The 54,945-nt window shown below is 64.9% G+C and carries 62 protein-coding genes (2 of these 62 only partly in view); 40 read left to right on the forward strand and 22 right to left on the reverse strand.

The genetic code is table 11. The annotated features are described in order from the left end of the window. The 5 genes from VF34_RS02540 to VF34_RS02560 all read left to right on the forward strand — a co-directional run. On the forward strand, positions 1-1,357 hold the 3' portion of the coding sequence (locus VF34_RS02540; protein ID WP_197077417.1) for an acyl-CoA synthetase. The gene continues 44 nt to the left of window position 1, outside the view; only the last 1,357 of its 1,401 coding nucleotides appear in the window; its start codon lies off the left edge, out of view; it ends in the stop codon at positions 1,355-1,357. A 47-nt stretch (positions 1,358-1,404) separates the two neighbouring features. Next, complete coding sequence (locus VF34_RS02545; protein ID WP_045840739.1) at positions 1,405-2,064, forward strand: SDR family NAD(P)-dependent oxidoreductase; 660 nt, start codon at positions 1,405-1,407, stop codon at positions 2,062-2,064. 190 nt (positions 2,065-2,254) lie between these two features. Then, positions 2,255-2,767, forward strand: a complete 513-nt coding sequence (locus VF34_RS02550) for an OsmC family protein (protein ID WP_045840740.1) — start codon at positions 2,255-2,257, stop codon at positions 2,765-2,767. Between the two features lie 4 nt (positions 2,768-2,771). After that, positions 2,772-4,070, forward strand: a complete 1,299-nt coding sequence (locus tag VF34_RS02555) for an O-acetylhomoserine aminocarboxypropyltransferase/cysteine synthase family protein (RefSeq protein WP_045840741.1) — start codon at positions 2,772-2,774, stop codon at positions 4,068-4,070. After that, entirely contained in the window at positions 4,067-4,552 is a 486-nt protein-coding gene (locus VF34_RS02560) for a CoA-binding protein (protein WP_045840742.1), read from the forward strand. The genes VF34_RS02555 and VF34_RS02560 overlap by 4 nt, the downstream gene beginning before the upstream one ends. Before the next feature lie 3 nt (positions 4,553-4,555). Here VF34_RS02560 and VF34_RS02565 read toward each other — a convergent pair whose 3' ends face one another. Then, positions 4,556-5,317, reverse strand: a complete 762-nt coding sequence (locus tag VF34_RS02565) for an SDR family NAD(P)-dependent oxidoreductase (protein ID WP_045840743.1) — start codon at positions 5,315-5,317, stop codon at positions 4,556-4,558. Positions 5,318-5,378: 61 nt separating this feature from the next. Between VF34_RS02565 and VF34_RS02570 the strand changes: the two genes are divergently transcribed. The 5 genes from VF34_RS02570 to VF34_RS02590 all read left to right on the forward strand — a co-directional run bounded on the left by VF34_RS02570 (position 5,379) and on the right by VF34_RS02590 (position 8,848). Further along, the gene (locus VF34_RS02570) at positions 5,379-5,963 is read left to right on the forward strand and encodes a TetR/AcrR family transcriptional regulator (protein WP_032390519.1); all 585 of its coding nucleotides are present in this window, start codon (positions 5,379-5,381) and stop codon (positions 5,961-5,963) included. A gap of 46 nt (positions 5,964-6,009) precedes the next feature. Further along, entirely contained in the window at positions 6,010-6,441 is a 432-nt protein-coding gene (locus VF34_RS02575; RefSeq protein ID WP_032369640.1) for a DUF1810 domain-containing protein, read from the forward strand. A gap of 10 nt (positions 6,442-6,451) precedes the next feature. After that, the gene (locus tag VF34_RS02580; protein WP_045840744.1) at positions 6,452-6,907 is read left to right on the forward strand and encodes a 6,7-dimethyl-8-ribityllumazine synthase; all 456 of its coding nucleotides are present in this window, start codon (positions 6,452-6,454) and stop codon (positions 6,905-6,907) included. Between the two features lie 28 nt (positions 6,908-6,935). Next, a complete protein-coding gene (locus tag VF34_RS02585) occupies positions 6,936-7,304 on the forward strand; it encodes a nuclear transport factor 2 family protein (RefSeq protein WP_231578166.1) in 369 nt (122 codons plus the stop codon). Positions 7,305-7,420: 116 nt separating this feature from the next. Beyond that, positions 7,421-8,848 carry an HNH endonuclease signature motif containing protein gene (locus VF34_RS02590; protein ID WP_045840746.1) on the forward strand — a complete coding sequence of 476 codons (1,428 nt, stop codon included), beginning with the start codon at positions 7,421-7,423 and terminating at the stop codon, positions 8,846-8,848. A 105-nt stretch (positions 8,849-8,953) separates the two neighbouring features. On the opposite strand, the gene dapD is transcribed toward VF34_RS02590, so the two are convergent. Continuing rightward, complete coding sequence (dapD, locus tag VF34_RS02595) at positions 8,954-9,907, reverse strand: 2,3,4,5-tetrahydropyridine-2,6-dicarboxylate N-succinyltransferase (protein WP_032383853.1); 954 nt, start codon at positions 9,905-9,907, stop codon at positions 8,954-8,956. A gap of 204 nt (positions 9,908-10,111) precedes the next feature. Here dapD and VF34_RS24845 point away from each other — a divergent pair, with 204 nt between their 5' ends. From VF34_RS24845 to VF34_RS02625, 6 genes are all read left to right on the forward strand, one after another. After that, entirely contained in the window at positions 10,112-10,255 is a 144-nt protein-coding gene (locus VF34_RS24845; RefSeq protein ID WP_155288421.1) for a hypothetical protein, read from the forward strand. A gap of 69 nt (positions 10,256-10,324) precedes the next feature. Continuing rightward, entirely contained in the window at positions 10,325-11,245 is a 921-nt protein-coding gene (locus tag VF34_RS02605) for an SMP-30/gluconolactonase/LRE family protein (RefSeq protein ID WP_231578167.1), read from the forward strand. Between the two features lie 10 nt (positions 11,246-11,255). Then, the gene (dapE, locus tag VF34_RS02610; protein ID WP_045840748.1) at positions 11,256-12,341 is read left to right on the forward strand and encodes a succinyl-diaminopimelate desuccinylase; all 1,086 of its coding nucleotides are present in this window, start codon (positions 11,256-11,258) and stop codon (positions 12,339-12,341) included. 10 nt (positions 12,342-12,351) lie between these two features. After that, complete coding sequence (locus VF34_RS02615) at positions 12,352-13,122, forward strand: LOG family protein (RefSeq protein WP_045840749.1); 771 nt, start codon at positions 12,352-12,354, stop codon at positions 13,120-13,122. Continuing rightward, positions 13,119-13,682 carry an LOG family protein gene (locus tag VF34_RS02620; RefSeq protein ID WP_230074810.1) on the forward strand — a complete coding sequence of 188 codons (564 nt, stop codon included), beginning with the start codon at positions 13,119-13,121 and terminating at the stop codon, positions 13,680-13,682. Before VF34_RS02615 ends, VF34_RS02620 begins: the two co-directional genes overlap by 4 nt. Before the next feature lie 91 nt (positions 13,683-13,773). Next, on the forward strand, positions 13,774-15,549 hold the full coding sequence (locus VF34_RS02625; RefSeq protein ID WP_027498059.1) for a long-chain-acyl-CoA synthetase: 1,776 nt from the start codon (positions 13,774-13,776) through the stop codon (positions 15,547-15,549). Here the strand turns inward: VF34_RS02625 and VF34_RS02630 are convergent. After that, positions 15,539-16,183 (reverse strand): TetR/AcrR family transcriptional regulator, encoded by a 645-nt coding sequence (locus VF34_RS02630; protein ID WP_051365251.1) that lies wholly within the window; start codon positions 16,181-16,183, stop codon positions 15,539-15,541. The genes VF34_RS02625 and VF34_RS02630 overlap by 11 nt on opposite strands. Positions 16,184-16,237: 54 nt before the next feature. On the opposite strand from VF34_RS02630, the gene VF34_RS02635 reads away from it, so the two are divergent. The 7 genes from VF34_RS02635 to VF34_RS02660 all read left to right on the forward strand — a co-directional run bounded on the left by VF34_RS02635 (position 16,238) and on the right by VF34_RS02660 (position 20,799). Next, positions 16,238-16,675 carry an ester cyclase gene (locus tag VF34_RS02635; RefSeq protein WP_045840750.1) on the forward strand — a complete coding sequence of 146 codons (438 nt, stop codon included), beginning with the start codon at positions 16,238-16,240 and terminating at the stop codon, positions 16,673-16,675. Next, positions 16,672-17,532, forward strand: a complete 861-nt coding sequence (gene folP / locus VF34_RS02640; protein WP_045840751.1) for a dihydropteroate synthase — start codon at positions 16,672-16,674, stop codon at positions 17,530-17,532. The genes VF34_RS02635 and folP overlap by 4 nt, the downstream gene beginning before the upstream one ends. Next, complete coding sequence (locus tag VF34_RS02645) at positions 17,529-18,458, forward strand: glucosyl-3-phosphoglycerate synthase (protein ID WP_027498057.1); 930 nt, start codon at positions 17,529-17,531, stop codon at positions 18,456-18,458. The genes folP and VF34_RS02645 overlap by 4 nt, the downstream gene beginning before the upstream one ends. Positions 18,459-18,513: 55 nt before the next feature. Then, positions 18,514-18,909, forward strand: a complete 396-nt coding sequence (locus VF34_RS02650) for a DivIVA domain-containing protein (protein ID WP_080735499.1) — start codon at positions 18,514-18,516, stop codon at positions 18,907-18,909. Beyond that, positions 18,906-19,514 (forward strand): DNA-3-methyladenine glycosylase I, encoded by a 609-nt coding sequence (locus VF34_RS02655; protein WP_032383847.1) that lies wholly within the window; start codon positions 18,906-18,908, stop codon positions 19,512-19,514. Before VF34_RS02650 ends, VF34_RS02655 begins: the two co-directional genes overlap by 4 nt. A gap of 96 nt (positions 19,515-19,610) precedes the next feature. Next, on the forward strand, positions 19,611-19,778 hold the full coding sequence (locus tag VF34_RS24485; protein ID WP_008714277.1) for a DUF3117 domain-containing protein: 168 nt from the start codon (positions 19,611-19,613) through the stop codon (positions 19,776-19,778). A 142-nt stretch (positions 19,779-19,920) separates the two neighbouring features. After that, entirely contained in the window at positions 19,921-20,799 is an 879-nt protein-coding gene (locus tag VF34_RS02660) for a methyltransferase domain-containing protein (RefSeq protein ID WP_045840752.1), read from the forward strand. On the opposite strand, the gene glgA is transcribed toward VF34_RS02660, so the two are convergent. Next, positions 20,769-21,932 (reverse strand): glycogen synthase, encoded by a 1,164-nt coding sequence (gene glgA / locus VF34_RS02665; protein WP_027498054.1) that lies wholly within the window; start codon positions 21,930-21,932, stop codon positions 20,769-20,771. The two genes, VF34_RS02660 and glgA, sit on opposite strands and share 31 nt — an antisense overlap. A gap of 76 nt (positions 21,933-22,008) precedes the next feature. Between glgA and glgC the strand changes: the two genes are divergently transcribed. After that, complete coding sequence (gene glgC, locus VF34_RS02670; protein ID WP_027498053.1) at positions 22,009-23,223, forward strand: glucose-1-phosphate adenylyltransferase; 1,215 nt, start codon at positions 22,009-22,011, stop codon at positions 23,221-23,223. Between the two features lie 61 nt (positions 23,224-23,284). Here glgC and VF34_RS02675 read toward each other — a convergent pair whose 3' ends face one another. Beyond that, positions 23,285-23,896, reverse strand: coding sequence for an O-methyltransferase (locus VF34_RS02675; RefSeq protein ID WP_032365496.1), 612 nt, complete (start codon positions 23,894-23,896; stop codon positions 23,285-23,287). A 239-nt stretch (positions 23,897-24,135) separates the two neighbouring features. Here VF34_RS02675 and sigE point away from each other — a divergent pair, with 239 nt between their 5' ends. From sigE to tatB, 4 genes are all read left to right on the forward strand, one after another. Then, positions 24,136-24,762, forward strand: coding sequence for an RNA polymerase sigma factor SigE (gene sigE / locus VF34_RS02680; RefSeq protein WP_045840779.1), 627 nt, complete (start codon positions 24,136-24,138; stop codon positions 24,760-24,762). A gap of 16 nt (positions 24,763-24,778) precedes the next feature. Beyond that, a complete protein-coding gene (locus VF34_RS02685) occupies positions 24,779-25,105 on the forward strand; it encodes a hypothetical protein (RefSeq protein WP_032365497.1) in 327 nt (108 codons plus the stop codon). An 84-nt stretch (positions 25,106-25,189) separates the two neighbouring features. Further along, positions 25,190-26,695: a S1C family serine protease gene (locus tag VF34_RS02690; RefSeq protein WP_045840753.1), complete on the forward strand. Its 1,506-nt coding sequence runs from the start codon at positions 25,190-25,192 to the stop codon at positions 26,693-26,695. 18 nt (positions 26,696-26,713) lie between these two features. Further along, positions 26,714-27,178: a Sec-independent protein translocase protein TatB gene (gene tatB, locus VF34_RS02695; RefSeq protein ID WP_032365382.1), complete on the forward strand. Its 465-nt coding sequence runs from the start codon at positions 26,714-26,716 to the stop codon at positions 27,176-27,178. A 160-nt stretch (positions 27,179-27,338) separates the two neighbouring features. On the opposite strand, the gene VF34_RS02700 is transcribed toward tatB, so the two are convergent. The 6 genes from VF34_RS02700 to VF34_RS02725 form a co-directional block, all read right to left on the reverse strand. After that, positions 27,339-28,112 (reverse strand): amino acid ABC transporter ATP-binding protein, encoded by a 774-nt coding sequence (locus VF34_RS02700; RefSeq protein WP_045840754.1) that lies wholly within the window; start codon positions 28,110-28,112, stop codon positions 27,339-27,341. Continuing rightward, entirely contained in the window at positions 28,109-29,566 is a 1,458-nt protein-coding gene (locus VF34_RS02705) for an amino acid ABC transporter substrate-binding protein/permease (protein ID WP_027498046.1), read from the reverse strand. Before VF34_RS02705 ends, VF34_RS02700 begins: the two co-directional genes overlap by 4 nt. A gap of 92 nt (positions 29,567-29,658) precedes the next feature. Continuing rightward, a complete protein-coding gene (locus VF34_RS02710) occupies positions 29,659-30,795 on the reverse strand; it encodes an Mrp/NBP35 family ATP-binding protein (RefSeq protein ID WP_032375491.1) in 1,137 nt (378 codons plus the stop codon). A 70-nt stretch (positions 30,796-30,865) separates the two neighbouring features. After that, on the reverse strand, positions 30,866-31,738 hold the full coding sequence (locus VF34_RS02715; RefSeq protein WP_045840755.1) for a lytic transglycosylase domain-containing protein: 873 nt from the start codon (positions 31,736-31,738) through the stop codon (positions 30,866-30,868). Positions 31,739-31,863: 125 nt separating this feature from the next. After that, entirely contained in the window at positions 31,864-32,394 is a 531-nt protein-coding gene (locus VF34_RS02720; protein WP_045840756.1) for a DUF1003 domain-containing protein, read from the reverse strand. A gap of 20 nt (positions 32,395-32,414) precedes the next feature. After that, positions 32,415-33,689 (reverse strand): magnesium transporter MgtE N-terminal domain-containing protein, encoded by a 1,275-nt coding sequence (locus tag VF34_RS02725; RefSeq protein ID WP_027498042.1) that lies wholly within the window; start codon positions 33,687-33,689, stop codon positions 32,415-32,417. A 60-nt stretch (positions 33,690-33,749) separates the two neighbouring features. Between VF34_RS02725 and VF34_RS02730 the strand changes: the two genes are divergently transcribed. The 6 genes from VF34_RS02730 to VF34_RS02755 all read left to right on the forward strand — a co-directional run bounded on the left by VF34_RS02730 (position 33,750) and on the right by VF34_RS02755 (position 39,762). Beyond that, positions 33,750-34,706 carry an HpcH/HpaI aldolase/citrate lyase family protein gene (locus tag VF34_RS02730; protein WP_032375492.1) on the forward strand — a complete coding sequence of 319 codons (957 nt, stop codon included), beginning with the start codon at positions 33,750-33,752 and terminating at the stop codon, positions 34,704-34,706. A 99-nt stretch (positions 34,707-34,805) separates the two neighbouring features. Continuing rightward, complete coding sequence (locus tag VF34_RS02735; protein WP_027498040.1) at positions 34,806-35,294, forward strand: YflT domain-containing protein; 489 nt, start codon at positions 34,806-34,808, stop codon at positions 35,292-35,294. Between the two features lie 196 nt (positions 35,295-35,490). Beyond that, on the forward strand, positions 35,491-36,813 hold the full coding sequence (locus tag VF34_RS02740) for an ABC transporter substrate-binding protein (protein WP_027498039.1): 1,323 nt from the start codon (positions 35,491-35,493) through the stop codon (positions 36,811-36,813). Continuing rightward, positions 36,810-37,754 (forward strand): carbohydrate ABC transporter permease, encoded by a 945-nt coding sequence (locus VF34_RS02745; protein ID WP_045840757.1) that lies wholly within the window; start codon positions 36,810-36,812, stop codon positions 37,752-37,754. The genes VF34_RS02740 and VF34_RS02745 overlap by 4 nt, the downstream gene beginning before the upstream one ends. Beyond that, positions 37,754-38,587, forward strand: coding sequence for a carbohydrate ABC transporter permease (locus tag VF34_RS02750; RefSeq protein ID WP_027498037.1), 834 nt, complete (start codon positions 37,754-37,756; stop codon positions 38,585-38,587). Before VF34_RS02745 ends, VF34_RS02750 begins: the two co-directional genes overlap by 1 nt. 5 nt (positions 38,588-38,592) lie before the next feature. Next, positions 38,593-39,762: an ABC transporter ATP-binding protein gene (locus tag VF34_RS02755; RefSeq protein ID WP_032375493.1), complete on the forward strand. Its 1,170-nt coding sequence runs from the start codon at positions 38,593-38,595 to the stop codon at positions 39,760-39,762. A gap of 66 nt (positions 39,763-39,828) precedes the next feature. Here the strand turns inward: VF34_RS02755 and VF34_RS02760 are convergent, their stop codons facing one another. From VF34_RS02760 to VF34_RS02770, 3 genes are all read right to left on the reverse strand, one after another. Next, a complete protein-coding gene (locus tag VF34_RS02760; RefSeq protein WP_032375494.1) occupies positions 39,829-41,265 on the reverse strand; it encodes an MFS transporter in 1,437 nt (478 codons plus the stop codon). A gap of 124 nt (positions 41,266-41,389) precedes the next feature. Beyond that, positions 41,390-42,253, reverse strand: a complete 864-nt coding sequence (locus VF34_RS02765; RefSeq protein WP_032371672.1) for a hypothetical protein — start codon at positions 42,251-42,253, stop codon at positions 41,390-41,392. Next, the gene (locus VF34_RS02770; protein WP_027498034.1) at positions 42,243-42,959 is read right to left on the reverse strand and encodes a metallophosphoesterase family protein; all 717 of its coding nucleotides are present in this window, start codon (positions 42,957-42,959) and stop codon (positions 42,243-42,245) included. The genes VF34_RS02765 and VF34_RS02770 overlap by 11 nt, the downstream gene beginning before the upstream one ends. Before the next feature lie 70 nt (positions 42,960-43,029). Between VF34_RS02770 and VF34_RS02775 the strand changes: the two genes are divergently transcribed. Then, positions 43,030-43,623 carry a suppressor of fused domain protein gene (locus VF34_RS02775; protein ID WP_176458017.1) on the forward strand — a complete coding sequence of 198 codons (594 nt, stop codon included), beginning with the start codon at positions 43,030-43,032 and terminating at the stop codon, positions 43,621-43,623. Positions 43,624-43,711: 88 nt separating this feature from the next. Here the strand turns inward: VF34_RS02775 and VF34_RS02780 are convergent, their stop codons facing one another. Then, positions 43,712-44,800: a magnesium and cobalt transport protein CorA gene (locus VF34_RS02780; protein WP_027498032.1), complete on the reverse strand. Its 1,089-nt coding sequence runs from the start codon at positions 44,798-44,800 to the stop codon at positions 43,712-43,714. 79 nt (positions 44,801-44,879) lie between these two features. Here VF34_RS02780 and VF34_RS02785 point away from each other — a divergent pair, with 79 nt between their 5' ends. The 4 genes from VF34_RS02785 (at position 44,880) to VF34_RS02800 (ending at position 48,062) form a co-directional block, all read left to right on the forward strand. Next, positions 44,880-45,716 (forward strand): PHP domain-containing protein, encoded by an 837-nt coding sequence (locus tag VF34_RS02785; RefSeq protein ID WP_032375495.1) that lies wholly within the window; start codon positions 44,880-44,882, stop codon positions 45,714-45,716. Further along, the gene (locus VF34_RS02790; protein WP_027498030.1) at positions 45,713-46,327 is read left to right on the forward strand and encodes a MarC family protein; all 615 of its coding nucleotides are present in this window, start codon (positions 45,713-45,715) and stop codon (positions 46,325-46,327) included. Before VF34_RS02785 ends, VF34_RS02790 begins: the two co-directional genes overlap by 4 nt. Further along, positions 46,324-46,617, forward strand: a complete 294-nt coding sequence (locus tag VF34_RS02795) for a hypothetical protein (RefSeq protein ID WP_045840758.1) — start codon at positions 46,324-46,326, stop codon at positions 46,615-46,617. The genes VF34_RS02790 and VF34_RS02795 overlap by 4 nt, the downstream gene beginning before the upstream one ends. A gap of 245 nt (positions 46,618-46,862) precedes the next feature. Next, positions 46,863-48,062, forward strand: a complete 1,200-nt coding sequence (locus VF34_RS02800) for an NAD(P)-dependent malic enzyme (RefSeq protein ID WP_032375496.1) — start codon at positions 46,863-46,865, stop codon at positions 48,060-48,062. Between the two features lie 77 nt (positions 48,063-48,139). Here the strand turns inward: VF34_RS02800 and VF34_RS02805 are convergent, their stop codons facing one another. The 4 genes from VF34_RS02805 to VF34_RS02820 are packed head-to-tail and all read right to left on the reverse strand — an operon-like array spanning position 48,140 to position 51,613. After that, positions 48,140-48,832, reverse strand: a complete 693-nt coding sequence (locus VF34_RS02805) for an ABC transporter permease (RefSeq protein WP_027498027.1) — start codon at positions 48,830-48,832, stop codon at positions 48,140-48,142. Beyond that, a complete protein-coding gene (locus tag VF34_RS02810) occupies positions 48,829-49,491 on the reverse strand; it encodes an ABC transporter permease (protein WP_032365390.1) in 663 nt (220 codons plus the stop codon). The genes VF34_RS02805 and VF34_RS02810 overlap by 4 nt, the downstream gene beginning before the upstream one ends. Beyond that, on the reverse strand, positions 49,488-50,639 hold the full coding sequence (locus VF34_RS02815; RefSeq protein ID WP_032365391.1) for an ABC transporter ATP-binding protein: 1,152 nt from the start codon (positions 50,637-50,639) through the stop codon (positions 49,488-49,490). Before VF34_RS02815 ends, VF34_RS02810 begins: the two co-directional genes overlap by 4 nt. After that, positions 50,639-51,613 (reverse strand): ABC transporter substrate-binding protein, encoded by a 975-nt coding sequence (locus VF34_RS02820; protein ID WP_032365502.1) that lies wholly within the window; start codon positions 51,611-51,613, stop codon positions 50,639-50,641. Before VF34_RS02820 ends, VF34_RS02815 begins: the two co-directional genes overlap by 1 nt. Before the next feature lie 209 nt (positions 51,614-51,822). Between VF34_RS02820 and VF34_RS02825 the strand changes: the two genes are divergently transcribed. Next, positions 51,823-52,716 (forward strand): glycine betaine ABC transporter substrate-binding protein, encoded by an 894-nt coding sequence (locus tag VF34_RS02825; protein WP_032375497.1) that lies wholly within the window; start codon positions 51,823-51,825, stop codon positions 52,714-52,716. Here the strand turns inward: VF34_RS02825 and VF34_RS02830 are convergent. The 3 genes in view from VF34_RS02830 to VF34_RS02840 are tightly spaced (at most 12 nt apart) and all read right to left on the reverse strand, a layout consistent with a single transcriptional unit that may run on beyond the window. Further along, the gene (locus VF34_RS02830; protein WP_032375498.1) at positions 52,672-53,628 is read right to left on the reverse strand and encodes an alpha/beta hydrolase; all 957 of its coding nucleotides are present in this window, start codon (positions 53,626-53,628) and stop codon (positions 52,672-52,674) included. The genes VF34_RS02825 and VF34_RS02830 overlap by 45 nt on opposite strands. A 12-nt stretch (positions 53,629-53,640) precedes the next feature. Then, a complete protein-coding gene (locus tag VF34_RS02835) occupies positions 53,641-54,474 on the reverse strand; it encodes an SDR family NAD(P)-dependent oxidoreductase (RefSeq protein ID WP_032365394.1) in 834 nt (277 codons plus the stop codon). Beyond that, positions 54,471-54,945: the 3' end of a flavin-containing monooxygenase gene (locus VF34_RS02840; RefSeq protein WP_032375499.1), read on the reverse strand. It continues 1,094 nt past the right edge of the window; only the last 475 of its 1,569 coding nucleotides appear in the window; the start codon falls outside the window, past its right edge; the stop codon is at positions 54,471-54,473. Before VF34_RS02840 ends, VF34_RS02835 begins: the two co-directional genes overlap by 4 nt.

A 54,945-nucleotide genomic window follows, 5' to 3' on the forward strand; every position in this document is an offset into this window, starting at 1 on the left:
CGATATTCCCGACGCCGTCACCATCGACGGAGTTTCTCTCTCTCGTGCGGACATCCTGGGCGCGGCTACCTCTGTTGCCGAGCGCATCGGCCGGGCAGATCGGCTCGCCATCCACGCGACGCCGTCGGTGAAAACGGTGCTCGCCGTCGTCGGTGCGTTGATTGCCGGTGTCACCGTTGTTCCCGTCCCACCGGATGCAGGCTCGGCCGAACGTGAGCACATCCTCCGCGATTCGGGTGCGCAGGCGTGGCTCGGCGAAGCGCCGCCGGACACCGCGGGTCTGACGGTTCTGCCGGTGCGTCAGCACGCACGGTCGTGGCACAGCTACCCCGAGCCGCAGCCGTCGTCGATCGCGTTCGTGCTCTACACCTCCGGCACCACCGGCCCGCCGAAAGGTGTGCTGATTTCTCGCAGCGCCATCGCGGCCGGGCTCGACGCGTTGGCGCAGGCCTGGAGCTGGACGTGGAAAGACACTCTGGTGCACGGTCTTCCGCTGTTTCATGTGCACGGACTGATTCTCGGGTTGCTCGGCCCACTGCGAGTCGGAAGCCCGTTGATCCACACCGGCAAACCGACTCCCGAGCTCTATGCGGCAGCGCGGGGTTCTCTGTATTTCGGGGTGCCGACCGTATGGTCGCGCGTCGCCGCGGATGAGACGTCCGCCCGCGCCCTGGCCCACGCCCGACTATTGGTGTCCGGCAGTGCGCCGCTCCCGGTTCCGGTGTTCGAGAAGCTGCGTGAGTTCACCGGTCAGGCTCCCATCGAGCGGTATGGCATGAGCGAAACCCTCATCACCATCAGCACCCGCGCCGACGGTGAACGTCGACCAGGATCGGTAGGACTGCCCGTCGCAGGCGTCGAAACCCGACTGCTGGGCGAGAAGGGCGAAATTCTGCCCCACGACGGCGAATCCATCGGTGCCTTGCAGATCCGCTGCCCCATGCTGTTCGACGGTTACCTGAACAACCCCGAGGCGACGGCGAAGACCTACACCGAGGACGGGTGGTTCGACACCGGAGACGTCGCCCTCATCGAGCCCGACGGGTTCCATCGCATCGTCGGGCGAGCCTCGACCGACCTGATCAAGTCCGGCGGCTATCGCGTCGGCGCGGGGGAGATCGAGACGGTGTTGCTGGGCCACCCGAGCGTGGACGAAGTAGCTGTCGTCGGCCTGCCCGACGACGATCTGGGTCAACGCATCGTGGCGTTCGTCGTCGGTACCGAGGTCGAGGATCGAGTGCTCATCGACCTGGTGGCCACCGAATTGTCGATCCACAAGCGGCCCCGGGAGATTCGCGTCGTCGACTCGCTGCCGCGCAATGCGATGGGCAAGGTGCAGAAGAAGCTCCTCGGCTGACTCCGCGTTGTGAGCGCGGGTCGGGTGCAACGCGCTAGCTTCGAGTCATGAACCTCGACGGCGCACGCATTCTCGTATTCGGTGCCAGTGGCGGACTCGGCGGCCCGATCGTCGAGCAACTCGCCCAGGCCGGCGCGCGGCTGACCATCAGCGGACGCAGCCTCGAGTCCTCGGAGCAGCACGCGGTCAATGCCGATCTGACGCTGCCGGATTCGGCTCGATCGGTAGTCGCGGAGGCCGTCGAACACCACGGTGGGCTGGACGGGATCGTGATCGCGGCGGGTGTGGTGGCCTTCGGCTCGGTCACCGAGGTCGACGACGACACCGTCGACGAGTTGCTGCTGCTCAACTACCTGGCACCGCTGCGCATCATGCGTGAAGCGCTGACCACTCTGGATCAGGGTGGATTCGTACTGAACATCAGTGCGGTGGTCGCAGACAAGCCGATGCCCAACATGGGTGCCTACTCGGCGAGCAAGGCCGCGGCGAGTGCGCTGCTGAAAAGTGTTCGCACAGAGGCACGGAAGTCGAAGATCCGTATCGTCGACGTGCGGCCTCCGCACACCGAGACGGGGCTGGCGACGCGGCCGATCGCCGGGCAGGCACCGAAACTACCGCAGGGCCTGACGCCGGAGGCAGTGGCCTCACGGATCGTTGCCGCGATCACCGACGACGAAACCGACGTCGGCGCAGACCAGTTCTCTTAGGCTATTGTCGGCACCGTGACCGAGACACATGTGACCGACGCGGGCAGAAGGCTCGTGCGTCGTCGCACCATCGATCTGTGCCTGGTCTGCACTTCTTCCTGTTCGTAACTGTCGATCGAACCCAGCCCCGACGAGTTCCACACGCTCCTCGGGTCGTTCCGGCAACCTCTTTCTACGAACAGGATCACTCATGACCACATCTGTCTCCCATCTCGGCGGCGTCATCGCTGCCACCGACGACGCAGTACGCGCGGACGCGAAGAACGCTCACGCTGTATTCCGTGCCTCCGCCACCGCGCACGATGCCGTCGCCAGCACCGTCACACTCGGCAAGTTCAGCGTCGAGGTCGACGAGCCGCCGGCCCTCGGCGGAGAGAACACGGCCGCCAATCCCGTGGAGTACTACCTCGCGTCGCTGCTGTCCTGCCAGGTGGTCACCTACCGCGTCTGGGCCGAGAAGCTCGGTATCGTCGTCGACGACATCAAGGCGAAGGCCGAGGGCGACCTCGACGTACGTGGCTTCTTCGGGTTCGACGACAACGTGCGGCCGGGATTCGGTGAGGTGCGCGTCGTCGTGACGGTCACCGGGCCCGAGACCCGTGAGCGGTACGAGGAATTGCAGCAGGCCGTGGACGATCACTGCCCGGTACTGGATCTCACGCGTAACCCCACGCCGATCCACACCGTCCTCGAAACGGCCTGACGTCATGAGCGAGCGAACATTCGGCCTGCGTACCAGAGCAATTCACGCCGGCGCGCGGCCCGACTCGGCAACCGGTTCGCGTGCGGTGCCGATCTATCAAACGGCGAGCTACGTGTTCGAGGATTCTGCTGACGCAGGGGATCTGTTCGCTCTGCAGAAGTACGGCAACGTCTACAGCCGCATCGGTAACCCGACGGTCGCCGCCTTCGAGGAGCGCATCGCGAGCCTCGAAGGCGGCATCGGGGCGGTCGCGTTCGCCAGCGGGCTCGCGGCCGAGTTCGCGGTGTTCGCCGCGCTGGCCGGCACCGGTGATCACATCGTCGCGGCAGCCGGACTCTACGGCGGAACCGTGACACAACTCGACGTGACACTGCGGCGCTTCGGCGTCGAGACCACCTTCGTTCCCGGCACGGACCCGGCCGATTATGCGGCGGCGGTAACAGATTCGACCAAGTTGATCTACGCGGAGGTCATCGGTAACCCCTCCGGTGAAATCGCCGATCTCGAGGGTCTCGCCGCGGTCGCGCACGATCATGGGATCCCGCTGGTGGTCGACGCGACGATGGCGACACCGTGGTTGAGCCGGCCGATCGAGTTCGGAGCCGACATCGTCATTCACTCGGCAACGAAGTTTCTCGGCGGTCACGGCTCCACGCTCGGCGGCGTCGTGGTGGAGTCCGGTCGATTCGATTGGGGCCGAGGCAAGTTCCCGCAGATGACCGAGCCGGTGGCCTCGTACGGGGGCCTGTCGTGGTGGGGCAACTTCGGGGAGTACGGATTTCTCACCAAATTGCGCAGTGAGCAACTGCGCGACATCGGTGCAGCACTGGCTCCGCACTCTGCCTTCACGCTGATCCAGGGCGTCGAGACGTTGCCGCAGCGGATGGACGCGCACGTGGCCAATGCGCGCGTCGTCGCCGAGTGGCTCGAGTCGGACCCACGCATCGAGTACGTGAGATGGGCTGGATTGCAGAGTCATTCGCACCACGATCGCGCCGCGAAATATCTGCCCTCGGGTCCGGGCGCGGTATTCGCATTCGGCATCGAAGGTGGTCGGGACGCCGGCCGAACGTTCGTCGAGAGCGTCCAGGTGGCCAGCCACGTCGCGAACATCGGCGACGTACGCACCCTGGTCATCCACCCGGCCAGCACCACCCACCGACAGCTCAGCGATGAGCAACTGGCCGGCGCGGGGGTGGGGCCCGAACTCATTCGGATCAGTGTCGGCCTCGAAGACGGCGAGGACCTGCTGTGGGATCTCGATCAGGCCTTGACGCTGGCAACCGGGAAGGCGCGGTCATGAGCGAACGAACCTGGCAGGGACCCTCCGCTCAGGACCGTCAGCGGATCTTGCGTGAGACGAAAACCGTCGCGATCGTCGGTGCGTCCAAGAACCCCTCGCGAGCAAGCTATTTCGTCAATCGGTATCTGTCCTCGACAAGCAACTACGAAATATTTCTCGTCAATCCGACGGTCTCGGACATCGAAGGAACGACCGTCTATCCGACTCTCGCGGATCTACCGAAGAGTCCGGACCTGGTCGACGTCTTTCGCAAGTACGACGATCTCCCGGAGGTGTTGAGCGAAACCATTGCTGCGCAGGCGAAGACGATCTGGTTGCAGCTCGGGTTGTGGCACGAGCAGGTGGCCCACGACGCCGAGGCGGCGGGACTGAACGTCGTCATGGACCGGTGCATCAAGATCGAACACGCCCGCTTCCACGGCGGACTGCACTTGGCCGGATTCGACACGGGAGTGATCGATTCGCGTCGAACGCGGGGTTAGGGGTCAGGCCTTCAGTAGGCGACCGCTGATTATCGCGGCCAACGATCGTGGCGCGAGACGCACACTGCCGGCGCTGATCTTGTTGGAAAGACCGGACACGACGCTGGCAGGGGTACGGCGAGAATCCAAGGCGCGCATAGCCGTCGAGACCACCTGCTCGGAGGTCTGGAAGTTGCCCACTGCGGCATCCTCGGATCCGACGACGTCGAAGAACTCGGTGCGCGTCGGGCCGGGGGAGAGAGCGAAGATCTTCAGCGGTGACGTGCGGTACTCGTAGGCGAGCGCCTCGGTGAAGTTCAGTACGAACGCCTTCGTCGCCCCGTATACCGCCATGTTCGGAGTGGGCTGGTACGCAGCGGTACTCGCGATGTTGATCAACGCTCCGGTCAGATTCGGCAGAAACGCATGTGTCAGATCCACCAGCGCGCTGACGTTCAATGCGATTTCCGACGCCACCCGCGCCGGATCCTCGTCGCGAAAGCGCCCGTGGGTCCCGAATCCTGCATTGTTGATCAGCGTCGTGGGTGTTATCCCTTTGTCGGCCAAGTTCTTTCGTAGTGACTCGCCGATGCCCGGTACGCCCAGGTCCATGGCGACGGCGGTCGCAGTGACGCCGTGGTCTGCTTCGATGCGGCGGGCAAGTGTCTCGAGTCGGTCCGCCCGTCGTGCCACGAGGACGACGTTTTCGCCGCGTGCGGCAAAGCGATGGGCGAATTCCTCGCCGAGGCCGGAGCTCGCCCCGGTGATGAGTGCTGTGGATGTCATGCGAGCAAATGTAGGCACTGTCATCATTGTTGTCAACGCCAACATCGCCTAGGGTGAGTCCATGGCAACGGAGCGCTACCACCACGGTGATCTGCGCGCGGTGCTCCTGGAGGAGGCCGAGCGGAGCATCGCCCGCGACGGCGTAGATGCGCTGTCGCTGCGGCAGTTGGCCCGAGACGTGGGTGTCAGTCACGCAGCCCCCGCGCGCCACTTCCGCGACAAGCAAGCACTGCTGGATGCGTTGGCGCTGCACGGCTTTCAGGAAATGAATCGCCGAATGGTCGACGCGGCCACCGGGCCGGGAGAGCTGCTGGCCAAGTTTCGTGGTGTCGCCCGCGCCTACCTGGGTTTTGCAGTCGAACACCCGCAGCTCTTGGACGTCATGTACAGCACCAAGCATCACCCCGAGGCCAGCGAACAACTCAAAGACGTTGCGCACGAAAGCATGGCGGCGACGGAATCCTTGCTGCACGCTGCGATGGACGCAGGAGTCATCACCGAAGCATCGCCTGCCGTCCTCGCCCGCGTCGCGTTCGCGAGCGTCCACGGACTCGCCGTGCTCGCCGCCGGCGACCTCCTCGACGGCATGCCTGCCGATGACCTGCTCGACGCCACGGTCGACACCCTGCTCCGCGGATTCACCTGACCGGGTCATTCCGCGGGCTCCACTCCTGTGTCGCTAAGTTGTCGGTATGACCGAATACGACCTGCAACGCTTCGTCGACGCCCAGGATCCCGTCTGGAACGTCGTGGTCAAGGAGTTGAAGGCAGGCCGGAAACAGACTCACTGGATGTGGTTCGTGTTTCCGCAGTTGGCCGGCCTGGGCCGCAGTGCCACCGCTCAGCACTTCGGCATCGCAGACCTGACCGAGGCCGAGCTGTACCTGTCCCACGAAGTTCTCGGGCCACGCCTGAAGAAAGCCGCGCAGCTCACTCTTGCGGTCGAGGGCAGCACGGTCGACGAGATCTTCGGTTACCCGGACAATCTGAAGCTGCACTCGTCCATGACGCTTTTCGCCGAAGCTACCAAGGGGCAGTCCGTTTTCGTCGAAGTGTTGCAGAAGTATTTCTCCGGCGAATTCGATGGCGCAACACTCGACTTGCTCGACGAGCGATACCGCTAGCATCGCATCCATGACCACTCCACTCGCCGGATCCATTGCCTTCGTCCATGCCACCTGGCATCTGGACATCGTCGATCGTGCGCGGGTGGGTTTCTCCGCCGAACTCGGGCAGTTGGGCCATGCCGACACCGCGGTCGACGTCTTCGAGGTGCCCGGAGCATTCGAGATCCCGCTGCACGCGCAGCGTCTCGCCAGAACCGGAAAGTATGCGGCGATCGTCGCTGCAGCGCTCGTCGTGGACGGCGGAATCTACCGACACGACTTCGTCGAAACGGCGGTGATCGACGGTCTGATGCGGGTGCAGCTCGACACCGACGTCCCCGTGTTCTCGGTGGTTCTGACTCCTCATCACTTCCACGAACACGCCGATCACAACGCCTTCTTCACCGCGCACCTCGAAACCAAGGGTGCCGAGGCCGCGCGCGCCGTGGTCAAGACACTGGCTTCGCTCGGAACCATCGGCTGACGCTGCCGCAGGCAGACCGGTGGTCGACGTGCGATCCGTGCTCGCGGAGCTCGAACGGCGTGAACCCATTTTTCACCGCCGTGAGTACGGCATCACGCGTGACGATTTCGATCGTCTGACCGATGTCGATTTTTGGGAGGTCGGTGCGTCCGGTACCCGATACGACCGTGACGAGGTGTGGGCCGTTCTCGGGAAGCGCTATCGACAGGACCCGTCAGGAGGCCACGACGTCGACTGGGAAACCAGCGATTTCGAGGTCCGTGAGGCTGCCCCGGACACGTACTTGCTGACGTACACCTTGCTGCAGGTCGACAGACTTACGCGGCGAGCGACGCTCTGGCAGCGACGCGCGGGGGAGTGGACAATCCTGTATCACCAGGGGACCGTTGTGCTCTAGGCATTTCTCTTACCATGGGCCACCGACAGGTTGCGATTCACGAATCCTTATGCACAGCAATAGTTTTCGATTGCACCGTCATTGTGCATCGAACACCCGTTCGATACACTTGGTCCATGACGACGGAGATCTGGCAACTGAGCGAAAGCGAACTCCTCGCCGACGCTGCTGATGTCTCCCACCAGATCCAACTGCTCGAAGCCCGGCGGATCGCCCTCGTCGCCGACATCGACACCCGCGTGAGCCGGGAGAAGCTCGGCTTCCCCGGACCCGCAGGCTGGCTGACCTCCACCACCCTCCTCACCCCGAGCAAAGCGAACAAGATCGTGGCCCTCGCTCGCGGGTTGAAGAACTTCCCCGACATCGCCGACGCCGTGAACACCGGCGTCATGTCCGTCGACCACGCCGCCCTGATTCTCACCTTCGCCGAAACACCACCCAAACTCCCCCCTAGAGGTGGTCAAGACATCGCCCGCACCGCGATGATCACCGCCGCCACCGGGCCCGGGGCACGCACCGACAAGATCCGTGAAGCGATCACCAAACTCGAAGACACCTACGGCAGCGACAAGCCACCACCGGAGGACACCGACCGCAACGAACTGTTCGCATCGAAGATGCTCAACCAACGCCTCTGCCTCAAGGCCGACTTCGATGCCGTCACCGCGGAAAAGCTCTTCACCGCACTCTCACCGCTGACCGAACCCCGGCCCGCAGCCGACGGCACCCCCGACGAACGCAGTCCTGCGAGGCGACGCGCCGACGCATTCGGGCAGATCCTCGACCACTACCTCGCCTCGAAGGATCGCCCCACCGAAGGCGGAGAGAGACCCCACATCAACCTCCACATCCGGTTGCAGGACCTCCACAGCCTGAGCGGTCAGAACAGCGACGACATCACCGACGACGAAACCACCCGCGCTGCAGCAGAATCCGACAACGCCGATCCAGCCAACCCGGTGGACATCGACGCCGGCAACCCGATCCACTCCGACCCAATACGATCCGACCCGACCGAGTCGGACGCGGCGAATGAACTCGAGACCGACAGCGCTGCCGGACCGAGCCAGGATCGCAGCGCGTATCGGGACCTGTTCGGAGACGGCACCACCGTCGGCTGGCTGCCGTGGATGGGACCACTCTCCCGCAACACCTCCCGCCAACTCGCCTGCGACTGTGTTCTCACCGCCATCGTCATGGACGAGAACGGCAACCCACTGAACCTCGCCCGCACCGCGCGCACCGTCACCGCGAAACAGAAACGCGCCCTCACCGCCCGCGATCACGGGTGCGCGTTCCCCGGCTGCGGCAAACCCGCCGCCTGGACCGAAGGTCACCACATCTGGCACTGGGCCGATGGTGGCCCCACCGACATGAACAACCTCGTCCTCCTGTGCGGATCTCATCACCGCCTGATCCACCACTCCGATTGGGAAGTGTTCATCGGCACCGATCAGCACCCGTGGTTCGTACCGCCGGCATCCGTCGACCCGTACCGACAACCCAGACCATCCCACGCCCGAGCAGGCCCCCATATCGCCTGACCCCTCGAAACATCCAGCCCACACAAACACTCCAGCCCCGCACCGAGAACACGGTGCGGGGCTGGAAGAGATTGTCCTTCAATCTGATTGAAGTCGATCAGGCTTTCAGTCGTTGGCGTGCAACGCTGCGTTCAGCTCGACGCCGGTGCCTTTCCACGGCACAACCTCGACCGCACCCGAGAGCGAGTTACGACGGAAGAGGAGGTTGGACTTGCCGCTCAGCGTCGCCGCCTTCACCACAGTTCCATCCGGTCCACTGACCTTCGTTCCGGCGGTGATGTACAGCCCCGCCTCGACGACGCAGTCGTCACCGAGTGAAATGCCGAGTCCGGAGTTGGCACCGAGCAGGCAGCTCTTGCCGACGGAGATGACGTTCTTGCCGCCACCGGACAGCGTGCCCATGATCGACGCACCGCCGCCCACGTCGGAGCCGTCACCCACCACGACGCCCGCGGAGATGCGGCCCTCGACCATCGAGTTACCGAGCGTGCCTGCATTGAAGTTGACGAAGCCCTCGTGCATGACCGTCGTTCCACTGGCCAGATGAGCACCGAGGCGCACACGGTCGGCGTCGGCGATGCGGACGCCGGTGGGAACGACGTAATCGACCAGACGCGGGAACTTGTCCACGCCGTACACCGTCACCTGGCCGCGGGCACGAAGCTTCGCACGCACAGTCTCGAAGCCCTCGACCGCGGCCGGTCCGAAGTTGGTCCAGACGACGTTGGCGAGCAGTCCGAACAGCCCGTCGAGATTCTGACCGTGCGGCTCGACCAGGCGATGCGACAGCAGATGCAGTCGTAGGTACGCGTCGTGGGCGTCGATCGGAGCATCGTCCAGAGATGCGATGTTGGTGCGCACTGCGACGACCTCGACGCCGCGCGCCTCGTCCGCACCGACCAGCGCGGCCAGCTCCGCGGGGATGTCGGATCCTTCGAGCCGAGTCGTGCCGGCCTCGAGATCGGACCCGAGCTCCGGGCTCGGAAACCAGGTGTCGAGAACTACGCCCGATGTCGTGATGTTGGCAATACCTACTGCTGTTGCTCCCTGTGCACTCACGGCTCGAAGAATACGCGGTGGTGCGTCGTGCGTGGTTCGGTGACTGGGCGCCGCAGGTTCCCAGGTGATTTCCGGGCACACCGACCGGCGGTAGTCGCCGGTTCGGTCACGACGGCGGTTCGTTATCCGTTCGGCTGACGAGCGTGACCACATCGGGATTCGCGGAGACCGGCCCGGGGCCCGTGGGCTGACAGAGTGACGACAATGACCACCCGCAGGATTTCGCTCGGAAGAGGAGCAGTGTCGATGATGGCCGACGGGATGTCGTTCACCGGGTTGGTGGCAACCTTCGCTTCGACCATCATTCTCGGAGTCGCTTTCGGCTTGGTTGTCGCCGAGGCGTGGTAGAAATGCCCATCGGCTGACAGGGGGTCGCCGTAGGCGGGGGATTCCATGAGTTCGAGCAGGTCAATAGCTATGCGTTCGATAATCTCGGTGGTCGCTGCATCACTCCTCGCGGTGACCGGCGTGGTAGCCGGTTCCGGTACCGCAGCCGCCGCACCCAACTGCGCCGGCGTCGGCGGGAAGTCGGCAGAGGTCGCGAAAATTCCTGGGGCTGCGCTGGAGGGCCTTGCCGTCGATGGGTCGGGCCGCGCGTATGTCACCGATATCGTCTCGGGCCGGGTGTACCGCATCGACGCACCTGGACAGCCCGCGTATCCCATTGCGAAGGTGCCCAGCGGCGGCGGCGGAGCTCTGGCATGGATGCCCGACGGGACGCTCCTGGTCGGCTACGGTGCCGATCCCCGTGTATTCGTCGGAGATGTCGTCAAGGCCGCCGGCATCGTTCGACTCGACATCGACACCCTTGCCGTCACTCCCTTTGCGAAGGGACTCAGTGCAGCCAACGGACTCGCCGTTGCTGCGGACGGAACCGTCTACGCCACCAACGACTTCGGTTCGCTCATCGGCCGCATCAGCCCCGACGGTTCTGTCGATCCGAGCTGGGCGCGCTTGCCGAGCGCCAACGGCGCGGTGCTCGATTCCGCTGGGAAATATCTCTACGTCTCTCGGACGTTCGTGAACGCGGGCGTCAGTCGAATTCCTATTGCGAATCCGTCGGCACCGGAAGACCTGCTCGATCTGAAGGGGCTCGATTCGTTGGCTGCCCCGGACGGTCTCACTCTCGACGCCGCCGGCCGTCCGGTGGTACCGCTCAATGCAGGCGGTTCCGTCGTCCGCATCGATGCTCCGGGGGTCACCTGCGTGATCGGTACCGGTACTCGGTTGACCAGTGTCGTCTCCTACGGCCGCTCCGAGCAGGGGTTTTCGAGCGGAAGATTGTTCGGCGCAAGCTTCGACGGCGTGGTCCGCGAGATTCCGGGGCCCAAAGCCTAGGGTTGTCGCCGTGACGCTCGATTTGCATGCCGACCCGATAGACCTCACCGCGGCGCTGGTGGACATCCCCAGCGTCAGTGAGGACGAGGCGCGTATCGCAGACGAGGTGGAGCAGGCACTCCGCGAGCAGACCACGGGCTTCGAGATAATTCGGAGCGGCAACGCCGTCCTGGCCAGAACCAACCGCGGGCTGGGTTCACGGGTGATGCTCGCCGGCCATCTCGACACCGTGCCGATTGCCGACAACGTCCCGTCGAGGCGCGAGCACGAGAGCGCCGAGGGAGACATCCTGCACGGCTGCGGGACCGTCGACATGAAGTCGGGCGATGCGGTGTTTCTTCACCTCGCCGCGACGATCGACAACCCGGCACACGACCTGACTCTGGTGTTCTACGACTGCGAGGAGATTGCTGCCTCACGCAACGGTCTCGGTCGCATCGAACGTGAGCTACCCGAATGGCTGAACGCCGATGTCGCGATTCTGGGCGAACCGTCCGGCGGGTTCATCGAAGCCGGTTGCCAAGGCACACTGCGTGTTCGGCTGACGGCGTCGGGTACCCGAGCGCACAGTGCCCGATCCTGGCTGGGCGACAACGCCATTCACAAGTTCGGTGCGGTGCTCAATCGGCTGGCGGCCTACCACGCTCGTAGCGTCGATATCGATGGATGTGTATATCGCGAAGGGCTGCAAGCAGTTCGGATCGCCGGCGGGGTGGCGGGCAACGTTGTCCCCGATGCCGCCGAGCTCGACGTCAACTTCCGCTTCGCACCGGACCGCAGCGTCGACGAGGCCGTCGAGCATGTCTGTGAGGTGGTCGACGGACTCGATCTCGGGTTCGAGGTGACCGACTCGTCACCGGGTGCGCTGCCCGGGCTGAACCAGCCCGCTGCCGCTGCCCTCATCGAGGCAGCGGGTGGACAGTTCCGGGCCAAGTACGGCTGGACCGACGTCTCCCGGTTCTCCGCCCTCGGCATACCCGCAGTCAACTACGGACCGGGCGATCCCAACCTCGCCCACAAGCGCGACGAGCGCGTCCCGGTCGAACAGATCACCCACGTCACACAGGTTCTACGGAGCTACCTCTCCGCCGGATAGCCTGAACGCCATGAACAGCGTCGACGACCCAGGTAGTTACGAACAGATCGGCAGCGAAAAGCCCGCCAAACACAAGGGATCCGTCGTACTTCGCCGCGGTCGAAACACCGAGACGTCCACGTCGGACCAACGATTGCTCGACGAACGCGGATCCGGCAATTGGATCCATTCGGACACCTGGCGCGTGCTGCGCATTCAGAGCGAATTCGTCGAAGGCTTCGGTGCTCTGGCCGAGGTGCCGCGAGCGGTGACGGTGTTCGGTTCGGCGCGCACACCCGTCGACCATCCCGAATACGAGCGGGCGCGTGAACTCGGAGCTGCCCTGGCACGCGAAGGCTTCGCCGTGATCACCGGCGGCGGTCCCGGTGTGATGGAGGGCGCGAACCGCGGCGCGAGCGAGGCCGACGGGTACTCCATCGGACTGGGCATCGAGCTGCCGTTCGAGCAGGGCCTCAACGACTGGGTCGATCTCGGTGTCAATTTTCGATACTTCTTCGTGCGCAAGACCATGTTCGTCAAGTACTCCCAAGCGTTCGTGTGCCTGCCCGGAGGCTTCGGTACTCTCGACGAACTCTTCGAGGCGCTCACACTCGTGCAGACCGCGAAGGTCACACGATTCCCGATCGTGTTGCTGGGCAAGGACTTCTGGTCGGGATTGCTCGACTGGATCAAGACCACTCTCGTGAAAGAAGGCAAGGTGTCCGAGAAGGACCTCGACCTCATCCATTGCACCGACAGCGTCGACGAGGCCGTCCGCATCGTCCGGGAGGCCCAGCAGTGAGCGTGCAGCCGGTCGGCGTTTCGGGGATCAGCGTGTGTGTCTACTGCGCATCGGGACCGGTCGACGCGTCGTTCATCGATCTGGCGCGTGAGGTCGGTACCGAGATCGGTCGGCGTGGTTGGCAGCTGGTGTCGGGCGGCGGCAACGTCTCGATGATGGGCGCGGTGGCCGCGGCGACACGCGCAGCCGGAGGCAACACCGTCGGTGTCATCCCGAAAGCGCTCGTGCACCGCGAGGTCGCCGACGTCGATGCCGACGAGTTGATCGTCACCGACACGATGCGTGAGCGGAAGAAGATCATGGAGGACCGAGCCGACGCGTTCATCACGTTGCCCGGCGGCATCGGAACGCTCGAAGAACTGTTCGAGACGTGGACGGCCGGCTATCTGGGCATGCACAGCAAGCCGATGGTGATGCTCGATCCGTTCGGGCACTTCGACGGCCTGATGCAGTGGATCGACGGTCTGAGCTCCACCGGGTTCGTGCAGCAACGAGCCCTCGACGCGCTCGTGCGCACCACTTCTGTCGACGAGGCCCTGGACGTGTGCGGCGCGTTGTGAAAGTTCACCAACCGAGCCCGCCTGACGAAGTGCTGGAAGTTGTTACTCTCTAGTAGGGTTAGTTATCTCACATCGTCTCAAAGGGGAGCTCATGGCTGTCGATGCCCGTCAGAAAATCGGAGTGACCGACCTCGCGGTCGCGTTGCCGAAAATGGTGACGGAGGTGCCGAGCCTGCTCAAGGGGCTGGCGGGCTTCACCCGCAAGCCGGACCACAAGGTCTCCATCGGACTGATTTTCCAGGACGCGGCAGCCAAGAACAGCAGTCGACCGTTCGTCCGTTTCGAGGGTGAGTCGATCTCCTACAAGGACGCGAACGCGCTGGTCAATCAGTACGCCGCAGTGTTCACCGACCGGGGGGTCGTACGCGGCGACGTCGTCGGTGTGCTGAGCAAGAACCGCCCCGAGGCGCTGTTCGCGGCGCTGGCTGCCGTGAAGCTCGGTGCCACCGCAGGCATGCTCAACTACAACCAGCGCGGCGACGTGCTCGAGCACAGCCTCGGAATTCTCGAAGCGAAGGTGCTGGTCCTCGACGAGAACGCGCAGGAAGCGCTGGATTCTCTGGACGGCGAGCCCAAGGTCGGGTCGGTGTTGCCGCTGAAGGAGCTCGGCGAGCTGGCCGCGAAGGCGTCGACGGCCAACCCGTCGGTCACCGCGGAGATCCAGGCCAAGGAGAAGGCGTTCTACATCTTCACCTCGGGAACGACGGGCATGCCCAAGGCCAGCCTGATGAGCCACTTCCGTTGGCTCAAGTCGATGTCGGGCCTGGGCAACATGGGCGTGCGACTGCGCGGCGACGACGTCATCTACTGCTGCCTTCCGCTTTATCACAACAACGCGCTGACGGTGACGCTGTCCTCGGTGCTCGCCGGCGGCGCGACGATGGCCATCGGTAAGCAGTTCTCGGTGAGCAACTTCTGGGAAGACATTCGCGTCAACAAGGCCACGGCGTTCACCTACATCGGTGAGCTCTGCCGGTACCTGCTCACGCAGCCGAAGAAGGATTCCGACCGGGACAACTCGGTCAAGCTGATCGTCGGCAACGGACTGCGACCGGAGATCTGGGAGGAGTTCACCGAGCGATTCGGTATCTCCCGCGTCGCGGAGTTCTACGGTGCCAGCGAATGCAACATCGCCTTCATCAACGCACTGAACATGAAGAAGACTGCCGGAATCTGCCCGTTGCCGTATGCCGTGGTGCAGTACGACGAAGAGTCGGGCAAGGCCAAGCGCGGCCACGACGGCAAGCTCCGCAAGGTCGGTAACGGTGAAGTGGGCCTGCTGCTGTCCAAGATCACCGACCGGGCTCCGTTCGACGGGTATTCCGACGACAAGGCCACCGAGAAGAAGATGGTGCGCGACGGGTTCAAGGACGGTGACGCGTGGTTCGACACCGGCGACCTCGTTCGCAAGCAGGGCTGGATGCACGTCGCATTCGTCGACCGGCTGGGAGACACTTTCCGCTGGAAGGGCGAGAACGTCGCCACGACCCAGGTCGAGGGTGCACTCGGTAGCCACCCGGCAGTGGACGGGGCCGTCGTCTACGGCGTCGATATCGAGGGTGCCGACGGCAAGGCCGGTATGGCTGCGGTGACCCTGCGCGACGGTGAGTCCTTCGACGGCAAGTCGTTCGCCGAGCACCTCTACGACAAGCTGCCGACGTACGCGGTGCCGCTGTTCGTGCGCATCGTCGACAGCCTCGAGCAGACCTCGACGTTCAAGAGCCAGAAGGTCGCTCTACGCAAGCTGGGGTTCCAGGAAGACGGTGACAGCGAACTCCACGTGCTGCGCGGCAAGTCCGGTGGCTACGAGAAGTTCTACGACGGCTACGTCGACGAGGTTGCCGCCGGCAAGGCCCCTAAGGGGTAACCAGCAAGCTCGAGGCGAGGGTGGCCTCGAGCCATCGTGCGTAGCGGTCGGTCGTCCAACCCGACCGCTCGCACAACATTCGGTGCATTTCGGGGCTGGTCAGGGCCCAGATGGTGGTTCCTGCCGTTTCGAGGTCAACGGCCAGATCTCCACGTGCCCCGATCCACTCGGCGATCTGCATCATCGCCGATCTGCGTTGTCGGTCCTGGATATCGCGTCGTAGTGCTGCGATGTCCTCGTCGACGGCAGCCGCGCTGAGCAAGATGTCGTCGACCGCTCTGATTCGCGCGACCTGTTCGGCGATTCCTGACGCGAACATGCGGAGCTGCGTGCGTTGATCGAGTTCGTCGCGCACGGCCGATGCTGATGAGCGCTGCATGATCGGCGTCGGGTCGGTGTCTCCGCCGATGTCCAGATCCACCATTTCTCTGAGCAGCGTGCGCTTGTTCTTGAAGACGTGGAAGACGGTGTCCGCCGAGACACCTGCCGCGGCGGCGATCGACGGGACCGAGGTTGTGCCGTATCCGTGGGCGAGGAAGAGTCCGCGCGCGGCCTCGATGATGCGGAGTCGGGTGCCTTCGGCCTGCTGTTGCCGCACGGCGGAGTTGTAGGTCCTCTTGACGTTTTCGGTCATCGGGTCGAGTATATGCATATTGATCCGAGTGCCACTTGAACGAATCGGGGCGTCATGGATATCCAACAGGCGAAAGATCGAGTGGGACGGGTCTTCGAGGACGGATTCGGGCGGGGTGATCTCTCGACGGTGGATGCAGCACTCGCAGCGAGCGCTGTCGACCGGCACGCTTTCGGACAGGACGAACCGGATATGGCGGCACACCTCAAAGGTGCGATCGCGATGTTCCGTTCTGCGATGCCGGACCTGCGCGTGACGATCGGTGATCTTTTCGGGGAAGGAGACCGAATCGCCGCGCGGGTCGAGATGGAGGGAACCCACACGGGCTCGCCTCTGTTCGGCGTGCCATCCTCGGGGCTGCCCGTTGCGCTCGAACAGTTCCACGTCATCGAGCTCGACGCCGACGGACGTGGTGCCCGGCACTGGGCGAATGTGGGTGCCGACACCATCGCGCTCGGGCACCTCCGCCGAAATGCCACTATGGATGAATGAGCACTCTGTGCGGTAAGCCGGTCGCCGACGATCGAGCTCTGGTCATGGCGATCGTCAATCGCACCCCCGACTCGTTCTACGACGGGGGCGCGAATTTCTCCGACGATGCAGCGATGGCGTCCGTGCACAGGGCTGTTGCCGAGGGTGCCGACATGGTCGATATCGGCGGCGTCAAAGCAGGCCCCGGTGATCTCGTCGACGCGGCGGAGGAGATCCGCCGCGTCGTGCCGTTCGTCGAAGCGATCCGGGGTGCGTATCCGGATCTGCTGATCAGTGTCGATACCTGGCGTAGAGAGGTTGCTCGCCTGGCCTGCGGTGTGGGAGCCGATCTGATCAACGACACCTGGGCCGGAGCCGATCCCGAGTTGGTGCGCGTCGCCGCTGCCGAGGGAGTCGGGATCGTCTGCTCGCACACCGGCGGTGCCGTTCCGCGGACCCGTCCGCACCGGGTTCGGTACACCGACGTCGTGGCCGATGTGGTCGCGGAAGTCACCGCAGCTGCCGACAATGCCGTCGCGGAGGGGGTGAAGAAAGATTCGATTCTGATCGATCCGACCCACGATTTCGGGAAAAACACCTATCACGGGCTCGAGTTGTTGCGTCGCGTGGACGTTCTTGTAAACACCGGGTGGCCTGTGCTCATGGCGCTGAGCAACAAGGACTTCGTAGGCGAGACTCTAGGGGTAGAGCTCGCCGACCGGTTGGAGGGAACATTGGCAGCGACAGCATTGGCCGCAGCAGGCGGAGCCCGGATGTTCCGGGTGCACGAAGTTGCGTCGACCAGAAGAGTCGTCGACATGGTGGCAGCGATCCAGGGACGACGAACCCCGGCGCGGACGGTCAGGGGGCTGGCATGACACTGGCCGATCGAACGGACGTGACCCGAATGTGGTCCGAGACCAACAGCTGGGACACCCCCGAATGGACCATCGCCGAGCTCGAGGCCGCCAAGGCGGGCCGCACGGTGTCCGTGGTGCTTCCGGCGCTGAACGAGGAACAGACGGTGGCTGCCGTCATCGACACCATCCACCCGTTGCTCGGTGGCCTCGTCGACGAACTGATCGTGCTCGACTCGGGCTCGACCGACGAGACGGCAGTACGCGCGAGAGCGGCCGGTGCCCGTGTCATCAGTCGCGAGGAGGCAGTACCGGGGCTCGATCCGGTACCGGGCAAGGGCGAGGTGCTGTGGCGATCGGTCGCGGCGTCGACGGGTGACCTCATCGCCTTCGTGGATTCCGATCTGATCAATCCCGATCCGGCCTTCGTCCCGAAATTGCTCGGACCACTGCTGATGGGCGACGGCATTCATCTCGTCAAGGGCTACTACCGACGTCCACTTCGCGTCAGTGGCACCGAGGACGCCAACGGCGGTGGACGCGTCACCGAGTTGGTGGCTCGACCCTTGCTCGCGGCGCTGCGCCCGGAGCTGACCGGCGTGATCCAGCCGCTGGGCGGGGAGTACGCGGGCACTCGTGAGTTGTTGTCGGCGGTGCCCTTCGCGCCCGGTTACGGGGTGGAGATCGGCCTGCTTCTCGACACGTACGACCGGCTCGGTCTGCAGGCCATCGGACAGGTGAACCTGGGAGTGCGAAAGCATCGCAATCGGCCGCTGGTCGAACTCGGGGCGATGAGTCGGCAGATCGTGGGAACGATGCTGAACCGGTGCGGCATGGTCGATTCCGGTGCCGGACTGATGCAGTTCCGGGTGGCAGGGGATTCGTTCGAGCCGTTCTCGACCGAAGTGTCGTTGGCCGATCGACCGGCGATGAACTCGCTGATCTGACCGACCACGAGGTGCGTCCAGCCGACGTGTCGGACAGCCGTGACAAGATCGTGGCATGTTGACGCTGTTGATCTACATCATCGTCATTGCAGTCGTCGCTGCGGCGTTGTTCTTCATCGCCGCAGCGGTGTTCGGTCGCGGTGAAGAGCTGGGGCCGTTGCCCGAGGGAACCACCGCAACAGTGCTGCCGGCCGAAGGGGTCACCGGTGCCGATGTGCGCGCGTTGAAGTTCCAGCAGACGTTGCGGGGTTACAAGCCCAGCGAAGTCGACTGGGCCCTCGAGCGCCTGGGCGGCGAGATAGACATGCTGCGGTCACGGCTGTCCGCGGCGCAGGAGTCGGGTTCTCGATCCCCGCTGTCGGGGCAGCCCGGCAGTGCGGGCCTCACAGACAGTGCGGGCCTCACGGATAGTTCGGGCGTCACAGGCACGGTCGAGTCGGACGAACGGTGAGCGCAGTCGCGGGGCCGGACGGCAAGCTGCGCTGCCCGTGGGGTGCCACCGACGACGAGCTGTATCGCACCTATCACGACACGGAGTGGGGGCAGCCGCTGCACGGCCGCAATGAGCTCTACGAGCGCCTGTGTCTGGAAGCGTTTCAGTCGGGCCTGGCGTGGATCACGATCCTGCGCAAGCGGGAAAGCTTCCGCACTGCTTTCGCCGGATTCGATCCCGACGCAGTGGCCCGCTTCGACGACGCCGATGTGGAGCGATTGATGAGCGACGCGTCGATCGTGCGGAATCGGCTCAAGATCGAGGCGGCGGTGAGCAACGCTCGCGCGATCGTCGACCTCGACGACACCGATCTCGACACTCTGCTGTGGTCTTTCGCGCCGGAGCCCAGGTCACAGCGGCTCACGGAGTTCACCGACGTGCCCGCGTCGACACCCGAATCGACGGCGTTGGCCAAAGAGCTCAAACGCCGCGGGCTACGGTTCGTCGGTCCGACTACCGCCTACGCATTGATGCAGGCCACCGGAATGGTCGACGATCACCTGTCGAGGTGTTGGGTGCAGGTCACGAATACCGACTCAGGTTCCCCCCATCGACGGCGATAGGGAAGAATGGCACAGGACACTCCGTCGCCCCGCGACGAATTTATCTTTTAGGCCGAGGCGCCGAGCAGGTGGGCGCAGATCTGGAGGGAGCAGAGGATGGCGGCGATGAAGCCCCGGACCGGGGACGGTCCCCTCGAAGCAACCAAAGAGGGACGAGGAATCGTCATGCGTGTCCCGCTCGAGGGGGGCGGCCGTTTGGTCGTCGAATTGACCCCCGACGAGGCCGCGGCACTCGGTGACGAACTGAAGGGCGTCACCGGCTGATCGCCACGTCGATCGATCATCGCTCAGCCCCGCTCGCCGCACCGGCCAGCGGGGCTTTGTGTTGTCATCAGCGGTGTTGTGATCGGCAGGTCGTTTCCGGGGGAGTGCCGGAGAATCTGTCTCGATGTGAAAGAGGTGCTCGATGCTGACCGACGTCGTCGATCTGCTGGTCTGCCCACAGTGCCGCGTCCGTGAGGTCGAGTCGGGCCTGGGTCTCGGTGAGACCGATCGAAGTCTGTGGTGCGATCGTGGTCATTTGTTCGACGTGGCCCGGCAGGGGTACGTCAGCCTGTTGACAGGCGACGGCGGCAAGTTCACCGGTGATTCGGCCGAGATGGTCACAGCCCGTGAGAAGTTCCTCGGTGCCGGTCATTTCGAGCCCATCGCGGCGGCGGTGTCGGCGGCTGTTCCGCCCGAGTCGGACGTGGTCCTCGATGTCGGGGTCGGCACCGGGTATTACCTCGCAGGTGTCCTGGACGCGCGTCCGGCCGCGCTGGGGGTCGGGGTGGACGTGTCCAAGTTCGCGGCACGCCGAGCCGCGCGGTCGCATCCCCGGCTCGGTTGCGTCGTCGCGGACATCTGGAGCGGGCTACCGATTCGGGCGGGTGCCGTGTCTGCGGTGACGTGTGTGTTCTCGCCGCGCAATGCCGGTGAACTGCATCGAGTTCTCGGCGACGACGGCACGTTGGTGGTCGTCACGCCGACGTCGCGGCATCAGCGTGAGCTGCGCGGGCCGCTGGGGCTGATCGGCGTCGAAGAGGACAAGACCCGTCGGCTCGGTGAGTCGCTGTCGGGTCTGTTCGGGTCGGTGGCCGAGACCCCGCTCGAGTACTCGATGATGCTCTCGCACAACGACATCGAGGAACTCATCGGGATGGGGCCGTCGATTCGGCACGGTGACCCCGGCGCGCGGTCCGCGGCGTTGAAGGATTTGCCCGACACCGTCCCGGTCACCGCGTCGGTGACGGTGTCGACTTACCGAAAGATCTCTCAGCCCCGACGCGCCAGCGCGTCGTTGTAGACGGCGAGGGTCTGTTTCGCGATCGACGCCCACGAGAATTCGGCAACGGCCCGCTCGCGGCCGGCCTTGCCCATCGCCGTCGCCAGTGCGGGGTCGAGAGCGACCTCGTTGACGGTGTCGGCGAGGGTTCGCTCGAAGACGTCGGGCTCGTACGAGTTGTAGTGCACCAGCCGTCCGGTGCGGCCGTCGTCGACGACCTCGGGGATGCCGCCGACGTCCGACGCCACGACCGCGGTTTCGCAGGCCATCGCCTCGAGGTTGACGATGCCGAGTGGCTCGTACACCGATGGGCAGACGAATACTGCTGCGGCGGAAAGGATCTGGCGAATCTTGTCGGTGGGGAGCATGTCCTTGACCCAGAAGACCCCGCTGCGTTGCTCGGCCAATAACGCCACTGCGCGTTCGGTTTCTGCGGCGATCTCCGGAGTGTCGGGCGCGCCCGCGCACAGGACGAGCTGAATCGACGGATCGAAATGGTGTGCCGCGGCGATGAGGTGACCCACGCCCTTCTGCCGAGTGATGCGGCCGACGAACGCGACGATCGGCTTGCTGGGATCCACCCCGATCTCGTCGAGAGTCGACGTGCCGTGATCTGCGTACCACCGCTCGGTGTCGATCCCGTTGCGCACCACGTGGACTCGACTCGGGTCGAGGCGCGGATAGGCGTCGAGCACGTCTTTGGCCATGCCCTCGCTGACGGCGATGACGGCGTCGGCGTATTCCACCGCGTTCTTTTCCGACCACGACGAGATGCGGTAACCGCCGCCCAGCTGTTCGGCCTTCCACGGCCGTCGCGGCTCGAGCGAGTGGGCGGTGAGGATGTGCGGTACGCCGTACAGTTCTGCCGCGAGGTGACCGGCGAGGCCGGTGTACCAGGTGTGCGAATGCACCACGTCCGCTCCCGCTGCCGCGTTGGCCATCCGCAGTTCCGCCGACAACGTCGTCAGTGCTGCGTTGGCTCCGGCCAGTGCCGGATCGGGATCGTGCACCTGTGCGGTGTCGCGCGGAGCTCCCATGCAGTGGATGTCCACCTCGCACAGCGACTTCAGCTGCGCGGTCAACTCCGTGACATGAACTCCTGCGCCACCGTAGATCTCCGGCGGGTATTCCTTGGTCATCATCGCTACTCGCACGTGAACGAACCTACATTCCCCGGCAGTTGTGCGTGTACTGGTAGCAAGGTTCTCTCGGTGCGGATAGGTTGGGTGGGTGAGGACACAACCGCACGTACTAGGGATTGTGCTTGCAGGCGGAGAGGGTAAGCGCCTTTACCCGATGACCGCGGACCGAGCCAAGCCAGCCGTTCCCTTCGGGGGCGCCTACCGACTCATCGACTTCGTGCTGAGCAATCTCGTGAATGCCGGTTACCTCCGGCTCTGCGTGCTGACTCAGTACAAGTCCCATTCCCTGGACCGCCACATCTCGCAGACGTGGCGACTGTCGGGTTTCGCCGGGGAGTACATCACTCCGGTCCCGGCACAGCAGCGTCTCGGCCCCCGGTGGTACACCGGCAGCGCCGACGCCATCTTCCAGTCGCTGAACCTGGTGTACGACGAGGACCCCGAGTACATCGTGGTCTTCGGTGCCGACCACGTGTACCGAATGGATCCGGAGCAGATGGTGCAGCAGCACATCGACTCCGGCGCGGGCGTCACCGTCGCAGGTATCCGGGTTCCGCGTAGCGAGGCATTCGCGTTCGGCTGCATCGACTCGGACGAGAACGGCAAGATCACCCAGTTCCTGGAGAAGCCGGCGCAGCCGCCCGGGACCCCCGACGACCCGGACGTCACGTATGCGTCGATGGGCAACTACGTGTTCACCACCAAGGTGCTCGTCGATGCCATCAAGGCGGACTCCGAGAACTCCGACTCCGACCACGACATGGGCGGCGACATCATCCCGGCGCTCGTCGAAGCAGGCGTGGCCTCGGTCTACGACTTCAACGACAACGTCGTTCCCGGTGCCACCGAACGCGATCGCGGCTACTGGCGAGACGTCGGCACCATCGACGCCTTCTACGACGCCCACATGGACCTGGTGTCGGTGCATCCCATCTTCAATCTCTACAACCGCCGCTGGCCCATCCGCGGATCGGCCGAGAATCTGCCGCCCGCCAAGTTCGTGCAAGGCGGCCTCGCTCAGGAATCCGTCGTCGGTGCCGGCTGCATTCTCAGCGCCGCCACCGTCCGCAACTCGGTACTGAGCTCGAACGTCATGATCGACAGCGGCGCGACCGTCGAAGGCAGCGTCCTGATGCCCGGAGTCCGGATCGGCAAGGGTGCCGTCGTTCGGCACGCGATCCTGGACAAGAACGTCGTCGTCGGTGACGGCGAAATCGTCGGAGTCGATCTCGAACGCGATCGGGAACGCTTCAACGTCAGTGCCGGGGGAGTCGTCTCCGTCGGTAAGGGCGTCTGGATCTAGAGCAGAGCCTGCGGCATGTGAGTGGAAGTTCGTAGCGTGCTACGGATTTCCACTCACATGGTCACGCCCGCGACGCGCAGATCAACCCGTCGCCCAGAGGGAGCAGCACCGTCGTCAGGCGCTCGTCCTCGGCGATGGCTCGCGCGGCCGATCGAACGGCCACCGCAGTTGCGTCTCGTTGAGTCGGATCTGCAACCCGTCCACCCAGCAATGCGTTGTGCAGCACCAGAACTCCGCCGGGGCGTAGCAACCGCACACTCTCGGCGACGAAGTGCGGATGGTCCGCAGGGCTGGCGTCGATGAACACCAGATCGTAGGTGTCGTCGGCCAATCGGGGGAGTACGTCCAACGCCCAGCCGTTGATCAGCCGAGTGCGGGACGGCGCGATTCCCCCTGCCCGGAATGCTTCTCGCGCTGCCCGCTGGTGTTCGGGCTCGGTGTCGATGGTGGTCAGCACACCGTCCGCTCGCATCCCGTCGAGCAGCCACAGACCGCTGATTCCCGCGCCCGTTCCGATTTCGACGACCGTCTTCGCGCCGAGCATCTGAGTGAAGATGCTCAGGATGGCACCTACGGACGGCGGCACCGGAGCCGCACCGAGGTCGACGGCTCGCTCTCTGGCTGCGATCAGAACCTCGTCCTCCTGAGCGGAGTCTTCGGCATAAGCGAGCATCTTCTCGGCGTTGGTCGGCACGTCCCGAGGTTATCGTGCCCGGGGCTCGATCTCACGCACACATTCTCAGGTGGGCCTCAGGTGATTCATACCGGACCCACACGCGGGTCGGTCAGGCTATGGAGGAATCGCAGGTCCGTCTCGATTGCGAAGTGTGAGCTGGAACATCCGAGGGTAGTCGTCGGTTGCATCAGAAGGACGTACGCAGTCCTGAGCAGGAGGATCCAACTATTTACAAGATCAACGGCGATCGCGACATCGCTCGTCTACCCGAGTCCGTGCCCACCCCCGACGACCTCAGCGGCACCGCAGTGTTCGATGCGACCGGCGAGAACTCCACCATGCCGTCTTGGGACGAGCTCGTTCGCGAACACGGCGACCGCGTCTACCGACTCGCGTACCGCCTCTCCGGCAATGCCCAGGACGCCGAGGACCTGACTCAGGACACCTTCATCCGCGTATTCCGCTCCCTGTCGAACTACCAGCCGGGAACGTTCGAGGGTTGGCTGCACCGCATCACGACCAACCTGTTCCTCGACATGGTTCGTCGCCGCAGCCGTATCCGCATGGAAGCACTGCCCGAGGACTACGACCGCGTTCCGTCGGACCGGCCCAACCCCGAGCAGATCTACCACGACGCTCGCCTCGACCCGGATCTGCAGTCTGCGCTCGATTCGCTGGCACCCGAGTTTCGCGCCGCAATCGTGTTGTGCGACATCGAAGGACTGTCGTACGAAGAGATCGGTGCGACACTGGGCGTCAAGCTCGGAACGGTTCGTAGTCGCATTCACCGTGGCCGTCACGCGCTACGGGAGTACCTTCGAGTGCACGGGAAGGTCGACTCGGGTCACGCAAGTGTCCACTAGCTACGAGGAGGGTTGGATGACGCAGGCACGCAAGCCTCGGCAATTCAGCTCCACCGAACATCTGGCCAGTGAAGCCGTCGCAGCCTACGTCGATGGTGAACTACGAATGCCCGCTCACCTCCGCGCCGCTCACCACCTCTCCGAATGCCCGGAATGCTCGGCCGAGGTCGAGGCGCAGCAGCAGGCGCGTCGAGCGCTCCGCGGAGCAGGCGAGATGTCGATGCCACATTCGCTCCTCGGTTTGCTGAGCCAGATTCCGTCCTGTGCAGGCGAAGACGGGCCCGCTCGATCCAAGCGGTCGTTCATGGCGTCCGTCGAGGCCGTGCGCCGTCGTCGACGCTGACCGCCGCGTTTTCTGCCCGACGAGTCCTCACCTGCATCGAGCTGCCCCGACCGCTCGAGTGATACTGAACTCTCACACCGACGTATGCGAGGGGTAACCGGACGCGTGACATCGAATTCGACCAGCACCGAGACCACAGGCACAGCAGACGAGGGTCCACGGTTGCCGCCGCGTCCGGTCCATCGACCCACCGTCGATCCGGTGTCGGCCTCGGTATTCGGACGTCCCGATGACGTCGGCGGTTCGTTCTCCCCACGTCGCCCCGACGAACAACTGCCTTCCCTGCTGTCGGTCCGGCCGCCGGACCCCGTCTTGGCCGAGGCCTTCGGACGTCCCGACGACGCCACCGAGTCATTACAGCGCGACCCCGACGCCGCCGACGAGTCCGACGCCGGCCCCCAGGTTCCGGCCGATCCGTGGCGTGATCCCGCGTCCCGAGTGTCGCTGGGCGGCGCGGCCCTCGACACCCCACCACCTCCTGTACTCCCTCCTGGAACCAAGCTCGGCGTGCGCGACGTCTTGTTCGGGCGATCGGTATCCGTGCGGGCGCTCGTCGTACTCGGTGTCCTTGCCCTCGTCATCGGCTTGGTCGGTGGACTGTTCGGCCGCCTGACCGCCGAAGTGACCGGCGCACTGACCAGCCAGAAAGTGACACTGACCCAGTCCAGTGGCGACGACGTCCCACGCGGCCAGATCAGCAAGGTGGCCGACGCGGTCCTGCCGTCGGTCGTCTCCATACAGGTGACCCTCGGCGAGACCGGAGGCACCGGCTCGGGCGTCGTGATCGACGCCGACGAGGGCTACATCGTCACGAACAACCACGTGATCTCGCTCGCCGCATCCGACGAGGACAAGTCGACCCTCGAAGTCACCTTCTCCGACGGCACCAAAGTGCCCGGACGCATCGTCGGCCGCGACACCAAGACCGACCTCGCCGTACTCAAGACCGACGTCGGCAACCTCACCGAGGCTCAGCTCGGACGGTCCGACGACGTCCGCGTCGGCCAGGACGTCATCGCCGTCGGGTCACCGCTCGGCCTGAACAAGACGGTCACCTCGGGCATCGTCAGTGCGCTCGACCGCCCCGTCGCGCTGTCGGGGGAGGGCACCGACACCAACGCCGTCATCGACGCGGTACAGACCGACGCAGCCATCAACCCGGGCAACTCCGGTGGCCCCCTGATCGACTTCGAAGGTCGCGTCATCGGCATCAACTCCGCCATCCGAAGCGAGAGCGGCGGATCGGTGGGCCTGGGCTTCGCGATACCCGTCGACGAGGTCACCGAGGTGGCGCAGGCCCTGATTCGGGACGGCGTCATGCGGCACCCGGATTTCGGGATCAACGCGCGTTCGGTGATCAACGAAACCTCGGCCGGCGCAGAAGTCGCCAACGTCCGGGCCGGTGGGCCGGCCCAGCAAGCCGGAATCGTCGAAGGGGACGTCATCACCAAGGTCGGCGACCGCTCGGTGGGGGACGCGGACGAGCTCGTCGTCGCGGTGCAGGAAACCACGATCGGTCAGGCGGTGCCGGTGCAACTCGTCCGCTCCGGACGGCTGGTGGACCTGTCCGTCACGCCGGTTTCCGACTGACGACGTAGGCTGGCACCCGTGTTCGGCAACATCGGTTGGGGAGAGCTCGTCATTCTCCTCGTAGCAGCTCTGGTCATCCTCGGCCCGGATCGTCTCCCCGGTGCCATCAGCTGGGTGTCGAAGTCCCTCCGCCAGGTCAAGGACTACGCCAACGGCGCGAGCCAACAACTCAAGGACGAGCTCGGCACCGACTTCGAGGACCTGCGTAAGCCCCTCGCCGACCTCAACCAACTCCGCGGCATGACACCGCGAGCCGTGATCACCAAACACCTGCTCGACGGCGACGACTCGGTCTTCAAGAACCCGCTGGACGACACCTTCAAGGGCAAGCCCTTCGACACCAAGCCCAAGAACATGGGCGGGCCGACGCCGCAGAACGGCGTGTCCTCGGGCAGTACATCCGGGGGTGGAGTGTCGATGAGCAAGAACGAACCGAAACTCGCGGCGGGCGATACCCCGCCCATCGACGCCGACGCCACGTAGGCATAGCCCCAACCGGCCCGACGAACCACCCAGTCTGCAGGCTGCGCCCGCCCGACCGCTGCGCCCCCCGTCGGATGAATGTGGGATTCAGTCGCTCTGAGTGCAACAAAGGCGCATTGATCCGCGGCGGGGCGGGCGGCGGGAGCGGGCGGGCCAGTGGCTAGAGCACCTTGTTCAGGAAGTCCTGGGTGCGTGGGTTCTGTGGATTCCCGAACAGCTCGTCGGGTGTTCCCTCTTCGACGATGACGCCCTCGGCCATGAAGATCACTCGATCCGCGACTTCACGCGCGAAGCCCATTTCGTGGGTGACGACCACCATCGTCATGCCGCCCTTGGCGAGGTCGCGCAGTACCTGCAGAACTTCGCCGACCATTTCGGGGTCCAGGGCGCTGGTGGCTTCGTCGAACAGCATGATCGACGGGTTCATGGCCAGTGCCCGCGCGATGGCCACGCGTTGCTTCTGCCCACCCGAGAGGTTGGCGGGCTTGTAGTCGGCACGCTCGGACAGTCCTACCTGTTCGAGCAGCTGCAGGGCCGCGTCCTTGGCCTGCGACTTCGACATCTTCTTGGTTTCGACGGGTGCAAGCATGACGTTCTCGAGGGCTGTCATGTGCGGAAAGAGGTTGAAGTGCTGGAACACCATGCCGATGTTCTGGCGCACCTTGTCCAGGTCCACGTTCTTCGCCGTCAGGTCGGTTCCGTCGACGACGACCGATCCGGCGGTGATGTCTTCCAGCTTGTTCAGGCAGCGCAGGAACGTGCTCTTGCCGGAGCCGGACGGTCCGATCACGCAGACTACTTCACCGTTGGCGATCTCGGCGTCGATGCCCTTGAGAACCGTGTTGTCGCCGAACGCCTTCTGCAGGGCCTTGATCGAGATCTTCGTTCCCGGACCTTTGTCGACCGGCAGGTCCTTGGTCAGTTCGGTGCTCATTTGTTGATCCTCTTCTCGAGCCGGTTCGACAGCTTGGTGAGAGCCATGATGATGATGAAGTACAGGACGCCGACGATCAGCCACATGTTGAACGACTCGAAGTTTCGGGCGATGATCAGACGACCGGTCTGCGTCAGCTCGGCGAGGCCGATGACCGAGAGCAGCGACGTGTCCTTGAGCGTGATGACGAACTGATTGATGTACGACGGGATCATCGTGCGAATTGCCTGGGGCATCACCACTTTTCGCATCGACTTGAGGTAGCTGATGCCGAGGCTGCGGGACGCCTCCATCTGGCCCTTGTCGACGGCGAGGATGCCGCCGCGGACGATCTCGGCCATGTAAGCACCGGCGTTGAGCGAGAGTGTGATGATGCCTGCGGTGAACGCCGACATCTGGAAGTTCAGTGCCGCGGGTACGCCGAAGTAGATGAAGAATGCCTGCACCAGAAGTGGTGTGCCACGGAAGATGTCGACGTAGGTGGTTCCGATGCCGCGGAGCACGATGTTGGTCGAGACGCGGAACAGGCCGAAGATGCCGCCGAGTACCAACGCGATGGCGATGGAGATGACGGTCAGCACGATCGTGAGCCACAGACCCTTGAGCAGCAACTGCCAGCTGCTGGCGATCAGGCCGGGGATCGAGGTGTCGGCGGTGGACGCGTCGGCGTTGAGGTAGGTGTCGAGAATTTCGTCGTACTGTCCGTTGGCGCGCAGGTTCTCGAGGCCGGTGTTGAACTGGTCGAGCAACTGGGCGTTGGTGCCCTTGGCGACGGCGAATCCGTAACTGGCACCGGCTTCTTTCTCGGTGACCGTCTTGAAGCCGTTGCCCTGGGTGATGCCGTAGGCGAGCACCGGGTAGTCCTCGAAGGCTGCTGCGGAGTTTCCGGTACGCACTTCCTCGAACATGGTCGCGGAGTCGTCGAAGCTGCGGATGGTGAAGCCGTACTGATCGGCGATCGACGTCGCGAACGTCGCACCCTCGGTGCCGTTCTTGACCGCGACCGACTTACCGCGCAGGTCTTCGTAGCCCTTGATCTCGTCGTTCGAATCCAGAATTGCCATCTGGACGCCGGAATCGAAGTACGGATCGGAGAAGTCGAAGGTGGCCTTGCGCTCGTCGGTGATCGACATGCCGGCGATCATTCCGTTGAACTGGCCGCTGGTGACGCCCTGGAGTGCGGTGTCGAATCCGACCTGCTCGACGGTGTAGTCGAAGCCCTGGTCGACGGCGATGGCCGCGAGCAGGTCCATGTCGATTCCGACGAGTTTGCCTGTCTCGTCCTGGAATTCGAAGGGCGCGAACGTGGTGTCTGTCGCGATCGAGTAATTCTGGGCTGGCGGGGCAGGTTGTGCCGACGCCAGCGCGGGACCGAGTACGGATCCCAGCAGGGTCATCAGCAGTGCGATCAGTACCGGAACGACGACCGGCCTGACCCGATGCGGCTTCTTCATGAAGGCCACTCTCTATCGACAGTAGGATTGAAGGCAAATCATAAGGCTCCAACCCTGTTCCCCGCGTCGTTTGTCGGGTATAAGCGCCTGCCTTACAGTTTCCGAGTTGTGTCGATTCCCAGCGACATTCCCACCAGTCCGCGCTCGCGCACGGCAAGTTTTCCGGCGACCGCCTCGAGTGCTTGTGCCGCAGGCGAATTCGGGTGGCCCAATACGATCGGAGTGCCGGCGTCGCCGCCTTCACGGACGGCGGTGTCGAGCGGAATCTGGCCCAGCAGAGGCACCTTGGCACCCACGGCCTTGGTGAGGCGATCCGATACGTCCTGTCCGCCACCGGATCCGAAGATATCCATCCGGGTACCGTCGGGCAGCTCGAGCCATGACATGTTCTCCACGACGCCTGCAACGCGCTGACGCGTCTGCAGTGCGATCGCTCCGGCGCGCTCGGCGACCTCGGCAGCGGCTTGCTGCGGGGTGGTGACCACGAGGATCTCTGCGTTCGGAATCAGTTGTGCGACAGAGATTGCCACGTCGCCGGTGCCGGGCGGAAGGTCGAGGAGCAGCACGTCCAGGTCGCCCCAGAACACGTCGGCGAGGAATTGTTGCAAGGCCCGGTGCAGCATGGGTCCGCGCCAGACGACCGGGGTGTTGCCCTCGGTGAACTGAGCGATCGAGATGAACTTCACGCCGTGCGCCTGCGGCGGCATGATCATCTTCTCCACCTGCGTGGGTCGCGCGTCGTTGCCGAGCATGCGGGGAACGGAATGGCCGTAGATGTCGGCGTCGAGCACACCCACCGACAGGCCGCGGGCGGAAAGGGACGCGGCAAGGTTGACCGTCACGCTGGACTTGCCCACGCCGCCCTTGCCCGACGCCACCGCGTACACACGCGTCAGCGATCCGGGTTGCGCGAAGGGAATGACGGGCTCGGCGGAATCGCCGCGCAGGGACTTGCGCAGTGCGGTGCGTTGCTCGTCGTTCATCACGTCGAGTTCGACCGTCACGGTGCCGACTCCGGCGACGTCGGCGACGGCGTTCTTCACGCGATCGCTGATCTCGGTCTTCATCGGGCAACCGGAGGTCGTCAAGTAGATGCCGACGCCGACGGCTCCGTCGGCGGCGATGTCGATGCTCTTGACCATCCCGAGGTCGGTGATGGGTTTACGGATCTCGGGGTCGATGACCTTCGTCAGCGCGGTCCGAACGTCGGATTCGGTCAGTACAGCCATTGCTTCATGCTATGCGGTGCACCGAGTCCCGATGAACAGCAGGGCAGCTCGATCTAGTGCTGCGTTGAATTCAGTGAATCCGCGGGAGCTGGTCCGAGGACGGCACGATGCCGGTGGCGTAACCGGCCGACCATGCGAGCACGTTCGCCACGTAGGCCATCGAATTGTTGTAGCGCAGGATTGCTCGGGTGGTCGAGGCCAGGTCGCGGGCGTTGGTGCCGTCGTCGCACAGGTACATGCCGGTGGCCAGGGCCGCGTCGTACAGGTTCTGTGGGTCGGAGACTCCGTCGCCGTTGCCGTCGGCGTGGTAGAGGTTCCACGTAGAGGGCAGGAACTGCATCGGGCCGACTGCGCGGTCGTACTGGGTGTCGCCGTCGAGTGCGCCGCCGTCGGTGTCGCGAATCACCTGATTTCCGGCGAGGGTGCCGTTGAGAACCGGTCCGAGAATGGGCTCGTGCAGTTCGCCCGAGTCGTCGACCTTGCCGTTGTTGGCGTGGGTGGATTCGACGCGGCCGATGCCGGCGATGACGGTCCAGCTGATGCCGCAGCCGGGCTGCTGCTGGGCCAGGATGCGTTCGGCGTTCTTGTATGCAGAGACGTTGACGACCGGGATCGCGATGGGGCTGACCGCAGGGTTGGTGGGCAGCTCGGGTGTGGGCGGGATCTCGGGAGCCGGGGCGGGCGCGGGGACCGGGGCGGGTGTCGGCAGCTCTGCCTGGGCCACCGGCTGCGCCTGCTGGTCCTGGGCGATCGGCTGCGGGGTCTCGACCACGGAGTTCGATTCCTGTGCGGCCGGGGCCGTCTTGGCGGTGACGAACGGGATGTATTCGGTGGCTCCGGCGCTGGTCGCGGCCGTGACGAGTCCTGCGGGGACGAGGCCTGCCAGAGCAATCACCGAGTTCCGTCGAACCTTGGAATTCGATGCTTTTCTGTGACGACCCACGCGCGCTGTACCTCCTGATTTCCCCGGATGATCTCCGGGGCCCGACCTGATGACCGGGATCGAGGGTACCTGATTCGAGACTGTTCCGTTATCGGGCCGTTACCAGGCGCGGAGGGGTGCGCGGTCTATTGCGGGTCGGTCTCGCCCGACGCGTCGTCGGCCAGGCGTGCGGCCGCTTTCTTGCGCGCCTTCTTCGGTGCGTTGGCGGGTTGACCCGTCGCTTGTTCCAGCAACGCCCTGATGTCGTCGAGTTCGCGGCGCAGATAGTCACGGGTGGCGACTTCACCGACGGCGATACGCAGAGCTGCGAGCTCCCGCGCGAGGAACTCGGTGTCGGCTTTGGTCTGCTGAGCCCGCGACCGATCCTCTTCGAGAGAGACGCGGTCGCGATCGTCCTGCCGATTCTGGGCGAGCAGGATCAACGGCGCGGCGTACGCGGCCTGCGTCGAGAAGGCGAGGTTGAGCAGGATGAAGGGATACGGGTCCCACTGCAGATTGACGGCCACGACGTTGAGGAAGATCCAGACGATGACGATGCCGGTCTGAATCGCCAGATAGCGTCCGGTGCCCAGGAACCTGGCGGCTTTCTCACCCGACTTGCCGAGATCGAAGTCGAAGTTGACGTTGAACAGCCGCGAACCGCGCGGCGTGTCCATTCTTTGGCGTGCTGTTTCTTTCACTGTCCGGCCACTTCCTGATCTCGCCAGTCCTCGGGCAGCAGGTGATCGAGGACGTCGTCCACGGTCACGGCCCCGACCAGGTGGTCCTCGTCGTCGACCACCGGGCCGCAGACGAGGTTGTACGTCGCGAAGTACCGCGTCACCGCGGTCAGGCTGTCCTCGGGGGACAGCCGCGGGAGTGCGCTGTCCACGACTCCGCCCACCAGACTCGCCGGGGGTTCTCGCAACAGTTGCTGCAGGTGAACACAGCCCAGATATGGGCCGGTCGGTGTTGCGGTCGGCGGCCGCACCACGAACACGAGTGAGGCCAGCGCAGGCGTCAGGTCGGGGTTGCGTACCCGAGCGAGGGCCTCGGCCACCGTCGTCGACGCGGTGAGGATCACGGGCTCGGGCGTCATCAGACCGCCGGCGGTGTCGGGGGAGTGTTCGAGCAGGCGGCGGACCGGCGCGGAGTCCTCCGGATCCATCAGTCGCAGAAGCGATTCCGCTTCGGTCTCGGGTAGCTCGCCGAGGAGGTCGGCGGCGTCGTCGGGGTCCATGGCCTCGAGCACGTCGGCACCGCGGTCGACTCCGAGGTAGTGCATCAGCTCCACCTGATCGTCGTCGGGCAATTCCTGGACGACGTCGGCGAGGCGCTCGTCGTCGAGGGCCCGCGCCACCTCCATGCGGCGCTTGACGGGGAGCTCGCGCATCGCATTCGCCACGTCGGCGGCGCGCAGGTCCTCGAACTGCATCAGCAGCTGCGCCACACCCTGGTCGGGCATCGACAGTTCGTTCTGCGTGAGCCCCTGCACGTGCTGCCAGTCGACGACGTGGATGGCACCGCGTCGCGCAAGGCGTTGGCGCTGCTTACGCACCGCCACGCGTGCGACCTTCCAGTCTCGAGTTCGGGTGAGCTCGATGCCGAGATCGACGACGACGGAATCGGTGTCGTGCAATTCGTCGAGCTCGGGATCGTCGACGCGTACCTTGGAGTCGAGGATCTGCGCGAACACCAGAATCTCGTTCGCGCGCTGAGTGAATCGGCGCAGACTGACGTTTCCGGTGGTGAGCTGAACGGAGTTGGGCTCGATGCTGGTCACTCGCAGCATCGGGACGAAAATTCTTCGGCGCGTTGCCAATTCGACCACGAGTCCGAGGACTCGCGGCTGTGCCCTGCCTACGCGCATGGAGACCACCACGTCGCGCACTCGCCCGATCGATTCGCCGTCGGGGCCCAGGACGCCGAGGCCGGCGAGCCTGGCCGCGAATACCTTGCTCAGTGCTGCCATGATGGCAAGGTTAGAGGCTGGGCAATACAGCGGGTGAATCAGACAGGGGTAGTGCTTTCGATGGGTGCTTCGGGATTGCGTCGATCGGTACTGGCCGTTCCGGGCAGTTCGGACAAGATGATCGCCAAGGCCAAGGGCCTGCCTGCGGACGCGATCTTCCTCGATCTCGAGGATGCCGTCGCGCCGATCGCCAAGGTCGAGGCCCGCGCGCGCATCGTCGACGCGTTGAACTCCGATGGGTGGGGCGATCAGCTCAAGGTCGTGCGCGTGAACGACTGGACGACGCAGTGGACGTACGGCGACGTCATCGACGTCGTCTCCGGGGCGGGTGGCAATCTCGACGCCATCCTGTTGCCGAAGGTCGAGTGCGCGGCGCACGTGCAGGCATTGGATCTTCTTCTCACTCAACTCGAGAAGGAGCACGGTCTCGACGTCGGGGCCATCGGCATCGAGCCGCAGATCGAGAGCGCGCGCAGCCTGCGCAACATCGACGAGATCGCGACCGCGAGCCCCCGGGTGCAGACGTTGGTGTTCGGGCCGGCAGACCTGATGGCGAGCGTCAACATGCGCACCCTCGTCGTCGGGGAACAGCCGGTGGGATACGACACCGGCGACGCCTATCACCACATTCTGATGACGATCCTGCTGGCGGCTCGGACGCACGGATTGCAGGCGATCGACGGCCCGTACCTGCAGATTCGTGATCTCGACGCGTTTCGCCGGGCCGCGGGACGGACGGCCGGTCTCGGGTTCGACGGCAAGTGGGTGCTGCACCCGACGCAGATCGAGGCGGCCAACGAGATCTTCGCGCCACGACAGGACGATTACGACAAGGCCGAGATGATTCTCGACGCCTACGAGTTCCATACCTCGGCGGCGGGTGGCGCTCGCGGTGCGGTGATGCTCGGCGACGAGATGATCGACGAGGCGAGCCGCAAGATGGCGCTGGTCGTCTCGGCGAAGGGTCGCGCAGCCGGTCTGACGCGCACGACGACGTTCGAGCCGCCGATCTCCTGATCGAGGCGGTTGTCCGAGGGCCGAACAATGGGTGTGACGGTGCCGGAGCGGAGCCTGCAGAAGCGACCAGAAAAGTCCGTTTCGGGGCACAATGGAGTCATGACCAATCCCCTCTCACAGCCGGGCCGCCCAGGGCAAGGACTGCCGACGCCGCCGTCCGGTTGGCCCATCGGTTCCTACCCCACCTATGCCGAGGCGCAGCGCGCCGTCGATTTCCTCTCCGACGAGGAATTCTCGGTACAGGACGTCACCATCGTCGGCGTCGATCTGATGCAGGTCGAACGCGTCCTCGGCCGCCTCACCTGGCCCAAAGTTATTGGTGGAGGCATTGTTTCGGGAGCGTGGCTCGGGGTTTTCCTCGGCCTGGTCCTCGGCATCTTCAGCGAGAACATCTTCGGAGCTCTGCTCATCGGCGTCGGCGGCGGCATCATCTTCGGTTTGATCTCGGCGTCCATTCCGTACGCGGCCACCAAGGGACAGCGTGATTTCGCGTCGAGCATGCAGTTGGTCGCCGGACGCTACGACGTCATCTGCGAGCCCCGGACGGCAGAGAAAGCACGCGACCTGCTCGCCAAACTGTCGATTTGATCACAGCGGGTGGACGACCAGGCAACCGACAGGTAACGGAATAGCCCCAAATCGCCCTCGAGGCCAGTGAGTTCGGTTACGTTTCTCTCGTGCACGGCAGTGCCGAGACAAGGGCTGCGCGAGTAACCGAACGTACGGAGGCGGGACAGTGCCGAGACATCGTGGTCGTAGGCGTGGAAAAGCAACGAGGATAGGGGTGTTGGCGGCAGCGGCTCTGGTGACGAGTCCGTTGCTCGCAGCGTGTGGTTCGTCGGACAGTTCGGTTCCGGTTCTGAGTTTCTACACTGCCGCAGACGGCGCAGAGCAGTACGCCGCTGCGGCACAGGTGTGTTCGGACGCCTCCAACGGCCGGTATCGAGTGGAGCAGCGGACACTGCCCAAAAGTGCCAACGATCAGCGCCTGCAGCTCGCGAGGCGTCTCGCCGGAAACGACAAGACGTTGGATCTGATGACGCTCGACGTGGTCTGGACCGCCGAATTCGCCGAGGCCGGATGGGCATTGCCCGTCCCCGACGACCTCTCGGCGAAGCTGCGCGACGGGTCCACCCTGGAAGGCCCGCTCGCCACCGCGGAATGGCAGGACCAGCTCTACGCCGTTCCGCTCAACTCCAACACCCAGTTGCTCTGGTACCGACCCGACGAGGTGCCGGGCGGCACCCCGCCGCAGACGTGGGATCAGCTGATCGACGTGGCCGAGGCCAACGCGGCCGCCGGTAAGCCCGCTCAGATCGGTGTGCAGGCCAAGCAGTACGAGGGCTTCATGGTCTGGTTCAATTCGCTGCTCGAGAGCGCGGGTGGGTCGGTGGTCGCCGAAGACGGAACGACGGTGACACTCAACGACACTCCCGAGCATCGCGCCGCCACCGAGAAGGCCCTCGAGATCATCAAGCGGGTGGCCACGGCCGACGGCCGCGATCCATCGGTCTCGCAGAGCGACGAGGCGACAGCTCGACTCGGCATGGAGTCGGGACGGATGGCCTTCCAGGTCAACTACCCGTTCGTGCTTCCCGGCCTGAAGGAGAACGCCGTCGCCGGGGCAGTGTCGTTCCTCGATCTGGCGAATGTGCCTGCCGATCAGCAGGATGCACGCATCGCCGAGGTCTTCCGCAGTGCTCCGTACCCCGAGGTGAACGCGGGGGAGCCCGCCAAGGTCACCATCGGCGGCTTCAACATCGGCGTCGCGAAGACCACTCAGCACGAGGACCTCGCCTGGGAAGCCGTCGAGTGCCTCACCAACCAGGAGAATCAGCGCAACAACGCCGTCAACGGCGGCGTGCCCCCGGTGCTGAAGTCGCTGTACTCCGATCCGGAGTTCCAGGCCGTCTATCCCGCATGGGAAGGGGTGCTCGGTTCCATCGAGTCCGCGGCAGTGCGGCCCGTTTCGCCTGCCTACCAGAGCATTTCGATTCTGTTGACCGATGCCCTCAACCCGCCGCAGAACATCGATCCGGTTGCCGACGTGGACAAGCTCGCAGAACTGGTCAGCAAGGCCGTCAATTCCGAAGGGTTGATTCCATGAGCGATCCCACCGAATCGCAGCCGCAGCCCGCCGATCGGCAGGCGGCTCTGAAGAACATCTCCGACGGTAAGAAAGCCGAACGACGCCTGGGATTGCTCCTCGTCGCACCCGCGGCGATCCTGATGCTCGCGGTCACCGGCTACCCGATCGTCTACGCCTTCTGGCTCAGTCTGCAGAAGTACAACCTCGCGTTCCCCGAGGATCGCCAATTCGTCGGCATCTCCAACTACGTGACCGTGCTGTCCGACGGCTACTGGTGGACGGCATTCGGCGTCACCGCCGGCATCACGATCATCTCGGTGATCATCGAGTTCATCCTCGGTCTGGCAGTGGCTCTGGTCATGCACCGCACCATCTTCGGCCGCGGACTCGTCCGCACCGTGGTGCTCATTCCGTACGGCATCGTGACCGTCGCCGCCGCGTACAGCTGGTACTACGCCTGGACCCCGGGCACCGGTTATCTCGCCAACCTGTTGCCCGAGGGCAGCGCGCCGCTCACCGAGCAGTTCCCGTCGCTCGCGATCGTGGTTCTGGCCGAGGTGTGGAAGACGACCCCGTTCATGGCTCTGCTGCTGCTGGCAGGCCTGGCTCTGGTGCCCGACGATCTGCTCAAGGCCGCCGAGGTGGACGGAGCGGGTGGCTGGACGCGGCTGATGCGGATCACCATTCCGTTGATGAAGCCGGCAATTCTCGTCGCGGTGCTCTTCCGCACGCTCGACGCGTTCCGCATCTTCGACAACATCTACGTCCTCACCCGAGGGAGCAACGAGACAGGATCGGTGTCGATTCTCGGTTACAACAACCTGTTCGGCGCGTTCAACCTCGGACTCGGGTCGGCGATCAGCATCCTGATCTTCTTCTGCGTCGCGATCATCGCGTTCGTGTTCATCAAGTTGTTCGGTGCCTCGGCACCGGGATCCGACGACGGAGGCCGCAAGTAATGACCACTGTTACGCCTCGCAAGAAGGTCGGTTGGACGGTCGTCAACGTCCTCGTCCTCCTCTACGCGCTCGTTCCGTTGGCGTGGATCATCAGCCTGTCGTTCAAATCGACGGCCACGATCGCCGACGGAAAGTTCATCCCGCAGTCGTTCACTCTGGAGAACTACAAGGGCATCTTCTCCACCAACCAGTTCACCTCGGCGCTGGTGAACTCCATCGGAATCGGGTTGATCACCACGGTGATCGCCGTCGTGATCGGCACCATGGCCGCGTATGCCGTTGCCCGGCTGGACTTTCCGGGCAAGAAGCTCCTGGTCGGTGCGGCTCTGCTGATCGCGATGTTCCCCCAGATCTCGCTGGTGACACCGCTGTTCGACATCTCGCGCTCGCTCGGTCTGTTCGACACCTGGCCGGGTCTGATCATCCCGTACATCACCTTCGCGTTGCCGTTGGCGATCTACACCCTCTCCGCGTTCTTCCGCGAGATCCCGTGGGAGCTGGAGAAGGCGGCGAAGATGGACGGAGCAACGCCTGCACAGGCTTTCCGCAAGGTCATCGCCCCGCTGGCAGCACCCGGCATCGTCACCGCGTCGATCCTGGTGTTCATCTTCGCCTGGAACGACCTCCTGCTCGCCATCTCGCTGACGGCGACGGAACGTTCGGTCACCGTCCCGGCGGCCATCTCGCAGTTCACCGGTAGCTCTCAGTTCGAGGAGCCCACGGGATCGATCGCGGCAGCCGCCGTCGTCATCACCATCCCGATCATCATTTTCGTGCTCTTCTTCCAACGACGTATCGTGGCGGGCTTGACGTCCGGCGCAGTGAAGGGATAACCGTCATGGCCGAAATCGTTCTCGACAAAGTCACCAAGCTCTACCCGGACGGCGCCGCTGCCGTCAGCGACGTCGACATCACCATCGCCGACGGCGAATTCATCATCCTCGTCGGACCGTCCGGCTGCGGAAAGTCCACCACGCTCAACATGATCGCCGGGCTGGAGGACATCTCGTCGGGTGAGCTGCGGATCGCGGGGGAGCGCGTCAACGAGAAGGCACCGAAGGATCGCGACATCGCGATGGTGTTCCAGTCCTACGCGCTGTACCCGCACATGACGGTCCGGCAGAACATCGCCTTCCCGCTGACGCTCGCCAAGCTCTCGAAGACCGAGATCAACGACAAGGTCGAAGAGGCTGCCAAGATCCTCGATCTCAGTCAGCACCTCGACCGGAAGCCCGCCAACCTCTCCGGTGGTCAGCGACAGCGAGTTGCGATGGGCCGCGCCATCGTTCGCACCCCCAAGGCCTTCCTGATGGACGAGCCGCTGTCCAACCTCGACGCCAAGCTGCGAGTCCAGACGCGCGCCGAGATCTCGCGGCTGCAGAAGCGTCTGGGCACCACCACCGTCTACGTCACGCACGATCAGACCGAGGCCATGACCCTCGGCGACCGCGTCGTGGTGTTGCGCGGTGGGCTCGTGCAGCAGATCGGTTCTCCGCAGGAGCTCTACGACAAGCCGCGAAACCTGTTCGTGGGCGGCTTCATAGGATCGCCCTCGATGAATTTCGTTCCGGGACAGCTCACCTCGAACGGAGTGTCCACGGCCCTCGGCGACATCGAGATCCCGCTCGAGCGAATGGACGCGATCAAGGCCAAGAACCCGGGCCGCGAGGTGGTCGTCGGTATCCGTCCCGAGCACTTCGAGGACGCGGCACTGATCGACGGCTACCAGAAGATGAGCGGTGCCACCTTCACCGCAACCGTCGACGTGCTCGAGTCCATGGGCAGCGACAAGTACGTCTACTTCACGCTGAAGGGTGCCAAGGTCGAGTCCAGCGAACTCCAGGAGCTGGCCGCCGATGCCGGCATCGCCGATCTCGGTGGCGCACAGGTGGTTGCGCGTCTGGCAGCCGAATCCAAGGCCGCCGAGGGTGGTCAGGTGGAACTGTGGTTCGACCCGGGCAAGATCTCGGTGTTCGACCAGGCGTCGGGTGCGAACCTGACGTTGTAGAGCGCTAAGCCCATGTGAGCGGAACTTCGTAGCCCACTACGAAGTTCCACTCACATGCCGCGGGCTCTACAGTGGCACGTTCGACGTGGTGTTCGGTTCGGACTCGGCGACCCGCACCGATTGCCGCGCTGCCGGGGTGCTTCTGATGGCCAGGGCTGCCGCAGCGACGACGGCGCAGGCCACGGCACCGGCGACGAAGGCTGCGGTGTACGCGCTCTCGCGGGCCACGTTTGTGCCGTCGATGGTGAACATCGCCAGCACGGTGGACAATGACGCACTCGCGATCGACGTGCCGACGGTGCGCACGATCGAGTTGACGCTGTTGGCCACGCCGGTGTACGCTGCGCTGACCTCGGCCATGAGCAGGTTGGGCAGGGCCGCGAACGCGAGGCTGACGAACGTGTTGATGACGATGCCCGCGGTGATGAGCTGCCAGGTGTGATCGTGGGCCACCGCGACGAACGCAAATCCGAGAACGCCGATCACAGCGCCGCCGACGAGAACTCGGCGCGGCCCGAACGATCCGATGAGGCGACCGCTGATCACCGCGGCCACCACTCCTACCGCTGCACCGGGTAGCAGGTACACGACACTCGCTTCGAGAACGTTGGCGGTGAATCCGTAGCCGGCGACGGCACGTGGGGTCTGTACGAAGTAGGAGCAGGCCAGGAAGTTGGCGAACATTCCGACGCCGACGAACAGGGTGGCGACGTTGGTGGCAAGCAGTGGCCCGTGAGTGAGCATGCGGGGTGCGACGAGCGGGGCATCGATGCGTTTCTCGAAGATCCACCAGACGGTTCCCAGCAGCACGCCCGCGACAGCGCATCCGATGGTGGCCACCGAACCCCAGCCCCACGTGCGGCCCTGGGTGAGGGCCAGGAACAACAGCAGGAGTGTGCCCGCCAGCAGCACGGCACCCCACCAGTCGACCGACCCGCTGCCGCTACGCGGTCGGGCCGGGACACCGAACCACGCGATGCCGAGTGCAACCACGACGATGGCGACGGTGAGCCAGAAGACGCGGTGGTAGTCGGCGCCGTTGGCCGTGAGCAGCCCCGTCAGCACCAATCCGAATCCGCCGCCCACGCCGAGAGTGCCGGACAGGATCGACATCGAGCCGACGAGTGCGCGCGGTGGCATCTCGTCGCGCAACACCGCCAGGGCGATGGGGAACAGGGCGTACGAGACGCCCTGCAGAATGCGGCCGACCAGCAGCCAGGTCAGTGAATCGGTCAACGCTGCCAGCAGCGACCCGGCCAGCACGACGGTCAGGACGCCGATGAGCACGGGGCGTTTGCCGTGCAGGTCGGCGAGTCGGCCGATGACGGGGGTGGCGATGACCGCGGCCAACAGGTTCGCCGTCAGCACCCACCCGGCAGCGGTGGTGCTGACGCCCAGTTGGGTGCCGATGGTGCCCACGATGGGAACGACCATCGTCTGCAGGACGGCGAGGGTCATGACGATGAAACAGAGTCCTGGCAGCAGTGTGCGGCGGGTGGACATGGAAGAGCTACCTCGTTACCTATGACAACCGAAAATACGAACCGATCGAACTAAAATGTTGAACGCATCTAATTAATTATCGGGTACCGGTTTCCCCGGTGTGAGCCGAGGTGCCTCGGATGAGCTACTGGGCCCGGTTGGGCTTCCCCAGGGCCTTCTGCCGGAGTTCACTGACGATCTCGTCGTTCCAGACGTGCTCGCGCACCAACCGATAGCGCTCACGGCTCATCCACAGATAGGCCTCGGCATCGGTGCGGTCTTCGAGAATCTCGGCCGCCCGGACCATGCGGACCACCGGCAGGTACTCCTCACCGAACCAACGTCGCGCGACCGTTCCGCGGTCGACGAACTCCCCGAGTTCTTGCATCAGCCGAAATCCCCAGGCCTCCACCGACTCGCTCAGTTGCGCGTAATCGAACGGGTCGGTGACCTGTACCGCCTCGCGTGCGCGTCCCACCAGGGGCACCCGACTCAGGAAGATGCGGCGATGATCCTTGATCAACAGATCGCCGCGTCGGGTGATGCCCTCGGGAGAGATACGCGTGATGATCTCGGTGACGACGGCGTCGATCGTCGTGCGATGCATCGCGAACGCAATCGACACCCGGTGATGCCCGTCGACGACGAAGTGCATGCCGCCGATGCGATACACCTGGATCGGCGGCATCGCTTCACCGCGGCGCTGCGCCGCCGCCAACCGCTGCCAGCGTTCCCTGATCCGCGCCGAGGTCGGCCTGAAGAACCTGTCGAAGTCGCGGGTGCGGTCGACACTTCCGACGATGGTCTCGACGCGAATGACCTGCAGACCCAGGTGCCGTTCACCGACCTTGCCGAGGGCAGCAACCACCTCGTCGAACGGCAGGATGGTGTTGACGTCGTCGGGTTGACGCCGCAGCCACCCGACGAGTCTCGCCACGTCGGCGCGTCGACGCTGGCGGGTGAAGTCGTTCTCCGCGTCGGCGGCCGGAAATCCGGTGTCACGTGCCATGTCTGCGCCTCACGATCCTCGGTGCTTCGACGTGCTGTCGCTGCCCACCCGGTTCGACGTCGAGCAGGGTGTATCCGACGGTGTTGATCACCGCCGCCCCGTGCAGGGCCAGATCGTCCGGGGTGTGGCCGTGTGGATGAATGTGGCCGTGCAACAACAACTGTGGGGAGAGTCGACGCGTCACCTCGTCCAGGCAGTCGAAGCCGACGTGTGCCGGGTCGGTGTCGTCGCCGACTCCGAGGGGTGGGCTGTGAGTGAGCAGAATGTCCACCGGCCGTACGTCCTTGCGGACGTTGCGATTCCACGCGAACGTTCGAGTGAGGGTGCGTGAGCGTCTGCGCTGCTGACGTTGCGTCCATTGATTGGGGCCGCCGTTGTAGCGGATCGACCCGCCGAGACCGGCGATACGCAGACCGGCAGCGGACACGATCCGCCGGTCGACGTTGATCGCACCCACCGGCCCCGGCCAGGTGGCAGGCAGCCCGGCGCGCATCCAGCCGGCCTTCCCGGCCGAATAACCCGTCAGGTCCGCGTCGTGATTGCCGGGCACGAACACGCACGGAGCGTTCAACGCATCGGTCAGGTACTCGAGGTAATCGAACGGAAGGTCACCCGCGCCGAGAATCAGATCGACGCCGAGCGACTTCACCTGCGGACTCCACAGAGATTCGATCGTTTCGTCGGACACAGCGAGAACGGATACCACGGGTACGACGGTACCCACCTCGTCCGCGGTGGCACCTCCGAACGGACTTCTCGGGCACCGGTGGTGTTGGATGGGTCTCGTGAGCGAGAGTGTCATTACCGCGGTACGCGCACATCTGCTGACCGAGATCGGCGACGACAACCCGTCGTCCGCGTCCGTGACGTTCCTCGGCCTGGAGTCACTGGACGTGCTGCGATTCGGAGCGGACTCCGAGGTGGTGCGGTACGTCAGCCTCGGCTGCTCGCGTCATCCCATGGCAGACCCGAACGACATGGTCGCCGATCCGTCCCGTGGCCCTCGCGCCGAACTGGTACTGACCCTTCGCGGTGGCGCAGGCGTGGCGTCGGGCGTCCACAAGAGCTTGGCCGTGCTCGCGGCCTCGCCCGCGGTGGAGGGCGTTGTGCTGGTGGAGGACGCCCTGCTCGATCTCGGTGAGCCGCTGTGGACAAATGCCCCGTTCACGGCCGTGCTGCTCGGGCCGAGCGACATCGCGGACCTGCCGCTGCCGGAGCCTTTCGATCCGGTTCATTTCTTCGCCGCGGTGCCGTTGACCGGAACCGAGGCCGCCTGGGTGCGGTTACGCGGGGCGGATGCGTTGCGCGAGGCCTGGAAGGAAGCGGGGATCGACGTTCGAGACCCCAACCGGTCCGCAGCCAGCCTCTGATCGGACTCCTACGCACAGGGTGTCGACTTCCGGTTGCTACCCGTTTCTGTCCCATTTCGTCCCTGGCTGTAGATCTCCGGCGCAGGATCTACAGCCAGTTGTTCTTGTGGAACGTTCGCCACAGACCGACGCACACGCAGGCGACGATCGCGACGATCGTGTGATACCCATAGGTCCAGTGCAGCTCGGGCATGTTGTCGAAGTTCATGCCGTAGATGCCGGCCACCATGGTCGGCACCGCCGCGATCGCCACCCAGGACGAGATCTTGCGCATGTCGAGGTTCTGCTGCATCGTCACCCGAGCCAGGGCGGCGTCGACGAGCGAGCTGAGTACCTCGTCGTATTCGGAGATACGTTCGGCGACAGTGGTGTGATGGTCCTGCACGTCGCGCAGGTACCGCCGGACGGACTTCGGAACACTGGGCTCCTGGACCAGCCGTGCGAGAGGCGTCGACAGCGGAGTCACCGACCGGCGTAGTTCCACGACCTCTCGCTTGAGCAGATAGATGTTCTCGATCGGCACGTGGTGATGCGGAGAGAACACCTCCTCCTCCATGCCGTCGACGTCCCTCTCGATCGAGTCGGTGACGGCCAGGTACTCGTCGACGACGTGGTCGGCCACCGCATGCAGCACCGCCGACGGGCCGAGCGCGAGCTGCTCCGGATTGTCCTCGAGGCGCTGGCGCACGCCGGCCAATCCGGAGTGTTCGCCGTGTCGGACGGTGATGACGAAATCTCGACCGACCATCACCATGATCTCGCCGCTCTCGACGATCTCGTTCGCCGTCGTCACCGATTCGTGTTCGACGTACTTGACCGTGCGTAGGACGAGGAATGCGACGTCGTCGTATCGCTCGAGCTTGGGCCGCTGATGCGCGTGCACGGTGTCCTCGACCATCAACTCGTGCAGGTCGTAACACTGAGCGATCGCGTTCATCTGACGGTCGTCCGGCGCATGCAGGCCCACCCAGACGAACCCCTCGCCGCGGGCTCGTACTTCGGCGATCGCGGACGTGTGAGTGAACCGGCCGGGTAGCCGGGAGCCGTCGACGTACACAGCGCAGTCGACGATGGCACGCGCCGTTGGCACCGGTATTCGTGGACTCGAATCGGGAACGGCCTTGTTTCCTCGTCGGTGCAGCGAGGGCAGTGAGGGACGCGGTGGAAGGGACGGCATGGCGGGCAATCGTACGCCAGGAAAACGACAGAACAGTGGGCCCGGAACATCACGGCGGTACGCCTGGGACACTGTTCTGGTGCTCATCGATCTCCACACCCACTCGACAGCGTCCGACGGTACCGACAGCCCGGCCGAGCTGGTTCGCGCTGCGTCGGCAGCGGGCCTGTCGGTGGTGGCGCTCACCGATCACGACACCACGGCCGGATGGGACGAGGCCGCTGCCGCATCGCCTGCCGGCCTGACGCTCGTGCGCGGCATGGAACTGTCGTGCACCGGTCGTGGGGAGGACGGCACGCCCGTCCCGGTGCACCTGCTGGCGTACCTGTTCGACCCCGAGAACGAGGCATTCGCCGCCGAGCGTGCACGACTGCGCGGTGAGCGGGTGACCCGGCTGCGGGCCATCGCTGAGAAAATGGCCGCGGACGGCCTGCCCATCGATCCCGACGCGGTTCTCGCCTCGGCCGGGGAGGCCGCCGGTCGTCCCCATCTGGGCCAGGCTCTGATCGAGGCCGGCTACGTCTCGGACATGGACGCGGCGTTCGCCGGTCCGCTGGCAACGGGTGGCAAGTATTACGTGGGCAAGGTCGACACTCCACTCGACGTCGCCGTCGAGATGATCGCCGCCGCAGGCGGCGTCAGCGTGCTCGCGCATGCCCGGGCCCGCAAGCGCGGACGCATCCTGGATCTGGACCACATCCGAGAACTCACCCCGCTCGGGCTCGGCGGTGTGGAAGTCCACCACATGGACCACTCGCCGGAGGACACCGTGGTGATGGCCGAGTTGGCCGCGGAGTTGGACCTCATCGTCACCGGGTCCTCGGATTATCACGGCACCAACAAGACCGTGAAGCTGGGCGAGTACACCACTGACCCGGAGCAGTACGACCGACTGATCGCGGCGGCCCGGTCATGAACTTCGACGTGACGCTGTACCTGACGGTTCTGATCACGCTGTTTGTGATCATGGATCCACCGGGCGCGATTCCGGTGTTCCTGTCCCTGGTGGGACGCAAGAGCAAGGAAGTGCGCAACAAGGCCGCATGGCAGGCACCCGCGGTCTCGCTCACCGTCATCTCGGTGTTCGCGATCGGCGGCCAGGCCATTCTGAGCTACCTGCACATCGGCATTCCGGCACTGCAGGGCGCGGGTGGACTTCTGCTCCTGCTCATCGCGCTGTCGTTGCTCACCGGTAAGGGCGCGGGCGGCGACGCGGCGGCCGAGGACGTCAACGTCGCACTCGTGCCGCTGGGAACGCCGTTGATGGCGGGCCCCGGAGCCATCGCCGCGGTGATCGTCTACGTCAGTCAGGCCGACGGCAACGCGAGCTCGTTGCTCGCAATCGCCTTGGGCATCATCACGATTCACGTCCTGTTCTTCGTGATTCTGCGCTTCTCCACCGTCCTTATCCGGCTGCTCGGCGAGGGCGGCATCTCGCTGCTGGCACGCATCGCAGGCCTGTTGCTCGCCGCCATCGCGGTGCAGTTGATCGCGGACTCCGTCCGCGGATTTGTGGCCGGAGCATGAGCGGGGCCGGAGCGGGTGCAGGGCTGCGCTTCCTGCGCGGTCTCAGCGGCATCGTCACCGCCGGACTGGTGGTGCTGGCGATCGGCGTCGGCGTCACCCAATATCTCGGTCAGTCCCGCGGCTACCCGGGACCGGGCGCGCTGTCGGTCACCGTGCACATCGTTGCCGCTGTCGTCGCCATCGTCGCGCAGCGCATTGCCGATCATCGACGCGGATTCGCCGCCTTCCTCGGAGCGATCGTGGTCTTCGTGGTCACCGGTCTCGTCCTGTGGACCCAATGGTGGCAGTAGTTCACGCTGGTTTCTGACTCTATGGTCAGTTCGGTGGGCGGTATGGCACACTTGGGCCGTTGCAGCGATGCGGCTACAGCCCATCGTTGACTGTGCAGGCACACCCGCCGCACGTGCGAGACACGCTTTTCGGCAGTCGGCAGCCAGTACTGGCGCCCTCCGGTAGTCCGCGACCCTTTCGAGCATCAATCACTTCGTAGACACGTGTTGCCTCGTCGAGGCCGACAGTGCGAGGAGCTTTCACCGTGACGGCAGTCGAAGACACCACAGGAACACCATCGGCAGTTGCGGCCGCGATCACCGACGACGAGATCTTCGCCGGGCATCTCGGCGGCAAGCTTTCGGTCCAGTTGGCCGCGCCGCTCGAGACCCAGCGCGATCTCTCGATCGCCTACACCCCGGGGGTCGCCCAGGTCAGCCGTGCCATCGCCGCCGACCCGGCACTGGCCAAGCGCTACACCTGGACCGACCGGCTGGTCGCCGTCATCTCCGACGGTTCCGCGGTGCTCGGCCTGGGCGATATCGGTCCGCGCGCGTCGTTGCCGGTGATGGAGGGCAAGGCGGCGCTGTTCAAGAAGTTCGCCGGCCTCGATTCCATCCCGATCGTGCTCGATACCCACGATGTCGACGAGATCGTCGAGACGATCGTGCGGATGCGACACAGTTTCGGAGCCGTCAACCTCGAAGACATCTCCGCCCCGCGGTGTTTCGAGGTGGAACGACGCGTCGTCGAGGCACTGGACTGCCCCGTGATGCACGACGACCAACACGGCACGGCCATCGTCGTCCTTGCGGCGCTGACGGGTGCTGCACGGGTACAGGGCCGGGACCTGGCCGGGCTCCGAGTGGTCGTCTCGGGCGCAGGCGCTGCAGGCGTTGCGTGCGCGAACATGCTGCTCGCCGCCGGCATCTCCGACGTCGTGGTCCTCGACTCCAAGGGCGTCGTCTCGGCCGATCGCGGTGACCTCACCGGCGTCAAGGCCGACCTCGCTGCGCGAACCAACCCTCGTGGACTGAGCGGGGGACCGGGCGATGCGCTGGCCGGAGCCGACGTGTTCCTCGGACTGTCCGCAGGCAAGGTGGACGAGAACGTCATCGCCTCGATGGCCCCCGAGTCCATCGTGTTCGCGCTCTCGAACCCGGATCCGGAGATCCACCCCGAGGTGGCCAGGAAGTACGCGGCCATCGTCGCGACCGGACGCAGCGATTTCCCCAATCAGATCAACAACGTTCTGGCCTTCCCCGGTGTGTTCAAGGGCGCGCTCGACGCCGGCGCACGCCGCATCACCGAAGGCATGAAGCTCGCCGCTGCCGAGGCAATCCTCTCGGTTCTCGGCGACGAGTTGGCCGCGGACAGAATCGTCCCGAGCCCGCTCGATCCTCGCGTCGCCCCGGCCGTTGCGGACGCAGTTGCGGCAGCAGCGCGAGCCGAGGGCGTCGCGTAGGAAAACAGAAAAACACCCCGAACCCCGCCCTATCCGGGCCGGTGGTTCGGGGTGCTTTTCGTTCGTATGAGTCGTCGTCAGACTTTTGCCAGTCCGGTCGGCATGCGCCGGAGGCGACCGGTTCCCGGCACCGACGTCCACACCGCAAGGGCGAGAAGGCCGTCGACGACGAGTGTGAGCAGCGCGACGAGGATCGCCCCGACAAGAACCCGGCCGTAGTCGTAGAGCGCGAGACCGTCGAAGATGTAGCGACCGAGCCCGCCCAGGTTGACGTAGGCCGCAACGGTCGCGGTGGCGATGATCTGCAGGGTGGTGTTCCGTAGTCCGCCGAGGATCAGTGGGAGTGCATTGGGGATCTCTACCCGCAGCAGCACCTGTGATTCGGTCATCCCCATTGCACGGGCGGCGTCGACCACGTGGGCGTCGACGTTGGCTATTCCCGAGTAGGTGCCCGCCAGCAGCGGCGGTATCCCGAGCAGGACCAGCGCGATGATCGGCGGGATCAGACCCAATCCGATCACCAGGACCAGGAACACCAACACACCCAGAGTCGGCAGTGAGCGCAGAGCGTTGACCAGTCCGACGACCACCGCTTCGCCGCGGCGCAGGTGACCGATGATCAGTCCGATGGGAATCGCGACAGCGGCCGAAAGCACAACGGCCAACAGCGAATACCACATGTGCTCGAGCAGTCGAGCGCCGATTCCCGTCGGCCCGGCCCAGTTGGCACCGTCGAGGATGTACGAGAACGCTTCGGAGAACAGATTCATGCGCGCGCCTTCCTCGTCGACGAGCTGCCCTGCCGGGTCCACGGCGTGAGTCGACGGCCCACCAGGTACAGGGCGGCGTCGAAGATCAACGCCAAGAACACGATCGAGATGATGCCGGCGAAGATCTGATCGGGATAGTCACGTTGGTAGCCCTGGGTGAACAGCTGGCCGAGACCACCGATACCGATCACCGAACCCACCGAGACCAACGAGATGTTGGTGACCGTGACAACTCGAATATTGGCGATGAGCACCGGCAAGGACAGCGGTAGCTCGACGGTCACCGCACGTCGTAACGACGAAAAGCCCATGGCCTGAGCCGAATCGACGACGGCGAACGGAACCGAATCGAGTGCCTCCGGAACCGCGCGAACGAGCAGAGCCGTGGAGTACACCGTCAGTGCGATCACTACGTTCAGCGGATCGAGCACGGGCAGTCCCACGACCGCAGGAATGGTGACGAACAGTGCCAGTGACGGCAACGTGAACGCAATGCTGGCCACCGTCAACGTGATTCGGCGGACCCACCGCGTGTTGCGAATCAGCGTGCCGACCGGAACCGCGATGAGCAGTCCGATGAGCAGGGGCACGAGCGAAAGATACAGATGTGTCTTCGTGTACCCGAGTACGACGCCGAAGTTGTCGAACAGCCAGGTCACTGTGCGTCGTTCCCGGTCGCGCCGAAGTGGTGGCGATTGCGCTCCTCGTCCTCCGACTTGCGCTGTACGGCCAGGTTTTCGAGAATCTCCGCACCGTCGACGCTGCCCACGGCGGCACCGGTCGAATCGACGGCGACGCCGATTCCCGACGGAGACGAGATCGCCGAGTCGAGCGCCTGCCGTAGATCGCCGCCCTCGAGGAACAGCGACCCACCGGCCGCGGTGCTCTCGTCCAGGCTGCCGCCGCCGCGTACCTTCTCGACGCCGGTGGCGTCGATCCAGCCGAGGGGACGACGCTGGGAGTCCACGACCAGAACCCACTGCCCTTGGTCGAGTCGCAGGGTGCTCATCTCGTCCTCGGTCGCGGTATGGATCGGATGCATCGTCACCGACTGCGCGGAGCGGAAAGACAGGCCTCGGTAGCCGCGGTCGCGGCCGACGAACGACGCCACGAACGACGTCGCCGGTGCCGCGAGCACGGTCTCGGGCTTGTCGTATTGCTGCAGACGACCCTGCGGTCCGAAGACTGCGATGTGGTCGCCCAGCCGCACGGCCTCGTCGATGTCGTGCGTGACGAACACGATCGTCTTCTTCAGATCTGCCTGCAGCCTGAGCATCTCGGTCTGCAGATCCTCACGCACCACCGGATCGACGGCGCTGAAGGGTTCGTCCATCAACAGAATCGGTGGGTCCGCGGCGAGCGCGCGGGCAACCCCGACGCGCTGTTGCTGCCCGCCGGACAGCTGCGCCGGGTAGCGGGACGCGAGAGCGGGATCCAGGCCCACTCGCTCCAGTACCTCGAGCGCCGCCTTGCGGGCAGCGCGCCGGGACTGACCGTTGAGGACCGGAACCGTCGCAACATTGTCGACGACGGAACGATGGGGCAGCAGCCCGGCACTCTGGATGACGTAGCCGATTCCCCGGCGCAGCTTCACCGCGTCGGTGTCGGCGATGTTGCGGCCGTCGACCGTGATGACACCCGAGGTGGGAGCGATCATCCGGTTGATCATGCGCATCGACGTCGTCTTGCCGCAGCCGGACGGCCCCACGAACACGGTGAACGAGTGTGGCTGGATCACCAGGTCCAACGAGTCGACTGCCGTGGTGCCGTCCGGGTACGTCTTGGTGATGTTCTCGAAGGTGATCATCAGCTGACCGGCTGGTCCAGACCCTTGTCCTTGACCCACGCCGTTGCCGCCGCAGCCGGTTCGACCTTCTGGTCGCCGGACACCGAGGTGTTCAGTGCGATGAGCTCTTCGGTGGTGATCTGCGCCGAGACGGCGTCGAGGACCTGAGTGAGCTTGTCGGACTGCTTGGACGTCCGCAGCACCGGGATGACGTTCTGAGCGGCGAAATTGTTCTCCGGGTCTTCGAGAACCACGAGATCGTTCTGCGCGATGGCCGGCGAGGTGGTGAAGATGTCCGCCGCGACGACCTGGCCCGACACGAGTGCCTCGACCGTGGCCGGTCCGCCGCCGTCGGAGATGGGCACGTAGTTACCGGGGGAGATGTCCAGGCCGTACTTCGCTTTCAGGCCCGGCAGTCCGCCGACGCGCTCCTGGAATTCCGGCGTGCCTGCGAACGTCACCTCCGAGGAGAACGGTGCGAGATCCCCGACGGTCTTCAGATTGCGCTCGGTTGCGGTCGCGCGGGTGACGACGACGGCATCCTTGTCCTCGCCGGGTGCCTGGGCCGTCACCGAGAGGTCGTCGCCGAGTGCAGCGGGCAGTGCCGCCAGCACGTCCTCGGACGAGGTGGCCGTGGCAGATTCGTCCAAGTACTGGAGCAGGTTGCCCGTGTAATCGGGAATCAGGTCGATCGAGCCGTCGCGGACGGCGGGAATGTACGCCTCGCGGCTACCGATGTTGAGCTTGGTGCTCACCTCGAAACCGTTGGCGCGCAATGCTTCTGCGTAGATGTTCGCGACGGTTTCGGACTCCGGGAAGTTGGCCGAGCCGACGATGATCGAGTTCGTGTCGTCGTTGCTCTCGCCGCCTCCGCTCGAGAGCGGATCCGAATTTCCGCCGCAGGCGGTCAGTGCGGTGACCGACAGGGCGAGCGCGGCAACGGCCGCCACTGCCTTCGGGGCGGAGAACGCGCGCGTGATTCGGGAGGTGGTCATGGTGTCCTTCCATCGGTTCGGGCACAGACGAAGCCCCAACTCCGACAGGTGCCGCCCGATCACCGGGGACACCGCCGAACCAGGACTCGGGCTGCTCGGGATGGTAGTCGACGTCGCCGTGCCCATAAGGTTGGTTCGACTACCCTCTCGTTCGCATCTGTGCCCCGCGGTCGGGATCGGTAAACCCCACGGGCAGTGAACAGGAGAAAATGAGAGTGCGTTCGTCGATTCTGGCAGCGGCCCTCGCGGTCACTATTGCAGGTTCCGTCGGTGGGTGCAGTGCGGCCGACCGGGCCGAACCCGGGCACGTGCCCGTCGTCGTCGGAGCCGGGAATTCCGACCTCTCCCGGTTGCTCGCACAGATCTACGCAGGAGGACTCCGGTCGACGGGAGCCGAGGTCTCCGTCGCCGAGAACCTGGGGGATCGGACGGCGTACCTCGCGGCGCTGGACCGCGGCGAGGTATCGATGATCCCCGACCTGACCGGGGACCTGTTGCGCACCTTCGACACCCTGGCCGGGGCAACCGAAGCGGAGGACGTGTTCACCGAACTGAACCGATCGCTGCCCGCCGGACTGTCGGTGGGAGACTACGCAACCGCCGAGGATCGGTTGGCCATTGCTCTCGCTCCAGACGCGATCTTGGACGAGGGCGCGACGGTGACCGAATTTCTTCGTCGTGACGACGTGACAGTCGGGACGGTCGAGGGGGAGGTCGATCCGATGGACGTGAGGATGGAGGGTGTGGGCAGTCCCAGCTTCACCCGGGCCCGTTTCTCCGAGTTCATGGTCTACCCGGATGCGCAGTTCGCCGTCGACGACCTGAATTCCGGTGCGGTGGATGCTCTCGCGATTCGGACGGCGTCGTTCGGTCCGCTGGCCAAGGATCTGACGACTCTGCCCGACGACGATCATGTGTATCCGGCGCAGAACGTCGTTCCGCTGTACCGCACCGGTGTGCTGGACGAGAGTGCGGTGAAGTCGTTCTCGGTGGTGGCGGGGGAGCTGACGACAGCGGACCTCGCCGACATGATCGGCGAGGTCCGCGGCGGTGCTGCGTCAGGCGATGTCGCCGGCCGCTGGCTCGGCGAGCACAGCCTCTGACACGTCGGACTTCTGCTCTGCTCTGAGCTTGCGGCCCAGATAGGAACCCATGTGCTGGACGGCTTCGGCTGCTTCCCGCAGGATCGACGCCTGCAGATGCGCCACGTGCCAGAGTTTCTTGTACTCGATGTACTCGAGTTCGACGCCGGACAGGCGCAGCTTGTCCGCGAACGCGGTGATCTGTGGATAGAGCACCTCGTCCGTCCCGACGTGCATGACGACCGGAGGCAGCTCGTCGAGGTTGCCCTGGAGCGGCGCGAAGCCTTGATCCAGCGGGTCGCCCGCCCCGAGATACGCGTCGGCCGAGGAGTTCGACCACCCGGTGTTGACGACCAGGTCGCGCGGTTTGACCGCGTCGCGTGCGCCCGGATCGACCCACGGTGAGATCAATCCGAGTGCTGCCGGCCTCGCGCCGTCGTCCACCAGCCGTCTCGTCGTCGCGACGGTCAGTCCGCCGCCGGCCGAATCACCGGCGATGGCGATGCGATCCGGGGTGAAGCCGTGCGAACGCACGAGTTCACGGAACGCCGCCACGGCGTCGTCGAGCGCGGCCGGGTACGGGTTCTCCGGGGCGAGGCGGTAGTCGAGTACGTACACGGCGCTGGCCGACTCTCGGGCCAGATGGGCGGCGAGCGATCGGTGGGTGTTGATCGAACCGATCGTGAACGCGCCCCCGTGGAGGTACAGGATCGCGGTGTCGCGTTCGGTGGCTCCGACGGTGATGCGCTCGGCCCGCCTGCCCGCAAGCGTCAGTTTCTGCGCGACGGTCCCGTGCGGGAGCGTCTGCACGGGAGCCGCGGCCTCGAGGACCGCCCGCTGCGCCCGGAAGGACAGACGCGGATTCAGCGCGAGGCGGTAGAAGGGCTTGAGCGCCGCCGCAACGATCGGCAGAGGAACGTAGAAGGCTTTCACGACGCGACCCGCCTACTTCTTCGACCGTGGCATGGCACGCTTGGACACCGCAGCGATCAGACCCTGGTACCGCGAGCCGGTGATGCGTTGCAGCAGATCGAGCGCGATGGCGTCGGAACCGATGAGCACGCGACCCCGGCCTTTCTCGACGCCCTTGAGAATGGTCTTGGCCGCGTCGATCGGGGTGGTCTTCGCCAACTTGCTGTCGAAGAATTTCGCCACGTCGGCCTGGTCGAAATTCTCGGCGACGGTGGCATTGCGGGCGATGGCAGTCTTGATGCCGCCGGGGTGCACCACGGTCACCTTCACCGGAGCCTTCGCGATCAACATCTCCATGCGCAGCGACTCGCTGAATCCGCGGACGGCGAACTTCGCAGCGTTGTACGCGGACTGGGACGGCATCGCCAACAGGCCGAACAGGCTGGAGATGTTGACGATGTGGCCGTCACCGGAGGCCTTGATGTGCGGCAGAAATGCCTTGGTGCCGTTGACGACGCCCCAGAAATCGACGTCGACGATGCGCTCGATGTCCTTGAACGAGGACTTCTCCACGTCACCGTGGTAGGCGATGCCCGCGTTGTTGTAGATCTGGTTGACCTTGCCGAAATGCGCGACGACGGCCTCGGCATAGTCCAGCACGGTCTCGCGCTGCGAGACGTCGAGGAAATCGGACTTCACCTCGGCACCGAGTGCTTCGACGCGGCGCACCGTCTCGTCGAGTCCGGCAGTGTCGACGTCGGACAGTGCGAGCTTGGCTCCGCGTCCGGCCAGCTCGAGGGCCAGGGCCCGGCCGATTCCCGAACCCGCGCCGGTGACGACGGCTACCTTGCCTGTGAATGTGCTCATCGTGCGGACACCTTGTCTGTGTTGTTGCCGGCGGCCGTGCTCGCCGACGCGGAGGTCAGATCTGCGGTTGCGACGCTACGGTACGCATCGAGATCGAAATGCTTGGTCTGACGACGGAACTCGAACGTGAACCCGGGCCACAGGGTGGTGTTGTTTCCGTGCTTGTCCAGATACCAGCTGGCGCAGCCACCGTTCATCCAGACGCTCTTGGCGAGCTGGTCCTGCAGGGTCACGTTGTACTCGTCCTGCACGTCCTTGCGCACTTCGATGGTCCCGATGTCGTGCTTGTCGATGGTGTTCAAGGCGTCGACCAGGTAGTTGATCTGCGACTCGATCATGAAGACCATCGAGGTGTGCCCGAGGCCGGTGTTGGGGCCGACGAGGAAGAACATGTTCGGGAAGTTCGCCACCGCGGCGCCCTTGTAGCCCTGCTGTCCGCCGTCGTCGAACGTCTGCGCCAGCGTCCGGCCG

This window comes from Rhodococcus sp. PML026, assembly GCF_000963615.1.
Lineage (GTDB): Bacteria > Actinomycetota > Actinomycetes > Mycobacteriales > Mycobacteriaceae > Rhodococcoides > Rhodococcoides fascians.

Excerpts from the sequence above, each read along its gene's own strand:
- VF34_RS02580 (WP_045840744.1), top strand. The coding sequence starts at position 6,452 with ATGACCACTCCACTCGCCGGATCCATTGCCTTCGTCCATGCCACCTGG.
- VF34_RS02570 (WP_032390519.1), top strand. The coding sequence starts at position 5,379 with ATGGCAACGGAGCGCTACCACCACGGTGATCTGCGCGCGGTGCTCCTG.
- VF34_RS02750 (WP_027498037.1), top strand. The coding sequence starts at position 37,754 with ATGACCACTGTTACGCCTCGCAAGAAGGTCGGTTGGACGGTCGTCAAC.
- VF34_RS02825 (WP_032375497.1), top strand. The coding sequence starts at position 51,823 with ATGAGAGTGCGTTCGTCGATTCTGGCAGCGGCCCTCGCGGTCACTATT.
- VF34_RS02805 (WP_027498027.1), bottom strand. The coding sequence starts at position 48,832 with ATGAATCTGTTCTCCGAAGCGTTCTCGTACATCCTCGACGGTGCCAAC.
- VF34_RS02590 (WP_045840746.1), top strand. The coding sequence starts at position 7,421 with ATGACGACGGAGATCTGGCAACTGAGCGAAAGCGAACTCCTCGCCGAC.
- VF34_RS02550 (WP_045840740.1), top strand. The coding sequence starts at position 2,255 with ATGACCACATCTGTCTCCCATCTCGGCGGCGTCATCGCTGCCACCGAC.
- VF34_RS02650 (WP_080735499.1), top strand. The coding sequence starts at position 18,514 with ATGTTGACGCTGTTGATCTACATCATCGTCATTGCAGTCGTCGCTGCG.
- VF34_RS02745 (WP_045840757.1), top strand. The coding sequence starts at position 36,810 with ATGAGCGATCCCACCGAATCGCAGCCGCAGCCCGCCGATCGGCAGGCG.
- VF34_RS02645 (WP_027498057.1), top strand. The coding sequence starts at position 17,529 with ATGACACTGGCCGATCGAACGGACGTGACCCGAATGTGGTCCGAGACC.
- VF34_RS02685 (WP_032365497.1), top strand. The coding sequence starts at position 24,779 with ATGACGCAGGCACGCAAGCCTCGGCAATTCAGCTCCACCGAACATCTG.
- VF34_RS02635 (WP_045840750.1), top strand. The coding sequence starts at position 16,238 with ATGGATATCCAACAGGCGAAAGATCGAGTGGGACGGGTCTTCGAGGAC.
- VF34_RS02775 (WP_176458017.1), top strand. The coding sequence starts at position 43,030 with ATGGGTCTCGTGAGCGAGAGTGTCATTACCGCGGTACGCGCACATCTG.
- VF34_RS02545 (WP_045840739.1), top strand. The coding sequence starts at position 1,405 with ATGAACCTCGACGGCGCACGCATTCTCGTATTCGGTGCCAGTGGCGGA.
- VF34_RS02790 (WP_027498030.1), top strand. The coding sequence starts at position 45,713 with ATGAACTTCGACGTGACGCTGTACCTGACGGTTCTGATCACGCTGTTT.
- VF34_RS02625 (WP_027498059.1), top strand. The coding sequence starts at position 13,774 with ATGGCTGTCGATGCCCGTCAGAAAATCGGAGTGACCGACCTCGCGGTC.
- VF34_RS24845 (WP_155288421.1), top strand. The coding sequence starts at position 10,112 with ATGACCACCCGCAGGATTTCGCTCGGAAGAGGAGCAGTGTCGATGATG.
- VF34_RS02735 (WP_027498040.1), top strand. The coding sequence starts at position 34,806 with ATGACCAATCCCCTCTCACAGCCGGGCCGCCCAGGGCAAGGACTGCCG.
- VF34_RS02605 (WP_231578167.1), top strand. The coding sequence starts at position 10,325 with ATGCGTTCGATAATCTCGGTGGTCGCTGCATCACTCCTCGCGGTGACC.
- VF34_RS02690 (WP_045840753.1), top strand. The coding sequence starts at position 25,190 with ATGCGAGGGGTAACCGGACGCGTGACATCGAATTCGACCAGCACCGAG.
- VF34_RS02660 (WP_045840752.1), top strand. The coding sequence starts at position 19,921 with ATGCTGACCGACGTCGTCGATCTGCTGGTCTGCCCACAGTGCCGCGTC.
- VF34_RS02710 (WP_032375491.1), bottom strand. The coding sequence starts at position 30,795 with ATGGCTGTACTGACCGAATCCGACGTTCGGACCGCGCTGACGAAGGTC.
- VF34_RS02705 (WP_027498046.1), bottom strand. The coding sequence starts at position 29,566 with ATGAAGAAGCCGCATCGGGTCAGGCCGGTCGTCGTTCCGGTACTGATC.
- VF34_RS02565 (WP_045840743.1), bottom strand. The coding sequence starts at position 5,317 with ATGACATCCACAGCACTCATCACCGGGGCGAGCTCCGGCCTCGGCGAG.
- VF34_RS02815 (WP_032365391.1), bottom strand. The coding sequence starts at position 50,639 with ATGATCACCTTCGAGAACATCACCAAGACGTACCCGGACGGCACCACG.
- VF34_RS02835 (WP_032365394.1), bottom strand. The coding sequence starts at position 54,474 with ATGAGCACATTCACAGGCAAGGTAGCCGTCGTCACCGGCGCGGGTTCG.
- VF34_RS02730 (WP_032375492.1), top strand. The coding sequence starts at position 33,750 with ATGGGTGCTTCGGGATTGCGTCGATCGGTACTGGCCGTTCCGGGCAGT.
- VF34_RS02725 (WP_027498042.1), bottom strand. The coding sequence starts at position 33,689 with ATGGCAGCACTGAGCAAGGTATTCGCGGCCAGGCTCGCCGGCCTCGGC.
- VF34_RS02575 (WP_032369640.1), top strand. The coding sequence starts at position 6,010 with ATGACCGAATACGACCTGCAACGCTTCGTCGACGCCCAGGATCCCGTC.
- VF34_RS02560 (WP_045840742.1), top strand. The coding sequence starts at position 4,067 with ATGAGCGAACGAACCTGGCAGGGACCCTCCGCTCAGGACCGTCAGCGG.
- VF34_RS02720 (WP_045840756.1), bottom strand. The coding sequence starts at position 32,394 with ATGGACACGCCGCGCGGTTCGCGGCTGTTCAACGTCAACTTCGACTTC.
- VF34_RS02700 (WP_045840754.1), bottom strand. The coding sequence starts at position 28,112 with ATGAGCACCGAACTGACCAAGGACCTGCCGGTCGACAAAGGTCCGGGA.
- folP (WP_045840751.1), top strand. The coding sequence starts at position 16,672 with ATGAGCACTCTGTGCGGTAAGCCGGTCGCCGACGATCGAGCTCTGGTC.
- VF34_RS02555 (WP_045840741.1), top strand. The coding sequence starts at position 2,772 with ATGAGCGAGCGAACATTCGGCCTGCGTACCAGAGCAATTCACGCCGGC.
- VF34_RS02765 (WP_032371672.1), bottom strand. The coding sequence starts at position 42,253 with ATGGCACGTGACACCGGATTTCCGGCCGCCGACGCGGAGAACGACTTC.
- VF34_RS02755 (WP_032375493.1), top strand. The coding sequence starts at position 38,593 with ATGGCCGAAATCGTTCTCGACAAAGTCACCAAGCTCTACCCGGACGGC.
- VF34_RS02795 (WP_045840758.1), top strand. The coding sequence starts at position 46,324 with ATGAGCGGGGCCGGAGCGGGTGCAGGGCTGCGCTTCCTGCGCGGTCTC.
- VF34_RS02780 (WP_027498032.1), bottom strand. The coding sequence starts at position 44,800 with ATGCCGTCCCTTCCACCGCGTCCCTCACTGCCCTCGCTGCACCGACGA.
- VF34_RS24485 (WP_008714277.1), top strand. The coding sequence starts at position 19,611 with ATGGCGGCGATGAAGCCCCGGACCGGGGACGGTCCCCTCGAAGCAACC.
- VF34_RS02630 (WP_051365251.1), bottom strand. The coding sequence starts at position 16,183 with ATGACCGAAAACGTCAAGAGGACCTACAACTCCGCCGTGCGGCAACAG.
- VF34_RS02675 (WP_032365496.1), bottom strand. The coding sequence starts at position 23,896 with ATGCTCGCTTATGCCGAAGACTCCGCTCAGGAGGACGAGGTTCTGATC.
- VF34_RS02760 (WP_032375494.1), bottom strand. The coding sequence starts at position 41,265 with ATGTCCACCCGCCGCACACTGCTGCCAGGACTCTGTTTCATCGTCATG.
- VF34_RS02820 (WP_032365502.1), bottom strand. The coding sequence starts at position 51,613 with ATGACCACCTCCCGAATCACGCGCGCGTTCTCCGCCCCGAAGGCAGTG.
- VF34_RS02615 (WP_045840749.1), top strand. The coding sequence starts at position 12,352 with ATGAACAGCGTCGACGACCCAGGTAGTTACGAACAGATCGGCAGCGAA.